General features: G+C 63.1%; 52 protein-coding genes and 1 pseudogene (2 of these 53 only partly in view). 38 read left to right on the plus strand and 15 right to left on the minus strand.

The window, feature by feature from the left end; all coding sequences use genetic code 11:
- Together ACGYLO_RS08890 and ACGYLO_RS08895 are read right to left on the minus strand one after the other, a co-directional pair.
- Positions 1-813, minus strand: partial view of an acetolactate synthase large subunit gene (locus ACGYLO_RS08890; RefSeq protein WP_271689230.1) — the 5' portion only. Its footprint begins 750 nt before the window's first position; the window shows 813 of its 1,563 coding nt (coding positions 1-813); its start codon is at positions 811-813; the stop codon falls past the left edge of the window.
- A complete protein-coding gene (locus ACGYLO_RS08895; protein WP_271689231.1) occupies positions 810-1,838 on the minus strand; it encodes a histone deacetylase family protein in 1,029 nt (342 codons plus the stop codon). Before ACGYLO_RS08895 ends, ACGYLO_RS08890 begins: the two co-directional genes overlap by 4 nt.
- On the opposite strand from ACGYLO_RS08895, the gene ACGYLO_RS08900 reads away from it, so the two are divergent.
- The 16 genes from ACGYLO_RS08900 to ACGYLO_RS08975 all read left to right on the plus strand — a co-directional run bounded on the left by ACGYLO_RS08900 (position 1,803) and on the right by ACGYLO_RS08975 (position 21,433).
- Positions 1,803-2,621 (plus strand): GntR family transcriptional regulator, encoded by an 819-nt coding sequence (locus tag ACGYLO_RS08900; protein WP_394376395.1) that lies wholly within the window; start codon positions 1,803-1,805, stop codon positions 2,619-2,621. The two genes, ACGYLO_RS08895 and ACGYLO_RS08900, sit on opposite strands and share 36 nt — an antisense overlap.
- A 99-nt stretch (positions 2,622-2,720) precedes the next feature.
- A complete protein-coding gene (locus ACGYLO_RS08905) occupies positions 2,721-4,295 on the plus strand; it encodes an ABC transporter substrate-binding protein (RefSeq protein ID WP_271689233.1) in 1,575 nt (524 codons plus the stop codon).
- Between the two features lie 75 nt (positions 4,296-4,370).
- Entirely contained in the window at positions 4,371-5,342 is a 972-nt protein-coding gene (locus ACGYLO_RS08910; protein ID WP_271689234.1) for an ABC transporter permease, read from the plus strand.
- On the plus strand, positions 5,339-6,178 hold the full coding sequence (locus tag ACGYLO_RS08915) for an ABC transporter permease (protein ID WP_271689235.1): 840 nt from the start codon (positions 5,339-5,341) through the stop codon (positions 6,176-6,178). Before ACGYLO_RS08910 ends, ACGYLO_RS08915 begins: the two co-directional genes overlap by 4 nt.
- Complete coding sequence (locus ACGYLO_RS08920; RefSeq protein ID WP_276154458.1) at positions 6,175-7,797, plus strand: ABC transporter ATP-binding protein; 1,623 nt, start codon at positions 6,175-6,177, stop codon at positions 7,795-7,797. Before ACGYLO_RS08915 ends, ACGYLO_RS08920 begins: the two co-directional genes overlap by 4 nt.
- A gap of 39 nt (positions 7,798-7,836) precedes the next feature.
- On the plus strand, positions 7,837-8,583 hold the full coding sequence (locus ACGYLO_RS08925) for an SDR family NAD(P)-dependent oxidoreductase (RefSeq protein ID WP_276155482.1): 747 nt from the start codon (positions 7,837-7,839) through the stop codon (positions 8,581-8,583).
- Between the two features lie 150 nt (positions 8,584-8,733).
- A complete protein-coding gene (locus ACGYLO_RS08930) occupies positions 8,734-9,204 on the plus strand; it encodes a (2Fe-2S)-binding protein (protein WP_067268082.1) in 471 nt (156 codons plus the stop codon).
- Between the two features lie 4 nt (positions 9,205-9,208).
- Entirely contained in the window at positions 9,209-11,509 is a 2,301-nt protein-coding gene (locus ACGYLO_RS08935; RefSeq protein WP_271689238.1) for a xanthine dehydrogenase family protein molybdopterin-binding subunit, read from the plus strand.
- A gap of 244 nt (positions 11,510-11,753) precedes the next feature.
- Positions 11,754-12,089 carry an Hpt domain-containing protein gene (locus tag ACGYLO_RS08940; protein WP_271689239.1) on the plus strand — a complete coding sequence of 112 codons (336 nt, stop codon included), beginning with the start codon at positions 11,754-11,756 and terminating at the stop codon, positions 12,087-12,089.
- Between the two features lie 12 nt (positions 12,090-12,101).
- On the plus strand, positions 12,102-14,045 hold the full coding sequence (locus ACGYLO_RS08945) for a cellulose biosynthesis cyclic di-GMP-binding regulatory protein BcsB (protein ID WP_271689240.1): 1,944 nt from the start codon (positions 12,102-12,104) through the stop codon (positions 14,043-14,045).
- A 6-nt stretch (positions 14,046-14,051) separates the two neighbouring features.
- Positions 14,052-15,944 (plus strand): glycosyltransferase family 2 protein, encoded by a 1,893-nt coding sequence (locus ACGYLO_RS08950; protein ID WP_271689241.1) that lies wholly within the window; start codon positions 14,052-14,054, stop codon positions 15,942-15,944.
- On the plus strand, positions 15,941-17,356 hold the full coding sequence (locus ACGYLO_RS08955) for a hypothetical protein (protein ID WP_271689242.1): 1,416 nt from the start codon (positions 15,941-15,943) through the stop codon (positions 17,354-17,356). The genes ACGYLO_RS08950 and ACGYLO_RS08955 overlap by 4 nt, the downstream gene beginning before the upstream one ends.
- A 4-nt stretch (positions 17,357-17,360) precedes the next feature.
- Positions 17,361-18,326: a PleD family two-component system response regulator gene (locus ACGYLO_RS08960; RefSeq protein WP_271689243.1), complete on the plus strand. Its 966-nt coding sequence runs from the start codon at positions 17,361-17,363 to the stop codon at positions 18,324-18,326.
- The gene (locus ACGYLO_RS08965) at positions 18,313-20,316 is read left to right on the plus strand and encodes an ATP-binding protein (RefSeq protein ID WP_276154459.1); all 2,004 of its coding nucleotides are present in this window, start codon (positions 18,313-18,315) and stop codon (positions 20,314-20,316) included. Before ACGYLO_RS08960 ends, ACGYLO_RS08965 begins: the two co-directional genes overlap by 14 nt.
- A complete protein-coding gene (locus tag ACGYLO_RS08970; RefSeq protein ID WP_271689246.1) occupies positions 20,313-20,672 on the plus strand; it encodes a response regulator in 360 nt (119 codons plus the stop codon). Before ACGYLO_RS08965 ends, ACGYLO_RS08970 begins: the two co-directional genes overlap by 4 nt.
- A 47-nt stretch (positions 20,673-20,719) precedes the next feature.
- Entirely contained in the window at positions 20,720-21,433 is a 714-nt protein-coding gene (locus ACGYLO_RS08975) for a hypothetical protein (protein ID WP_394376396.1), read from the plus strand.
- A 16-nt stretch (positions 21,434-21,449) separates the two neighbouring features.
- On the opposite strand, the gene ACGYLO_RS08980 is transcribed toward ACGYLO_RS08975, so the two are convergent.
- Positions 21,450-22,355 carry a LysR family transcriptional regulator gene (locus ACGYLO_RS08980; protein WP_271689248.1) on the minus strand — a complete coding sequence of 302 codons (906 nt, stop codon included), beginning with the start codon at positions 22,353-22,355 and terminating at the stop codon, positions 21,450-21,452.
- Positions 22,356-22,512: 157 nt separating this feature from the next.
- On the opposite strand from ACGYLO_RS08980, the gene ACGYLO_RS08985 reads away from it, so the two are divergent.
- The 11 genes from ACGYLO_RS08985 (at position 22,513) to ACGYLO_RS09035 (ending at position 36,950) form a co-directional block, all read left to right on the plus strand.
- Positions 22,513-23,499, plus strand: a complete 987-nt coding sequence (locus ACGYLO_RS08985; RefSeq protein WP_271689249.1) for a zinc-dependent alcohol dehydrogenase family protein — start codon at positions 22,513-22,515, stop codon at positions 23,497-23,499.
- A 286-nt stretch (positions 23,500-23,785) separates the two neighbouring features.
- Positions 23,786-24,766, plus strand: a complete 981-nt coding sequence (locus ACGYLO_RS08990) for a TAXI family TRAP transporter solute-binding subunit (protein WP_271689250.1) — start codon at positions 23,786-23,788, stop codon at positions 24,764-24,766.
- Between the two features lie 111 nt (positions 24,767-24,877).
- Positions 24,878-27,121 (plus strand): TRAP transporter permease, encoded by a 2,244-nt coding sequence (locus tag ACGYLO_RS08995; protein WP_271689251.1) that lies wholly within the window; start codon positions 24,878-24,880, stop codon positions 27,119-27,121.
- A 120-nt stretch (positions 27,122-27,241) separates the two neighbouring features.
- The gene (locus ACGYLO_RS09000) at positions 27,242-28,153 is read left to right on the plus strand and encodes an AEC family transporter (RefSeq protein ID WP_394376397.1); all 912 of its coding nucleotides are present in this window, start codon (positions 27,242-27,244) and stop codon (positions 28,151-28,153) included.
- Between the two features lie 120 nt (positions 28,154-28,273).
- Positions 28,274-28,864, plus strand: coding sequence for a TetR/AcrR family transcriptional regulator (locus ACGYLO_RS09005; protein ID WP_271689253.1), 591 nt, complete (start codon positions 28,274-28,276; stop codon positions 28,862-28,864).
- Positions 28,865-28,866: 2 nt separating this feature from the next.
- On the plus strand, positions 28,867-29,946 hold the full coding sequence (locus tag ACGYLO_RS09010) for an efflux RND transporter periplasmic adaptor subunit (protein ID WP_271689254.1): 1,080 nt from the start codon (positions 28,867-28,869) through the stop codon (positions 29,944-29,946).
- Positions 29,947-29,950: 4 nt separating this feature from the next.
- Positions 29,951-33,001: an efflux RND transporter permease subunit gene (locus ACGYLO_RS09015; RefSeq protein ID WP_271689255.1), complete on the plus strand. Its 3,051-nt coding sequence runs from the start codon at positions 29,951-29,953 to the stop codon at positions 32,999-33,001.
- A gap of 187 nt (positions 33,002-33,188) precedes the next feature.
- Entirely contained in the window at positions 33,189-34,103 is a 915-nt protein-coding gene (locus ACGYLO_RS09020) for an ABC transporter substrate-binding protein (protein ID WP_271689256.1), read from the plus strand.
- A gap of 98 nt (positions 34,104-34,201) precedes the next feature.
- On the plus strand, positions 34,202-35,287 hold the full coding sequence (locus tag ACGYLO_RS09025) for an ABC transporter permease (RefSeq protein WP_271689257.1): 1,086 nt from the start codon (positions 34,202-34,204) through the stop codon (positions 35,285-35,287).
- Positions 35,284-36,219 carry an ABC transporter ATP-binding protein gene (locus tag ACGYLO_RS09030; protein WP_271689258.1) on the plus strand — a complete coding sequence of 312 codons (936 nt, stop codon included), beginning with the start codon at positions 35,284-35,286 and terminating at the stop codon, positions 36,217-36,219. Before ACGYLO_RS09025 ends, ACGYLO_RS09030 begins: the two co-directional genes overlap by 4 nt.
- On the plus strand, positions 36,216-36,950 hold the full coding sequence (locus ACGYLO_RS09035) for an ABC transporter permease (protein WP_271689259.1): 735 nt from the start codon (positions 36,216-36,218) through the stop codon (positions 36,948-36,950). The genes ACGYLO_RS09030 and ACGYLO_RS09035 overlap by 4 nt, the downstream gene beginning before the upstream one ends.
- 3 nt (positions 36,951-36,953) lie before the next feature.
- Here ACGYLO_RS09035 and ACGYLO_RS09040 read toward each other — a convergent pair whose 3' ends face one another.
- The 3 genes and pseudogenes from ACGYLO_RS09040 to ACGYLO_RS09050 form a co-directional block, all read right to left on the minus strand.
- Positions 36,954-37,649 carry a haloacid dehalogenase type II gene (locus ACGYLO_RS09040; protein WP_271689260.1) on the minus strand — a complete coding sequence of 232 codons (696 nt, stop codon included), beginning with the start codon at positions 37,647-37,649 and terminating at the stop codon, positions 36,954-36,956.
- Between the two features lie 71 nt (positions 37,650-37,720).
- On the minus strand, positions 37,721-39,025 hold the full coding sequence (locus ACGYLO_RS09045; protein ID WP_271689261.1) for an FAD-binding oxidoreductase: 1,305 nt from the start codon (positions 39,023-39,025) through the stop codon (positions 37,721-37,723).
- Positions 39,025-40,286: pseudogene (locus ACGYLO_RS09050) on the minus strand (glutamine synthetase family protein). Before ACGYLO_RS09050 ends, ACGYLO_RS09045 begins: the two are co-directional and overlap by 1 nt.
- A gap of 124 nt (positions 40,287-40,410) precedes the next feature.
- Between ACGYLO_RS09050 and ACGYLO_RS09055 the strand changes: the two are divergent.
- From ACGYLO_RS09055 to ACGYLO_RS09065, 3 genes are all read left to right on the plus strand, one after another.
- Entirely contained in the window at positions 40,411-41,127 is a 717-nt protein-coding gene (locus ACGYLO_RS09055; protein ID WP_271689262.1) for a GntR family transcriptional regulator, read from the plus strand.
- 104 nt (positions 41,128-41,231) lie between these two features.
- The gene (locus ACGYLO_RS09060; RefSeq protein ID WP_271689263.1) at positions 41,232-42,314 is read left to right on the plus strand and encodes an alpha/beta hydrolase; all 1,083 of its coding nucleotides are present in this window, start codon (positions 41,232-41,234) and stop codon (positions 42,312-42,314) included.
- Positions 42,315-42,404: 90 nt separating this feature from the next.
- Complete coding sequence (locus ACGYLO_RS09065) at positions 42,405-43,322, plus strand: MYG1 family protein (RefSeq protein WP_271689264.1); 918 nt, start codon at positions 42,405-42,407, stop codon at positions 43,320-43,322.
- 30 nt (positions 43,323-43,352) lie between these two features.
- On the opposite strand, the gene ACGYLO_RS09070 is transcribed toward ACGYLO_RS09065, so the two are convergent.
- The 4 genes from ACGYLO_RS09070 to motA form a co-directional block, all read right to left on the minus strand.
- Positions 43,353-43,691 (minus strand): peptidoglycan-binding protein, encoded by a 339-nt coding sequence (locus tag ACGYLO_RS09070; RefSeq protein ID WP_271689265.1) that lies wholly within the window; start codon positions 43,689-43,691, stop codon positions 43,353-43,355.
- Between the two features lie 184 nt (positions 43,692-43,875).
- Positions 43,876-44,301 (minus strand): hypothetical protein, encoded by a 426-nt coding sequence (locus tag ACGYLO_RS09075; RefSeq protein ID WP_271689266.1) that lies wholly within the window; start codon positions 44,299-44,301, stop codon positions 43,876-43,878.
- Complete coding sequence (locus ACGYLO_RS09080; RefSeq protein ID WP_271689267.1) at positions 44,298-44,555, minus strand: hypothetical protein; 258 nt, start codon at positions 44,553-44,555, stop codon at positions 44,298-44,300. The genes ACGYLO_RS09075 and ACGYLO_RS09080 overlap by 4 nt, the downstream gene beginning before the upstream one ends.
- On the minus strand, positions 44,552-45,418 hold the full coding sequence (gene motA / locus ACGYLO_RS09085; RefSeq protein ID WP_067262415.1) for a flagellar motor stator protein MotA: 867 nt from the start codon (positions 45,416-45,418) through the stop codon (positions 44,552-44,554). Before motA ends, ACGYLO_RS09080 begins: the two co-directional genes overlap by 4 nt.
- A gap of 93 nt (positions 45,419-45,511) precedes the next feature.
- Between motA and ACGYLO_RS09090 the strand changes: the two genes are divergently transcribed.
- From ACGYLO_RS09090 to ACGYLO_RS09115, 6 genes are all read left to right on the plus strand, one after another.
- Complete coding sequence (locus ACGYLO_RS09090) at positions 45,512-46,612, plus strand: hypothetical protein (protein ID WP_271689268.1); 1,101 nt, start codon at positions 45,512-45,514, stop codon at positions 46,610-46,612.
- Between the two features lie 186 nt (positions 46,613-46,798).
- On the plus strand, positions 46,799-47,269 hold the full coding sequence (locus tag ACGYLO_RS09095) for a MucR family transcriptional regulator (RefSeq protein ID WP_067262409.1): 471 nt from the start codon (positions 46,799-46,801) through the stop codon (positions 47,267-47,269).
- A gap of 43 nt (positions 47,270-47,312) precedes the next feature.
- On the plus strand, positions 47,313-48,242 hold the full coding sequence (locus tag ACGYLO_RS09100; RefSeq protein ID WP_271689269.1) for a flagellar motor protein MotB: 930 nt from the start codon (positions 47,313-47,315) through the stop codon (positions 48,240-48,242).
- A 276-nt stretch (positions 48,243-48,518) separates the two neighbouring features.
- Complete coding sequence (locus tag ACGYLO_RS09105) at positions 48,519-49,148, plus strand: hypothetical protein (RefSeq protein WP_271689270.1); 630 nt, start codon at positions 48,519-48,521, stop codon at positions 49,146-49,148.
- 53 nt (positions 49,149-49,201) lie between these two features.
- On the plus strand, positions 49,202-50,548 hold the full coding sequence (locus ACGYLO_RS09110; RefSeq protein WP_271689271.1) for a flagellar hook-length control protein FliK: 1,347 nt from the start codon (positions 49,202-49,204) through the stop codon (positions 50,546-50,548).
- 11 nt (positions 50,549-50,559) lie between these two features.
- Positions 50,560-51,228, plus strand: coding sequence for a flagellar hook assembly protein FlgD (locus ACGYLO_RS09115; protein WP_067262400.1), 669 nt, complete (start codon positions 50,560-50,562; stop codon positions 51,226-51,228).
- Positions 51,229-51,247: 19 nt separating this feature from the next.
- Here ACGYLO_RS09115 and ACGYLO_RS09120 read toward each other — a convergent pair whose 3' ends face one another.
- The 5 genes from ACGYLO_RS09120 to flgF all read right to left on the minus strand — a co-directional run bounded on the left by ACGYLO_RS09120 (position 51,248) and on the right by flgF (position 54,894).
- Positions 51,248-51,826, minus strand: a complete 579-nt coding sequence (locus ACGYLO_RS09120; protein ID WP_271689272.1) for a hypothetical protein — start codon at positions 51,824-51,826, stop codon at positions 51,248-51,250.
- Positions 51,827-51,906: 80 nt separating this feature from the next.
- The gene (locus ACGYLO_RS09125; protein WP_271689273.1) at positions 51,907-52,677 is read right to left on the minus strand and encodes a flagellar basal body L-ring protein FlgH; all 771 of its coding nucleotides are present in this window, start codon (positions 52,675-52,677) and stop codon (positions 51,907-51,909) included.
- Entirely contained in the window at positions 52,674-53,333 is a 660-nt protein-coding gene (gene flgA, locus ACGYLO_RS09130) for a flagellar basal body P-ring formation chaperone FlgA (protein ID WP_271689274.1), read from the minus strand. Before flgA ends, ACGYLO_RS09125 begins: the two co-directional genes overlap by 4 nt.
- Positions 53,333-54,118, minus strand: coding sequence for a flagellar basal-body rod protein FlgG (gene flgG / locus ACGYLO_RS09135; RefSeq protein WP_271689275.1), 786 nt, complete (start codon positions 54,116-54,118; stop codon positions 53,333-53,335). The genes flgA and flgG overlap by 1 nt, the downstream gene beginning before the upstream one ends.
- A gap of 32 nt (positions 54,119-54,150) precedes the next feature.
- Positions 54,151-54,894 carry a flagellar basal-body rod protein FlgF gene (gene flgF / locus ACGYLO_RS09140; protein ID WP_271689276.1) on the minus strand — a complete coding sequence of 248 codons (744 nt, stop codon included), beginning with the start codon at positions 54,892-54,894 and terminating at the stop codon, positions 54,151-54,153.
- Positions 54,895-54,992: 98 nt separating this feature from the next.
- Here flgF and ACGYLO_RS09145 point away from each other — a divergent pair, with 98 nt between their 5' ends.
- Positions 54,993-56,753, plus strand: a complete 1,761-nt coding sequence (locus tag ACGYLO_RS09145; RefSeq protein WP_271689277.1) for a hypothetical protein — start codon at positions 54,993-54,995, stop codon at positions 56,751-56,753.
- 98 nt (positions 56,754-56,851) lie between these two features.
- A protein-coding gene (locus ACGYLO_RS09150) for a flagellar hook protein FlgE (RefSeq protein ID WP_271689278.1) crosses the window boundary here: on the plus strand, positions 56,852-57,033 show its 5' portion. 1,087 nt of this gene lie beyond the right edge of the window; only the first 182 of its 1,269 coding nucleotides appear in the window; it begins with the start codon at positions 56,852-56,854; its stop codon lies beyond the right edge, outside the window.

The raw sequence follows: 57,033 nt of genomic DNA on the forward strand, positions 1-57,033 counted from the left end.
GTAGGGGGCAAGGCATTCGAGCGCCGCGTTGATCGGATAGGGGATTTTGTTGACGGCAAACCGCCCCTGTCCGCGCTCCAACCGGCGGTTCGAGGTCGGGGCGAGGATGTCGGCCCCGGTCTTTTCCGCGATACCATGCAGCAAGGCCATCGCCTCTTGGTTTTCCAGCACACCGCTGCCGACCAAAAGCACGGTCTTCTCACCGCTTTCCAAGGCTTTGACCGCGGCATCAAGCGCGGCTTCGTCCAGCGGGGCAGGGGCCGCGGGGGGCACGACCTCGGCCTTCTGGCCGCCCGCGTCCCAGCCGATGTCGGCGGGTGCGATCAGCGTGGCGACCTTGCCCGGCTTGCCTTGGGCGACCGCGAGGGCGGTCATCGCATCTGCGGCAAAGCTGTCCGCGTCACGACCCGAACGCACCCAGTCGCTGAAGGGCGCGCAGGCACCTTCGACATCCGCCGACAGAGGCGCGTCGTATTTCTGGTGCCGCAGCGCGTGATCGCCCACAAGGTTGACCATGGGCACCCGCGCCTTGCGGGCGTTGTGCAGGTTGGCGGCGGCATTGGCGAAACCGGGGGCAAGGTGCAGCAGGGTCACCGCCGGTTTGCCCGCCATGCGCGCATAGCCATCGGCGGCGCCGGTCACCACCCCCTCGAACAGGCCCAGAACGCAGCGCATCAGTTTGGTGCGGTCCAGCGCGTCGACGAATTGCATCTCGGAGGTGCCGGGATTGGCGAAACAGACCTCCACCCCGCCCGCATGCAGGCTGCGCACAACGCTTTCCGCGCCGTTCATTTCTTTGGGGGTCTTGCTCATGCTGTGGCCTCGCGGAATGTTGTGAGAAATGATTTTGCGTTATCGGCAAGGGAGGGGCCAAGGTAGCCGCCCTCTTGGATCAATGCAGTGGGAAGGTTCAGCGCCGCCAAGCGCCGCGCCATTTCGGCAAAGCCGTCGGGGTAGACCTTCACGGCGGCCAGCGGATCGTCGGCGGCCATGTCGAAGCCCAGCGAGACGACCAGCGCCTCGGCTCCGAAATCGCGGATCGCGGCGATGCCCTTGTCGAGCAGGGCCAGCACCTCATCTTGGTGCGCGCCCTGCTCCAGCAGCAGGTTTAGTGATTTGCCCGCCCCGTCGCCTTCGCCCGTCTCATCGGCATGGCCAAGGTAGAAGGTGGGGTAGGTGGCCGGATCGGGATGCAGCGAGCAAAAGAAGATGTCGCCGCGTTCATAGAGGATATCGAGCGAGCCATTGCCGGTGTGCACGTCGATGTCGATCAGTGCGACTTTCTTATAGGTCTGGGTCAGGTGCTCTGCCGCGATACAGGCGTTGTTGAAAAAGCAAAAACCGTTCGCGCAATCGCGCATCGCATGGTGGCCGGGCGGACGGCAGAGCGCATAGGCCGCGCGGGCACCCGTCGCCACCGTTTGGGCCGTCTCAATGGCGGTTTGGGCGGACCAATAGGCCGCGTCCCATGACCCTTCGGTCAGCGGGGTCGAGGTGTCAGTCATCCACCAGCCCAATTGACCGTGAATGTCCTTGGGCTCTTTCCCGCGCCGCACGCCGGGGTGCATGGTGGGGATGGCCAGCGCATCCGGCCCCGCGCTTTCGACGAAACGGGAATGGGCATCGGGCAGGAAATCGACGTAGTCAGGGTTATGTACGGCTTTAATGGGTGCAAGCCCGTGGTCCTGGGGTTTGGTGATCTCAAACCCTTCGCCGATTAACATATCGCGTAGAATTTCAGCACGTTGTGGCTGTTCTTGATGCGGCATCGCCGCGCCGCGCCGAAAGTAATGTGTCGGCGCATGGCCAAGCTGGCGTTCGTCGAAAAAGACTTTCATCACATTCCCTGTGGTCTGATGTCGTTGTGGCGGAGCATCGCAGTTTTAATTTGCAGGCTCAATAGAAATGATGCATCATGCATCAAAACTGGCAGCAAGTCGGCCAGTAAGGATGAGGGTGCGATGGCCGAGATCAATCAAGTTTCATTGGGCGATGCGATCTATGATCGGGTCTGTCAGGACTTGGTGGAAGGCAGGCTTCGCCCGAATGAAAAGGTCACCATTCGCGGCTTGGCAGAGCGGTTGGGCACCAGTTCGACCCCGGTGCGCGACGCGGTGCAGCGGCTCTTGCGGGATGAGGCTTTGGTCCAGCGTAGCGTGCGCGATGTGCGCGTGCCGGTGCTGACAGAGGCGCAGTATCTAGAAATCGCGAGCATCCGGCGCGAGCTGGAGGGCTTTGCCGCCGGTCGCGCCGCTGAGATGGTCGGCCCCAAGGAAATCCGCCGCTTGAAAAAGATCGTGGAGCGGAACGAGGCCGCAGCGGTGGCCGGGCGCTGGCCGCAGGCGGTGAAGTATAATCAAGAGTTCCATTTCGCGCTGGTCGAGGCGGCGGAGATGCCGATCCTGCTGGCCATCCTGAGCGGGCTATGGCTCCGCATGGGGCCGCTAATCGCCGGGTACTATGCGCAAGAGCAGATGGGGCTGGTTCGACATCATCAGGCAATTATTGCAGCCTGTGAGGATCGCGATCCCGCAGCCGCAGCTGCGGAAATGCGCGCAGACATCGATGACGCAAAGGAGGGGATCATAAGATACATCCAATCATTCACCACAGGTGAATGAGCCACCAAGACGCCGCCTATCTCGCGGCGACCACCCAAGCGACTGCAAAAAGCCGACGTCAGATCGGACGCTGCCCTTGGGCGAGTTTCAGCAAAACCAATGGGGATTTACATGCTAAAAACCACTAAATTAACCGCAACCGTTCTGGCGCTGGCGATGGCCGGGCCTTTGGCCGCGCAGGATGGTGAGCCGAAGTCCGGCGGCACGCTTAACGTCGTGATCCAGCCCGAGCCGCCCAGCCTGATGATCGGCCTTGTGCAGAACGGCCCGACACAGATGGTCGGCGGCGATATATACGAAAGCCTGCTGCGCTATGATTTCGACCTCCAGCCCGAAGGGCAGTTGGCTGAATCATGGGAGATTTCCGAAGACGGCAAGACCTATACCTTCAAGCTGCGCGAGGGCGTGGTGTTCCATGACGGTGAGCCCTTCACCTCGGAGGATGTCGAATTCTCCATGGACAAGTTCCTGCGCGAGAGCCACTCGCGGATGCGCACCTATATGGAACATGTCGAAAGCATCGAGACGCCCGACGATCACACGGTGGTCTTCAACCTCAAGCAGCCCTTCGGCCCCTTCATCGGTATTTTCGAGCCGGGCACCGCGCCGATGATCCCAAAGCACATCTATGAAGGCACGGATTTCGCCAATAACGAGGCGAACAATACGCCCATCGGCACCGGCCCCTTCAAGTTCGACAAATGGGAAAAAGGCAGCTTCATCCATCTGGTGAAGAACGAAGACTACTATATGGAGGGGAAACCCTACGTTGACGAAGTCTATTACCATGTGATCCCCGACGCCGCCTCCCGCGCCGTGGCCTATGAGACCGGCAAGGTCGACGTGCTGCCCGGCGGCTCGGTCGAGAATTTCGACGTGGCGCGCATTCAGGCGATGGAGAATACCTGCATCACCGACAAGGGCTGGGAATATTTCGGTCCGCTGTCTTGGATGTGGGTGAACAACGACAACAAGCCGCTCGACGATGTGAAGGTGCGCAAGGCGATCATGCATGGCGTCGACCGCCAGTTCGCCAAGGACGCGCTGTGGAACGGTCTGGGCAAGGTTTCGACCGGCCCGCTGTCGTCCTCCACGCGTTTCTATGACGGCGACACGCCGGATATCTCCTATGATCCGGAAAAGGCCAAAGCCCTGCTGGAAGAGAGCAGCTATGACGGCGAAACCATCCGCATCTTGGGCCTGCCTTACGGTGAGACTTGGCAGCGCTGGGCCGAGGCGGTCAAACAGAACCTGAGCGAGATCGGCATGAAGTCCGAGATCGTGCCCTCGGATGTGGCGGGCTGGAACCAGAAGGTTGCCGACCGCGACTTCGACCTCGCCTTTACCTATCTCTACCAATACGGCGATCCGGCGCTTGGCGTTTCGCGGACCTATATGGGCGACAATGCCGCCCCCGGTTCGCCTTGGAACAACGTGGCAAACTATCAAAACCCCGAGACCGACAAGCTCTTTGCCGAAGCGGCCCTGATGGCCAGCCCGGAGGGGCGCAAGGCCGCCTATAAGGAGATCCAAGACGCGATCGTCGAGGATGTGCCGAACATCTGGCTTCTGGAACTGGGCTTCCCCACCATCTACCGCTGCGATGTGAAGAACCCGGTCAACACCGCCTTTGGCGTGAACGACGGTTTCCGCGACGTATGGCTCGATAAGTAACAAGAGCGACAATGCTCATGGCCCAAGCCGCCACGGCGGCTCGGGCATCTAACAGAACAACACGGGGCGGATAGCGTGATACGTTTCATATTGGGCAGGTTGGTCAAGGCAGTGTTTATCCTGCTGGCGATCCTTGTCTTCAATTTCCTGCTGATCCATGCGGCACCGGGTGACCCTGCGGCGGTCATGGCGGGCGAAGCCGGGGCGGCGGACGAGAAATTTCTTGCAGACCTGCGGGCGCGTTTCGGCTTGGATCAGCCGCTCTACATGCAGTTGTGGATTTACATCAAAGGCGCGGTGCAGCTCGACCTTGGCTATTCCTTCCGCCAGCAGATGCCAGTGGCCGAGATGATCGGCGACCGCCTGCCCGCGACGCTTTTGCTGACCGGCGTGGCCTTCGTGCTGTCGCTGGTGCTGGGCGTGACCGCCGGTGTTGCGGCCTCTGCCCGGCAGGGGCGGTGGGGTGACACGATCATCTCGACCTTCGCGCTGCTGTTCTATGCAACTCCGCTCTTTTGGGTGGCGCTGATGGCGACGCTGGTGTTCTCGGTCTGGCTCGAATGGTTGCCGGGCTTTGGCTATTCCACCATCGGTGCGGGTTATACGGGCCTCGCCCATGTGTTGGATGTGGCGAAACATCTGATCTTGCCGGCCTCGACGCTGGGGCTGTTTTTCACGGCGATCTACATGCGCATGACGCGGGCCTCGATGCTCGAAGTCTCGCGGCTGGATTTCGTGAAAACCGCCCGCGCCAAGGGGCTGAACCGCGGCGTGATCCAGCGGCGGCATATCCTGCGCAATGCGCTTTTGCCGGTGATCACGCTGGCCGGGCTTCAGGCCGGGCAAATCTTTGGCGGGGCCATCCTGACCGAGACCGTCTTTGCATGGCCCGGCATCGGGCGGCTGATGTTCGAGGCGATCAACCAGCGGGATTACAACGTGATCCTCGGGGTCTTCTACATCTCGGCGGCCATGGTGCTGCTGTTCAACCTGATCACGGATGTCATCTATGTCATTGTTGATCCGCGGATAAGGCTGACGACATGATGAGTTTTTGGAAACGTTTCAGCTATAACCGTGGCGCGGTGATCGGCTTGGTCATCCTGACCTTCGTCATAGCCGCCGCCATCCTTGCGCCCATCCTCTTTCCGCAGAGCCCGTGGAAAATGGTGCAGCGCCCCTTCCTGCCGCCTTTCACCCAAGACGGGCTGCTTCTGGGCACCGATGCGCTTGGCCGCGATGTCATGGCGGGGCTGGCCCATGGCGCTTATGTGAGCCTGCTGGTGGGTCTGGTCTCGACCATTGTGGCGCTGGCCATCGGCGTGCCGGTGGGGGCCGCGGCGGGGTATTTCGCAGGCCGGATCGACGACGCGCTCATGCGCTTTACCGAGTTCTTTCAGACCATCCCGAGCTTTGCGCTCGCCATCGTGCTCTTGGCGATCTTCCAGCCCAGCCTGACCTTTGTGATCATCGCGATTTCCATCGTGTCATGGCCCCCGGTCGCGCGTCTGGTGCGGGGCGAGGTGCTGTCGCTCAGAACGCGTGAGTTCGTCGAGGCGGCGAGCCTGTCGGGCCTCGGCAATCTTCAGATCATTACCCGCCACATCCTGCCCAATGCGTTGCCGCCGATCATCGTGCTGGCCTCGCTCATGGTGGCGCAGGCGATCCTGCTGGAAAGCTCGCTGTCCTTTCTGGGGCTGGGCGATCCGAACATCATGTCCTGGGGCTATATGATCGGGGCCGCGCGCACCGTGATCCGCACCGCTTGGTGGCTGTCCTTCCTGCCCGGCATGGCGATCCTTTTGACCGTGCTGGCGCTGAACCTGATCGGCGAGGGGCTGAACGACGCGCTGAACCCGCGCTTGACGAGGAAATCCGAATGACCCTGCTTAGCATCCGTGACCTTTCCATTGCTCTGCCGGTCGGGGCCGACAGGCTCTATGCCGCGAAGGACATCAATTTTGACCTCGCCCCGGGGGAGATCCTCTGCATCGTCGGCGAAAGCGGGTCGGGCAAATCCATGTCGGCCAATGCGGTGATGGGGCTGTTGCCGCAGGGGGTTCTGCCCGACAAGGGCAGCATCACCTTTGACGGGCAGTCGATCCTTGGGTTGTCTGAGAAAGAGATGCTGAGACTGCGCGGCAGCCGCATTTCGATGATTTTTCAAGAACCCCTGAGCGCGCTGAACCCGCTGATGCGCATCGGCGCGCAAATCGCCGAGGTGTTCGAGGCCCACGGCGCGCTCACCGGGGCCGAACGCCGCGCGCGGGCGCTCAAGCTGTTGGAGGAGGTCGGTATTCCCGACCCCGAAGCAACGATCCGGGCCTATCCCTTCCAGCTTTCGGGCGGGCAGCGGCAGCGGGTGATGATCGCGATGGCCTTGGCGCTGGAGCCTGACATCCTGATCGCGGATGAGCCGACCACCGCGCTTGATGTGACCACGCAGGCGCAGATCCTCAAGCTGATCGAAGACCTGCGGCGCAAGCGTGGCATGGCGGTGATCTTCATCACCCATGACTTTGGCGTGGTGGCCGATATCGCCGACCGGGTGATCGTCATGAAAAAGGGGGAGATCGTCGAGGCTGGCCCGGCCCAAGAGGTGCTGCTGAAGCCCCAGCACCCCTATACCCGCGCCCTCATCGACGCGATCCCCCGGCTGACCAAGACCGAAGCCGCGGCAGAAGTCGAACGTAGCCCGCTTTTGAAGGTTGAGGGCCTGCAAAAGACCTTCTCCACCGGCTCTGGCACGCTTTTTGGCAAGCGTCGGGTGGTGAAGGCCGTGCAGGATGTGAGTTTCGAGCTTTATGCCGGCGAAACCATCGGCATCGTGGGGGAGTCCGGCTCGGGCAAATCCACCGTCGGGCGCTGTCTGGTGCGGCTGCTCGACCCGGACGGGGGCCGCGTCCTGATGGACGGCGTCGACATTGCAGAGATGTCGGGGCCAGAACTGCGGGCGCAACGGCGCAAGTTGCAGATGATCTTTCAAGACCCGTTTTCATCACTCAACCCCCGCGCGCGGGTGTCGCGCATCCTGACCGAGGGGCTGGTTGCCTATGGCACCCCGGATAAGGAGGCCAAGGCCAAGGCGCGCGAGTTGCTGGAACTGGTCGGGCTGGACGAAAGCGCGATGAAACGTTTCCCGCATGAGTTCTCGGGCGGGCAACGGCAGCGGATCGGCATCGCCCGCGCATTGGCGCTGGACCCGTCGATCATCATCGCGGATGAGGCCGTCTCGGCCCTCGACGTCTCCATTCAGGCGCAGGTGCTCGACCTGCTGGCCGAGTTGAAAACCCGGCTCCATCTGTCGATGCTTTTCATCACCCACGACCTGCGCGTCGCGGCGCGGATTTGCGACCGGATCATCGTGATGCAAAAGGGCCAGATCGTTGAGGCGGGGCCGGTCAGCAAAGTGCTGCACGACCCCGATACCGCCTATACGCGCAGCCTGCTCGACGCTATTCCGGGGCAGGACTATGAACGCGCGCTGGCGGCGGCCGATTAGGGCGCTACCTCAGCCGCTGCGCCCAAGATGGATCAGACGATGAAACCTGCGGATCACGACCAAAAGACACTGCTGCTGACCGGTGCCAGCCGGGGCATTGGCCATGCCACGGCCAAGGCTTTCGCCGACAAGGGCTGGCGGGTGATCGGCTGTTCGCGGCAGGCGTTCTCGCCCGAATGCCCTTGGCCGGGCGGGGCGCAGGACCATGTGCAGGTCGATCTGAGTGACCCGAACCAGACGATAGAGGCGGTCGCGCAGGTCAAAAGGCTTTTGGGGGGCAACCCTTTGCATGCTCTGGTGAACAACGCGGGCGTCTCGCCCAAGGGCGAGGATGGCGCGCGGCTCAGCACGCTCGACACCGATCTGCGGACATGGGGCGAGGTGTTTCATGTGAACTTCTTCGCCTCCGTGGTGCTGGCGCGCGGGCTTCAGGATGAGCTTTCTGCCGGGCGTGGATCGGTGGTGAATGTCACCTCCATCGCCGGGTCGCGGGTGCATCCCTTTGCCGGGGCGGCCTATGCCACCTCCAAAGCAGCTCTGGCGGCGCTGACGCGCGAGATGGCCCATGATTTCGGCCCCCTCGGCGTGCGGGTCAACGCAATCGCCCCGGGCGAGGTTGAGACGGCGATCCTCAGCGAAGGCACCGATAAGATCGTGCGCGACATCCCCATGCGCCGCCTCGGCCAGCCTGATGAGGTCGCGCGGGCGATCTATTTCCTGTGCAGCGCGGAAAGCTCCTATGTCTCGGGGACCGAGATCGAGGTGAACGGCGGGCAGCACGTCTGACCGCGCGGCGCGCGACCATTCTGACAATCGCGTGATCAGCGCAGTCTTGCGCTGTCATCCCCGGCCATTAGACCTATGTACAGCCGCTCAATCAGGGCAGCTATACGCGCGCTCCCCTCAGGCAAAGCATACCCCAAGGGACACCACTTCATGATAAAATTCGAATTGAACGGGCGGCAGATCTCTGTCGACGCAGACCCGGACATGCCCCTACTGTGGGCGATCCGCGATGAAATCGGTCTTACCGGCACCAAGTTTGGCTGCGGCATCGGCGCATGCGGCGCTTGCACCGTGCATATCGACGGCACCGCGACACGGTCTTGCATCACCTATCTGGGGGACGTCGAGGGCCTGTCGGTCACCACGATTGAAGGGCTGGACGAAGAGGGCAAGCACCCGGTTCAAGAAGCATGGCGCAACCTGCGCGTACCGCAATGCGGTTACTGCCAGTCGGGCCAGATCATGCAGGCGGCGTCTTTGTTGAAAGACACGCCCAACCCCAGCGACGAAGACATCGACGCGGTGATGACCGGCAACCTCTGCCGCTGCATGACCTATCCGCGCATCCGCCAAGCCGTGCGCGACGCCGCAACCGCAATGGGAGGCTCCGACAATGGCTAATCTGATGTCCCGCCTGAAAGGCTCCGACGCGCAACCGCAGATGACCCGCCGCGGGTTTCTGGTGTCGATGACCGCCGCTGGCGTTGCCTTTGGCTTCCCGCAGGCGTCGAATGCCGCGATGAACCCTGCCGTGCCCGATGGCACGCCGATCGCGCCCAATGGCCAGCCCTTTGAGCCGTCGATGTGGTACTGGATCGACGCCGAAGGTCAGGTCAACGTCAACATCATTCGCGCCGAGATGGGCCAGCACGTCGGCACTGCCATCGCGCGTATTTTGGCGGATGAGCTGGAAGTGGCATGGGAAGATGTTCACATCACCCACGTCGATACGGCTGAGAAATGGGGCCTGATGGTCACCGGCGGAAGCTGGTCGATCTGGCAAAGCTGGCCGATCTACCGTCAGGCGGGTGCCGCCGGGCGCACCGCGCTGATCGAAGCGGCGGCGGCCAAATGGGGCGTCGATCCCGCCGGTCTGACCGCGCGCGACGGGGCCGTGACCGATGGCACGCAGAGCATCAGCTATGGCGATCTGGTGGCCGAAGGGCTTGACCGCAGCTTTACCGAAGACGAACTGGCGGCCCTGCCGCTGAAACCCCATGCCGATCTGCGGCTCGTGGGGCAGGACGTGCATCCGCTTGATCTGGACACGAAAACCACCGGTCAGGCGATCTATGGTCTGGATGCCAAGGTCGATGGCATGGTCTACGGCGTGCCGATGCTGCCGCCGACGCGCTATGGCTCTAAGGTCAATTCCGTCGATGACAGCGCCGCGAAAGAGGTCAAAGGCTATCTTGAGACCGTGGTGCTGGACGATCCCTCGGGCACCGTGCCGGGCTGGGTCGTGGTGCTGGGCAAAACGCTCCACGCCGCGCGGATGGCCACCTATGAGATCAGCGTCGATTGGACGGCGGGCGAGACGGCGGATGTCTCCGAAGACGATATCCAAGCCCGCTCACGCGAATTGATCGACAGCGATGCCGGGTCGATCCTGCATACCGAGCAGCCCGAGACCGGCGCCGCCTTCGATGCCGCCGCCGAGACGCTAGAGGCCGAATACACCACGCAATCCGTGCTGCACTTCCAGATGGAGCCGGTCAACGCGACCGTCTTTCAAAACGCCGATGGCGTTTGGGAGACCCATGCAGGCAACCAGTGGCAATCGCTGATCCTGCCGACACTAGCGGCCGCGCTGGAGGTGCCCGCAGACAAGATCGTGATGCGCAGCTATATGCTGGGCGGTGGCTTTGGCCGGCGTCTGAACGGCGATTACATTGTGCCCGCCGCGCTGGCCTCCAAGGCCGTGGGCAAGCCGGTGAAACTGGTCTTCTCCCGCGAGGAAGATGCTCAATTCGACAGCATCCGCTCGCCTTCGGTGCAAAAGCTGCGCATGGCTTTCGATGAGGGCAAGGCCATCACCGGGATGGAGCATCACGCCGCCGCCGGTTGGCCGACGCAGGTGATGGCACCGGGCTTCATGCCCAAGGGCGTCAACGAAGAACCCTATGACCCCTTTGCCATCGACGGCGCGGATCACTGGTATTCTGTCGGAGCGCATCGCGTGCGGGCGATCTCGAACGATCTGGCCAATGCAACCTTCCGCCCCGGTTGGCTGCGCTCGGTCGGGCCGGGCTGGACCAACTTCGCCGTGGAAAGCTTCATGGATGAGGCGGCGCATAAAGTCGGCGCGGATCCGTTGCAGTTCCGCCTGGATCACCTGAAGGCCGAGGGTCTCAACGCAGGTTCCGCCCCCAATGCGGTGGGCGGAGCATCGCGGCAAGCGGCTGTTTTGCAGCGCGTGGCCGAGATGTCAGGCTATGGCCAGACGGAGTTGCCCGAGGGCACGGCAATCGGGATCGCCACCACCTTTGGCCAGTCGCGCACCATGCCGACTTGGACCGCCGCCGCCGTCAAACTGGCGGTGGATGCCGAAACCGGTGACGTCGCGGTTGAGAAGATGTGGCTGGCCTTCGATTGCGGCACTGTGGTCGACCCCGACGGCGCGCGCGCGCAATGCGAGGGCGCAGCGCTCTGGGGTCTGTCCATGGCTCTGCATGAGGGCACGCGGATTGAAGACGGCAATGTCGTCGACCTGAACCTTGGGTCTTACACGCCGCTGCGGATGGTCGATGTGCCTCAGATCGAGGTCGCTTTCGTCGAGAGCACGGAAGTGCCCGTGGGTCTTGGAGAGCCGGGCACCACGGTCATCGCCCCGGCGATTGCCAATGCGATCTTCAACGCCAATGGGGCGCGGGTGCGTCATCTGCCGATCACTGGCGATGCGATTCTTGCGGCGCTGGAAAACTGATAGGAGAAGGCGGGCGCGGCATGTCGCGCCCGCCTTCCATTTGGTCTGATGGCGCCGGCTAGTGAGGCGGGCTGCGCATTCGCTGGGCAGCGCGGCGGCTGCCTAAATTCAACGGCTGAAATTTTGAGTATTAACGCTTAAAAACTTAGAAAATCGCCCATTGCGCCATAATTCTGACAGGTTTCGAACAATAATCTAAACGGGCTATCTGGGCTCCTTTGCGGGCGGGTACGAAGGACGATCTGTGGCACCTACCGAGACATATGAACAACGCGTCGCCGCGACGCGAAAGCGCTTTATCGAAGGGATGCCGGAGCGGTTGCAGGCCGTGGCCGATGCGCTGCGCGAGACGGATGGCGCTGACCCGCGCGAGACCAAGGCGCGCAAGGTCCACCGCATGCTGCACGATCTGGCTGGCAATGCCGCGATGCTGGAATATGCCGAGATCGAAGATCGCCTACGCAAGGGGCTGCGCGTCGCCGAAGATGCCGATGAATCCTCCGCGCCCTTGTCGACCGATGACATTCGTATAATTGAAACGGCTCTGGCCGATGCCCGCAGTGTCACTGAAGAAATTTAAGAGAGCCTATCCATGAAGTATCCCGCAATCGGTTTGTTGGCGGCCCTGCTGCCGTTTCAAGTTCACGCCCAAACGGCCCAGGGTGAGGATGCGGCGAACGCCCCCACGGAGCAGGTCCAAGAAGGGCTGATCGCGCGGACCTTCGATTTGGCGGAGCTTGGCTTTCAAAATGGTCTGTCCTTCCGGCAGCTGTCGGGCAATGCGACGATCTATATCCCGCTGCCCAACCCGGATGCGCTAAGTTCGGGCAGCTTGCAGCTTGAGCTTGAACATGCCTCCACCACCGAGGTGGATCGCTATTTGCAGGTCTCGGTCGCGGGCCGCCCGGTGTTGTCGCAGGCGCTGCCTGATGGGGCAGGGCGCCTGAGCGTTCCGGTGCCGCTCAGCCCCGAAGACGTGTCGGGCGGGTTCATCGCCGTGGGCCTGTCCTATTCCGGGGCTTTCAGCGATCGGGTCTGCGTGGACGAACGCGCTTCGGGCGATTTTCTTGAGATCACGGCGGCTTCTTCCGTGACCTTGCAATTGGACCCGTCTGAGATCGACACATCGGCGGCATTCGCCGGGCTGCGCCCTGCGGACACGCGTCTGGCCATCGGGGGCAACGACTCCCTCGCCGCCTTGGCCGCTGCGACCCGCGCCGCTGCGCTGTTTGACGCTGAGGCCGGGCGGCTGACCTTTGGCGGCGACGGGGCCAGCACATCGGGCGCATGGTCCGAAGGGGCCATCGAACTGGACGTGACCAACTCGGGCGTGGCGAGCGAGATGGCCGTGGACAATCAAGCGGGCCTGCCCGTCTTGAACCTGCGCGGCAGCGATCCGCAGGTGGGGCTGTGGCAACTGGTCTCGGAATGGTCGCCCCTGTCGAACGAAGGCGCGACCGTGGTCGATGTGGCCGGGGGACCGGCCCGCTTTGACGACCGTTTGCCGCTGTCGGCGCTGGAGGGCGACCTCACCCCGCGTCCCGTGGTCTCGACCGAAGACTTCTTCGTGCCGTTCCAATCCTCCGACCTTCCGGCGGGCAAGGGCGTGTCTGGCGTGAACCTGCATGTCGCCGCAGCGCTTGATCCCGAAGGGCGGGGGGCGACGGCCTCGGTCTTTCTGAATGACACGCTGCTGGGCAACCGCCCGCTTGACAGTGGCCGTCCAGAGCAGTTGACCTTTTCAGTTCCGAGCGGCCTGCTGGGCCGGGATAACCTGCTGCGCGTGTCGATCCAGCGCCAGCCCTCGGGCGGCGAGTGCCGGTTCAAACCGCAGGGCTATCCGGCGCAAATCCTTCCCGGCAGCGCCTTGCTGCTTTCAGATTCCACAGCGCAGGATCGGGACTTCTTTACCCTGCGACAGGAATTCGCCGATGGCGTTCAGGTCGTGCTCGACCCCGCGCTTTCGCTTGATTTCGCGCAGACCCTGCCGTGGCTTGCGGGCGTTGCGGGCAGTGTGATCCCGGACCGCGCGCCTATCCTGCCGCGCGCCTCGGTCGACGCGCTTGAGGGGGACGAGCCCTTCTTTGTGATCTCTGACCAGAACCCCGGCGATGCAGAGCCACTGATCACCTTCGATCAGGGCCGGATCGAGGTGCGCGACCGTCAAGACAACCTGATCTATTCGGGCGAAGACCTGTCGCGGCTTGGCGTGGTGCAGATCGTCACCCGGGGCGACACCCGTGGCCTGTGGCTGCGTCCGGGCAATGGCCCTGCACCAGAGCTGACGCCCGAACGCCCCATGGTGTTGGACCGCGGCGATCTGGCGCTGATCGGGCAGGAGGGGGTGATCCTTGCCACCGCCACCGACCGCAGCCCGCTCGTTGATGTCGTCTACCCCGACCGCACCAGCCTTGCACAGATGCTGGCCAAATACCGCCCCTGGATCGTGGGGGCCATCTGGGTGCTGGTGACACTGCTTGTGCTGATCGTGTTCCAGCGCGTCTACCGTGCGCGTCGCGGCAAAGACGAGACGTAAGCCACCGTGCCGTTGGATGCCGAAAGCGAAGCCATTGGTTCGTTGCTGCTTGACCGTGGCGCGCTGACGGCGGAACAGCTCGACGCGGCAGAGGATCTGGCCGAGGAGTGGAATGTCTCTCTGGTCAAGGTTCTTCTGTCGCGGCGCTGGCTGACCACGCAGACACTCTACCGCGAGATCGCCTTTTACCACGGGCTGGCGCTGGTCGATCTGATCGAAGACCGCGCCGATGACGATCTGATCCGCCAGTATGATCCGGTGGTGATGAACCAATTTATGACGGTGCCGATTGGCCGGGCAGAGGATGGCACGCTGACGGTCGCCACCTCGCGCCCCGGCCCGCGCACGCTGCTGCATATCCGCGAGGTCTATGGCTCTGGCGTGACCATCGTCGTGGCCTCGCATTTCGATGTGTCATGGCAGTTGCAACGCGCCTTCCGCGAGAAACATTCGCATGAGGCGGTCTTTGCGCTGGCCGAGCTTGACCCCGATATGTCGGCGCAGAACGTCGTGACCCCGCCGCAGATTTTGGTGATCTACCTCATGATCTCGGCGCTGCTGCTGGGGCTGGCCTTTGCCCCCGTGGTCACGCTGATCGTGCTGAACGTCCTGCTGACGGTGTTCTACACCGGCAACTTCCTGTTCAAAGCGCTGCTGGTCTGGCTCGGCGGCGCTGCACAAGAGACTTCATCGCGGGCCATCGCGGCCGAGGCATCGCTGCTGCGCGACGAAGACCTGCCGATCTATACCGTGCTGGTGCCGATGTTCCGCGAGCCCGAGGTGCTGCCGATCCTTGCCCAAGCGCTGCGCAACCTCGACTATCCGCTGGCCAAGCTCGACATCAAGATCGTGCTGGAAGAGGGCGACCACGAGACCATCGACGCTGCGCGCAAGCTCGACCTCGAAGGCGTGTTCGAGATCATCCGCGTCCCGGCCTCCCATCCGCAGACCAAACCCAAAGCCTGCAACTTTGCGCTGCGCTATGCGCAGGGTGATTTCCTCGTAATCTTCGACGCCGAGGATAAGCCCGAACCGGATCAGTTGAAAAAGGTAATCGCCGCCTTCAACCAATCCGCGCCCAATACCGCCTGTATCCAGTGCCGTTTGAACTATTACAACGCGCGGGAGAACTGGCTGACGCGGATGTTCACGCTGGACTATTCGCTGTGGTTCGACCTGATGCTGCCGGGGTTGGAGCGTTTGGGCGTGCCGATCCCGCTGGGCGGCACTTCGAACCACTTCCGCATGGACGTGCTGCGCGAATTGAATGCATGGGATCCCTTCAACGTGACCGAGGACGCCGATCTGGGCATTCGTCTGACGCAGAAGGGCTACCGCGTGGGCGTCATCGATTCCACGACCTTTGAAGAGGCCAATGTCTCGATCCCGAACTGGGTGCGCCAGCGCTCGCGCTGGATCAAGGGCTATATGCAGACCTTTCTCGTCCACAGCCGCAGACCCATTCACCTGTGGCAATCGGTCGGGGCGGCGGGCGTCTTTGGCTTTGTCTTCTTCATCGGGGGCACGGTGCTCTCGGGTCTGTTGAACCCGGTCTTCTGGTCGATCTTCGCCATCTGGCTGATCTTCGGCACCGAGGTGATTACCCCCTATTTCCCGCTCCCGGTGCTGTACCTGTCGCTGGTCAACCTACTGGCGGGCAACGGGTTGCTGATCTACCTTACGATGGTCGCGCCCTTTAGGCGCAGATGGACCGATCTGGCGCCTTGGGGGATCACCGTGGTGGGCTATTGGGTGCTGATGACCGTGGCCTCTTACAAGGCGCTGTCGCAGTTAATCTTTAACCCGTTCTATTGGGAAAAGACCCAGCACGGCCTGTCCAAACACACCGCTAATGAGGTCGCCGAAGCCAGTGCCGAAGCGACGGAGGCCGCGCAATGATCCGCGCCGCCTCATGGTCTTTCGGCTTTGTCGCGCTGGCGCTGCTGCTTTTGCTCACCCTCGGCTGGACTGAGGCGCATGGCTTCCTGTCGATGGACGTGACCGACCTCTGGGCCAAATCAATCGTACAGATCGAGGGGCCGGCGCAGTTCAAGGCAAGCGATGCTTTCTACCCGCCCGTGCCCTATGCGCTGTCGCTTTTGGGGCAGGCGGTCTTGCCCGACACGCAGGTGCCGGTGCCCTTCGTGCTTTCCGCGCTGGTGGGGGCAGGGCTGTTGGTCCTGTGGTTCCTCAACCTGCGCGATACGGGCGGCTTTTCGGGCATGACCTCGGCGCTGGTGGTGCTGCTTTTGGCGCTGAACCCGTTTTTCCTGCGCGCCTTGGCCGATGGGCCAGAGACGATGTTTTGCATCTTGGGCACATGGCTTTTCGCGCGCGGGATCGTCAATCTGCGCCTCACGGGCAACGCGCCGGATATGATGAAAGTGGCCGTGGGGCTTTTGGTGGTGGCCCTATCGGACAGCTATGGCCTGATGCTCTGCCTCGGGGCGATGCCCTTCATGATCGTCGCGGCACGGCCCAGCATGATCGCGGTCTCCTCGACCGGCTATCTGGTGGCGATGTTCTATCCCGTGGCCGCCGCCGTGGGGGCGCTGATGTTCGTCAGCATGATCTTCGACAGCCGCCTGATCCCGCTTTTGTCGGAAAGTGCCACGCCGCTGACCTTGGGGGAGCATCTGGTCATTCTGGCCGGGCTGGGCCCGGCGGCCCTTATCGCGATCCTGCGCAATATCATGGTCCCGCGTCTGTTCATGCCGCTCTTGGCAGCGGTCGGGGCGGTGCTGGGCGGCTATACGCTTAACGTCTTTTTCCATGTCGAAGGCGACCCGGCCATGGCGCTGGCGCCCATGCTGGGGGTCTTGGTCGCCGCGATCCGCTTTTGGCCGAACCTGTCCTTGCGTGAGCCGATTGCCATCGCGCTGTTGGCGCTGTCGCTGCTGACCTCGGCGGTTGTGATGCGCCATGTCGCCCATGACGAAACCCGCGCTTGGACCAACGCGATGCTCGGCGCGGAAAACGCAGCGTCCCGCCCCGCGCGAGAGGTCGTTTCATTCTTGCGCGACAAGTCTGATATTATGGTAGATGTTGAGAGAAACCCCGAGATCGTCGTCGGTCTGGGGAATATCGACCGGCTGGTGATCGCCGGAGAGCCTGCCTACGACTGGGCGCTTGAGGGGGGCGTGCCGCGCACAAGGTACATCGTGGTCCCGCAACAGGCGGAAGGGCAGGCCACAGCAGACAGAATTCTGCGCAGGTTCCCGCAGCTGAAGCAATCGCAGATGCCGGGGTATGAGGAGGTTTTTCAAAACAGCCGTTGGCGTGTTTTTGAAAGAGTTAACGAGTGGAATTAAAATCATGAGCCCACGAATTATCGCAGTCGACGATTCGGATATCGCGCAGGATTTTATCAGCGCGACGCTTTCGGAGCTTGGCTTTGACGATGTCGTCAGTTTCATCGATCCGCGCAGTGCACTCGACGCGATCGAAAGCGATGAGGCCACGGCGGACCTGATCCTGATGGACATAATGATGCCCGATATCGATGGTATCGAGCTTTGCGCCCGTATCCGTGCCTTGGACAGATGGAGCGATGTGCCGATCATTATGCTGACCAGCCGAACAGACATGGGGTCTCTCTCCGAAGCCTTCATGGCGGGGGCCAACGACTATGTCACGAAACCCTTCAACCGGATCGAGCTTCAGGCCCGCATGCGCAGTTGCTTGCGTCTGAAATCCGAGTTGGATCGCCGCCGTTTGGGCGAAAACCGCAGCGCGCGCCGCCGTGCCGCGCCGGGCGTGTCCGAGGCCACGGTGCCCAGCCTTTTGGGCAGCAAATCCGGGTTTCAGGGGCATCTCATGTCGCTGTCGCCCGCGATGCAAAAAAACCTCGGCCTGATCGTCTTTCGCATTGATGGCGACCGTGACCAATCCGATGCGGCGCGCGCGCAGCGGCAAGAGCTTCAGCGCCGCGTGGCCGGGCTTTTCGGCAAGGTCGAAATCCCCGCGCAGGACGGGTTCGCCCATTGGGAGGATGATCTTTTCGTCTATGGCGCGCTCCACGCGGATCGCGCCCAGCTTGAAGCGCGGGCGCAGCAGTTTATCTCAGCCGTGGCTGAGGCCTCGGCCACCGTGAAAGAAGGCTGGACCTCGCGGCCTTTGAGCGTCAGCGCTTGCGTCGTGCCGCCCTCGGACGCGGCTGTCGCCACCTCGCTCGCGCGGGGCATTCAAGGCGTCGAAAGTGCTGGAATAACAAGCGCGCCGGGCAGCATCTGCCTTGCCACCAAGGACATAGGACACCAAGCCGAGAATGGTCAGCACTGAGCCCACCAACAAAGCTGATGCGAAACCGTCTTCGCGCGCGCAGACCCTGTTCTGGGCGCTGATTTCGGCTGCCGTTCTGATCTATTTCGTGGGGCTCGCGGTCCTGACCTGGTCGGACTACAAACGCGCCACGACCCGGGCAGAGGTGGAGCTTGAGCATTTCGCGGAGCTTTACGAGCAGGCGGTCGATGCCTCTCTCTCGGTTGCGAATGTGCGGATGTGGGGGCTGATTGATGAGCTGTCGACCGCGCGCCTGAGCGACCCCGAGCAGTTCGAGGCGCAATACGGTGATCTGATGAATGTCGCCGTGCAGGAGACCGAGCAGGTCGATGCGCTTGTGCTGATCGGCGCCGATGGGGTCGTGCTTTGGGCCACCGTGAAACCGCTCATGGGGCAGTACCTTGGGGACCGGGCCTATTTTCAGGCGGCGATTGGTCTTGATGTGGATGAATACACGGTCGGGGTGCCCATCGTGTCGCGGGCCACAGGGCGGCGGCTGACCCCGATTGCATGGCCCTTGATCGGCATGGATGGCCGGTCGCGCGGGGTCTTGGCGTCTTCGCTGGGCGAGGATTACTACTCGCAATTGCTGGCAATAGATGGGTTGCAACAGGACATGTATGTCGAGGTGGTGACCTCCAACGGAGAGCGGGCCTTTGTTTCGGGGCGGCCTCCACGCGACCCCGATACGCCCGTGTTCCGCGCCCGCAAGGAGATCCCGGCGCTGGACCTCTATATCGACGTGACGCGCAGCAAGCCGGCGGTGCTGCAAAATTACTGGCAGCGCACCTTGGTTTTCGTGGGGCTTGCCACGATCCTGTTCCTGACGGTGATCAACGCGGCGATCCGCGCGCGGCGGCAGTCGACCCAATTGGCGCAGGCCCTGCGCACTTCCGAACGGCACCGCGAACGGATCCGCGTGGCGCAGAGCGAATTTGACGCGATCTTTGAGAATGTCGGCGACGGGCTGATCGTCTATAACGACAACAACAAGCTGCACCGCTCCAACCGCAAGGCGCGTGAGTTGATGGGCGTGTCCTCAGATATCGAAGCCGTGCAAAAGCTGCGCGGCATGGTCCCGCCCTTTTCGCAGATGGACGAAGACGTCGCCGTTCATCGCATTCAGATCACCACCGCCGAGAACGAGAGCGTTGCGGTGCAATGCCGGGTGATGAAGCTGCATCTGCATGGGGATTACATCGCCTATAACGTGCTTCAGGACATTTCTGCCGAAGAGCGGCTGGTGGCGGCGCGCACGGCCTTTGTCACCTCGGTCAATCACGAGCTGCGCACGCCGCTCACGTCCCTCGCCGGGTCGCTCGAAATCCTGCATGACCGCTTTGGCGACAGCATGCCAAAGAACGCGGGCAAGCTGTTGTCGATGGCCACCCGCAATGCCGACCGGCTGTTGGTACTGGTCAATGATATCTTGACCCTTCAGGCGATCGACCAACGCCAACTCAGCATCCAGACTGAGCGGGTCGCGGTGTCGGAGGTGCTGTCGGAAGCCATCGCGGCCAACACCGGCTATGGGGTAAACCGCGACGTGCAACTCGACATCCACACAGGCCCCGACGCGGCGCAGGAAGCCTATGTGCGGGTCGATACCGTGCGCATGCAGCAAATCTTCTCCAACCTCATTTCCAACGCGGTGAAATATACCCCGCGCGGCGGCACGGTAAAAATCGGTGCCGAGGTGGACGACCAGTGGGTCACGTTCTATGTCTGCGATGCGGGGCCGGGCATCCCAAGAGCCGCCCATGATCGTATGTTCAAAAGGTTCGCTGACCCTGTGCACTCTCGCGAAAACCAAGCGAATGGGACGGGGCTGGGGCTGGCCATCACGCGGGAGCTGGTGTTGCGACAAGACGGCGATGTGAGCTTTGAGACACGCTCGGAAGAAGACGGCGATGAGAACCCCGGCACCACGTTCTATGTGCGTTTCGCCCGGGATACAGACGCGGCGCCCAAGCAGGGGGCATCGGCATGAGAGTGTTGTTCGTCGATGACGAGGATGACATCCGCGAGTTGATCGAGTTTGCGATCATGACCGAAGATGACATCGAACCGACCTTCGCGGCGACTGGGCTCGACGCGATTGCTACGATGGAAACGCAGGCGTTCGACGTGATCATGCTGGATGTGATGATGCCGCCCCCCGATGGTATGGAGGTGCTGCGCTGTGCGCGGGCCAATGCGGATTTGGACGACACGAAAATCGTCATGTGCACCGCCAAAACCTCGCCCGAGTCGGAGAGGAAGTTTCGCGACCTCGGGGCAGATCACATTCTGCACAAACCGTTCAAACCGCTGAAGCTCGCGGATTTCATTCGGTCGATCGTTTAATACCTCATCGCTCAGCCTTTTGCGGCTTTAAACACGCGGAACTTACCATGCGCAAAACAGCGAAAATGTCTTCTGATCTCACGCGGCGGTTCTTGCCCCGGCTTGTTGTCTTCTCGGCCATCGGTACCATCGCCCTCCCGGCAAGTGAGGTGGCATCGGCGGCGTGGCCGCGGGGCGAAGACAAAAGCTTTGTCACCCTGTCCTATGAGACCACTGCAGACGGCCCCGACTTTGGCGATTTCGGCGCGTTTTACTACGAATACGGGGTGACCGAGAAACTGACTTTCGGCCTCGACATCGGCAAGACCCAGAGTGCGGGGCAGGTCAGCGCCATTGCCTTTCTGCGCTATCCGCTTGAGCTCTCGGGCGGGGACAATGTTTTCGCCGCCGAAGTCGGTCTTGGCTGGGCCGAACGGGATGGCAGCGCGGTGGCGGCTCTGCGGCCCGGCCTGTCTTGGGGGCGTCCGGTATCGGGGGCTTGGGGCAGCGGCTGGCTGGGGGTGGAAAGCACCTTTGCGATCTACGAAGACGGCGAAACACTGGGCAAGATCGACAGCAGCTTCGGCATCAACCACGAGAGTGGCAACCTGTCGATTTTCAAGCTGGAGTTCGCGGCCCCGTCAGACGGGGATGAGACACTGGCCTTTGCGCCGTCGCATGTGATCAAGGTCTCGGAAAACAGCTTCCTGGAACTGGGCCTGTCGCATGAATTCACCGACGCTGTGGCCAAGGTCAAAGTCGGGGTTTGGCACAGCTTCTGACGCGCTTCGGGTCTGCTCAATCCCGCCAATCGGGGCGGTTGCCGAGGTGGGCAATCAGAAAGTCGATGAAATACCGCGTCTTGGGCGTTAGCACGTTTGAGCGCGGATAGACCAGCCAAAGCACCGACCGGTCGTTCATCCGCCAGCCCGGCAATAGCCGCAGCAATCGGCCCGAAGCAAGCTCGTCCGACACGCTCCAAAGCGAGTTGATCGAGATGCCAGCCCCCGCGAGGGTCGCTTCGCGTTGCGCATCGCCATCGTCCATGATCACGCGGCAGGTCATCTCATGCGGGTCGAGCGTGGCGGCTTCGCCCTCCGGCCCGATCAGCGCGCGGGGCTCAAGATCACCCCAAGCGATCAGGTGATGATCCCGCAGCGCGGCGGGGGTCTGGGGCAAACCGTGGGCCGCCACATAAGACGGCGCGGCGCAAAGAACGCGGGTGTCATCGGCCAGCTTGCGCCCCCGCAGGCTGCTGTCGGTCAAGGGCGCGCTGCGCAGGGCAAGGTCAAAACTGCCTTCGATCGCGTCGAACCGGGTGTCGGAGAGGCGCAGATCGAGGGTGAGCTCGGGGTAGGTTTCGTGGAATTCCGGCAACAGCGGCATGATGTGACGCTGGGCAAAGCTGCTGGGGGCGGCGAAACGCAGGATGCCCTTGGGCCCCGCCTTGGTCCCGCCCAGAATGGCCCGCGCGGCATCGGCTTGCGCCAATATCTCGCGCGCATAGGGCAGAAAGTCCGACCCATCGAGCGATAGCGAGACCTTCCGCGTCGTGCGCCGCAAAAGCTCAACCCCGAGTTCTTGTTCCAGCTTGGCCAAACGCGCACTGGCGACTGCCGGGGCCATCCCCAAAGCGCGCCCGGCGGCTGAGATGTTCAGCCGTTCGGCAGCCATGACGAAAAGGCGAAGGTTGTCGATATCCATGGGCCGCGGTCCTTGCTGCGGATCATCCGCCGGGTCAGCATATAGGGTTCGGTATTATATTCAATAACGGGAAACTGAACTCAAGTTTCATCCGATTATCTGTCGCGCCATGTTGGCCTATCTCTGTCTCAACGCAATGTTAACGGGAGATAGACCGATGAAATCCATGACCCTCACCAGCTATGGCGCAGAGGCGCCTTTTGTCGAAGCCGATTTGCCACGCCCCTTGGCCACCCCCGGCCATGTGGTGCTGCGCGTCAAGGCGACCAGCGTGAACACCATCGACACGATGATCAAGAACGCGGGCAAAGACCTGCCTCTGTCGCCTGACCTGCCTGCCGTTCTGGGCATGGATTTCGCCGGGGTGATCGAAGAGATTGGCGAAGGTGTCACCGGGTTCGCCGTGGGCGACGAAGTCTACGGCTGCGCCGGTGGTCTGGCCGATTTGCAAGGGGCTTTGGCTGAATTCATGCGCGCCGACGCGCGGCTCATTGCCCATAAACCCAAGTCGCTGTCGATGCGCGAGGCGGCGGCCCTTCCGCTGGTCGGCATCACCGCTTGGGAAGGGCTGCACCGCGCAGGCGTCGCAGCCGGGCAGAAGGTGCTGGTCCAAGGCGGCGCGGGCGGCGTGGGCCATCTGGCGGTGCAACTGGCAAAGCATATGGGGGCCGAGGTTTCCTCGACCGGCACCGGGGATGACCAGATGGCGGTGATCGAGGGCTATGGCGCGCGGGCCATCGACTTCAAAGCCGAGAAGATCGAAGACTATGTGGCAGCCCATACTGCGGGCTGCGGCTTTGATACGGTCTTCGACACTGTGGGCGGGGCCAATCTGCCGAACTCTTTCGCCGCCGCCGCGCTGAACGGTCATGTGGTGACGACCGTGGCCCTGTCGGAGATCGACCTGACCCCGGCGCATTTCAGCGGCCTGTCCTTGCATGTGGTCTTCATGCTTTTGCCGATGCTGCATGACGTGAACCGCGCGGTTCATGGGGAAATCCTTAGCAATCTCGCCACACTGGTCGATGAGGGGGCGGTGAAGCCGCTGCTCGACGAAAAGACCTTTGATCTGAGCGCGGTTGGCGATGCCTATGCGCGGCTGCAAAGCGGACAGGCGATCGGCAAGGTTGTGGTCGACGTCTAAGTCAGGCCGAACACTGATTAATATCACGCCCCGCTGCGCCGCCCGCGCGGCGGGGCTTTGACGGCCTGCCCCTTCCCTCAATCACTGCCGCTGGCGCACAACTGCCAAAGAATGCGCCATTGACCCAACGGTAGGCCGCCTCTTTCTCTCTCATCCCCGGTTTCACGGCAAATTCGGACTTGCCTCTGCCTGTCAGTGTACAGTTAATTGGCCGGACAAGCTGAATACAGCGGCGGCGCGGGCACCCTGTGCCGACGCCCGTTAAGAGCAACCAAGGGAGAGAGACATGAAATTCACCGCAATCCTCGCCGCAAGCACCATTTTGGCAGGCGCTGCCGCCGCTCAGGACATGGATAAATCCGACTGGCCGAGCAGCTTCACCGTGGGCACGGCCAGCCAAGGCGGCACCTACTTCGCCTATGGTTCGGGCTGGGCGAACCTTGTGGCCAAGGAACTGGGCCTGACCGGCGGCGGCGAAGTCACCGGCGGCCCGATGCAGAACATGGCGCTGGTCCACACCGGCGAGGCGGCCTTCGGCATGACCACAATGGGCCCGGCGGCGGAATCGCTGGCCGGCACCAACCCCATCGCCCCCGGTTTGGAAATGACCCAAGCCTGCGCGATGTTCCCGATGTATCAGACACCCTTCTCCGTGACCGCGCTGTCGTCCTCGGGCATCTCCTCGGTCGCCGACATTCCGGCAGGTGCCAAGATCGGCTTTGGTCCGGCGGGCTCCACCTCGGACACCTATTTCCCGCGCATGATGGACACGCTCGGCGTCGAGTATGAGCGCCGCAACGGCGGTTGGACCGATCTGGGCGGGCAGTTGCAGGACGGTCTGCTGGACGTGATCGCCTTTGCTGCCGGTGTGCCGGTGCCTGCGGTCAGCCAGCTTGAGGTGCAGACGGATGTGAACATCATCGAGTTCACCGAGGAAGAGCAGGCCAAACTGCTCGAAGAGTTCCCGGTGTCCGAGTTCACCATCGACGCCAGCACCTACACCACGCTGGAAGAGGGCGCGCGTTCGGTCTCCATGTGGAACTTCGCGATTGCCAACTGCGATCTGCCGGAATCCTTCGTCAAAGCGGCTGTGGATGTCGTCATGTCCGACAATGAGCGGATGAAAGGCATTCACAAGGCGGCGGCTTCGACCCTGCCTGAGAACTGGGAGAAGAACACCGTTCTGAAATGGCACCCCGGTGCGGCAGCTTGGTTCAAAGAGAACGCGGATGCCGATATTTCCGACGATATGATCTACAGCAACTAAGCGAACGCCTAGACAAACTTGCATGCCGTCCCTAATCGGGGCGGCATCTTGCCATCATCCCGCCTGATTGTCGGGACAGATCCCGCGCAGATATCGGGAAAGGAAGCCTCCATGACAGACCAGCATAGCGCCGCCGATCCGCAGGGCCCGATTGTCGCCGAAGGGGTCGATGACGAACCGGTAGAAAGCAACCGTCGCATATTCACCGGTCGCACCTATCTGGTTGTTGCGGCCATGTCGGCGATCTATGCCTTCTTTCACATGGCAGCACTCAACGGCATGTCGATCGGAGAACTGACCGGCATCCGCATCCCGCTTTTGCCGACCTTCCCGATGGAGACGTGGAATTTCCGCATCGTGCACATCGCGGGTGCGCTGATCCTTGGCTTTACCCTCTATTCCGCCCGCGCATTTGTGGATGAGGGCAAGGGGCAGGGCCGTCATCCGCTGGATTTCGTGGCATGGGCCGCGATGATCCCGGCGCTTTATTCGATTTGGACCGCGTGGAGCATTGCCAGCCAGATCGCTGGCGGCACCCAGTGGAACGGCATGAGCCCCGAGTTCAAGACCCTCGAAATCTATCACTATGGCCTGCCGCTGGTGGCGGCGACGGCCATCGGCATCGTCGTGGGTTGGCTGCGCGGACGCGAGCGGGGGCAGGTTTCGCCGGCGGACCTGTTGCTGTCTATCTGCGGTGTGGCCGTGGCGATTTACCTGATCACCATGTATGGCACCTTGATGCGCAACTCGACGGGCACGCCCTTTGCGCCCATCGGTATCTCTATTGCCGCAGTCGCGGGCACCGCGCTGATCATGGAGCTGACGCGCCGCGTGGCGGGGCTTGCGCTTATCGTGATTTCGGGTGTCTTTCTGGTCTATGTCTTCGTGGGGGACATGCTGCCGGGCTTTCTGAACGCGCCCAACATCCAGTGGACCCGCTTCTTTAGCCAAGTCTACACCGATGCGGGTATTCTGGGGCCGACCACGGCGGTGTCGTCGACCTATATCATCCTCTTCATCATCTTCGCGGCCTTCCTTCAGGCATCGAAGGTGGGGGACTATTTCGTCAACTTCGCCTTTGCCGCGGCGGGCCGCTCCCGCGGGGGCCCGGCCAAGGTCGCGATCTTTGCCTCGGGTCTTATGGGGATGATCAACGGCACCTCGGCGGGCAATGTGGTGGCGACAGGCTCGCTGACCATTCCGCTGATGAAAAAGGTGGGCTACCCGGCCCGGACCGCAGGCGCGGTCGAAGCCGCCGCCTCGACCGGGGGGCAAATCATGCCGCCGATCATGGGGGCGGGCGCCTTCATCATGGCCGAGATCACGGGCATCCCCTACACCGATATTGCCGTGGCGGCGATCATCCCGGCGGTGCTCTATTTCGTGTCGATCTACTTCATGGTGGATTTCGAAGCGGCCAAGCTGGGCATGCGCGGGATGCGTTCCGAGGAACTGCCCAAGCTCAAGGACATGCTGCGCCGGGTGTTTTTGTTCATTCCGATCATCATCCTGATCTATGCGCTTTTCATGGGCTATTCGATCATCCGCGCAGGCACGCTGGCGACGGCGGCAGCGGCGGTGGTGTCGTGGTTCACGCCCTTCCGCATGGGGCCGCGCAGCATCGTCAAAGCCTTTGACCTGGCCGGGATCATGTCGATCCAGATCATCGCGGTCTGCGCCTGTGCGGGCATCATCGTGGGTGTCATCAGCCTGACCGGTGTCGGCGCGCGTTTCTCTTCCGTGCTGCTGGGGCTGGCGGAGGCGAGCCAATTCCTCGCCCTGTTCTTTGCAATGTGTATTGCCATTCTGCTCGGCATGGGCATGCCCACCACGGCGGCCTATGCGGTGGCGGCTTCGGTCGTGGCGCCGGGGCTGGTGCAACTGGGCATTCCGCTGCTGACGGCGCATTTCTTTGTCTTCTACTTCGCCGTCGTCTCGGCCATCACGCCCCCCGTGGCGCTGGCGAGCTATGCCGCGGCGGGGATTTCGGGCGCCAACCCGATGGAGACTTCGGTCGCCTCCTTCAAGATCGGCATCTCGGCCTTCATCGTGCCCTTCATGTTTTTCTACAATGGCGCGATCCTGATGGACGGCACGTGGTTCGAGGTGATCCGCGCCGGTGTCACGGCGATCTTCGGGGTCTATCTGCTGTCTTCGGGCATGCAGGGCTGGTTCGCGGGCAGCGGGGCGGCTTGGTTCATCCGGCTGGGTCTGATCCTCGCGGCGCTTTGCATGATCGCGGGCGGTCTGATGACCGACCTCATCGGCATCGCAGTGGCGGCGGTGATCTTTGCCGTACAGTGGAAGTTCCGCCCCGCCGCCGACGCGCAGATCGCGGTACATGGCAGCGACTGATCCGTGATTGATCCATGTCCCGGCCCTTTGGGGCCGGGGCCGCCCGTTTGAGTCAACGCTCCCTGTTGCATCTGGGCCAAGCCGCGCCTAGGGTCCGCGCGATCCTTCCGGGCGGTTAATATGTTCGCTATCTTTCTGGCCATCGCGCCGGTCTTCGCGCTGATCCTCATGGGCTATGGCCTGCGCCGGGGCGGTATCCCTTCGACCAAGTTCTGGAACCTGAATGACCGGCTGGTCTATTGGGTGCTGATGCCCGCGCTGTTCTTTGCCAAGATCTCGGCGGCGGACCTCAGTGGTGGCTTGGGCGACTATGCCCTGCTGCTCTACGCTGGGTTCTTTACAGCGATCTTTTGCGGCTGGCTCTTCGGTCGGGCCTATGCCGCGCCACAGGGCAGTTCGCTGATGCAGGGCAGCGCGCGGTTCAACACATTCATCGGCCTCGCGATTGCCGAAGCCGTTTTTGGCACGGCAGGGCTACAGATTGCCGTTCTGGGTTCGGCCCTGCTGGTGCCGGTGGTGAATGTGACGGTGGTGACGTTGATGACCCGGCAGTTGGGCGGCGGCGGCAAATCTATCCTTAAAGGCTTGGTCAAGAACCCGCTGATCCTCGGCATCCTGGCAGGCGTGCTCTTTAACTTCGCGGGGCTGCACCATGTGCCCGTCTTGCATGAAAGCGCGCGCATTTTGGGGGATGCGGCGCTGCCGATCATGCTGCTTTGCGTCGGCGCCAACCTGCGGCTGCGCGGGCTGTCGGGCTCGGTTTCGGTCATCGGCCTGTCGATCATCGGCAAACATCTGGTGAACCCGCTGGCGGTGCTGCTGGCCGCGCTGGTGCTGAACCCGGCGCCGCTGACGCTGCAAATCGCGCTGATCTTCGCGGCCCTGCCGACGGGGGTGGCCAGCTATACGCTGGCGCGTGAGATGCGCGGCGATGCGCCCTTGATGGCCGCAATCATCACCACGCAGACGCTGCTCAGCTTTTTCACCCTGCCGCTCACGCTCTATCTCGGCAGTCTGATCTCCGCGCCCTAGAGCGCGCTCCATGCGCGAAACGCGATTGTGATCTGCGCGGGCTGCATGGTCGCTGATTTACAGGTTGACATATTTGGTTCGAATGTCCAATTGCGCCTTGACCAATGCCAAGGAGCCCGCATGACCGAACTTGAAAAGACCGTGCTTGACGCTGCGCTGCATGTCTTTTCCCGCTATGGGGTCAAGCGCACCAGCATGGGCGATCTGTGCGAAGAGGCCGGTGTTTCGCGCCAGACCCTCTACAATCGGTTTCGCAACAAGGACGACATTCTTCGAGGGCTCATCGCGCGCTATACCGAACTGGCGCTGGAAGAGATTGCCGAAGAGATGCCCAATGCGCCCGATCTGGCGGCGCAGCTCGATCTTATTTTCGATCGGATGGTGGTGCGCGGCTATGACACGATGCAGGCGATGCCCAATGCGCAGGATTTCATCGCCGGGGCCAATGCCGTCAGCCAAGAGGCGCTGCAATGTTCCGCCGGGCGCTTTCGCGACGTGATCGCTAAGGTGCTGATGCCCTATGAGGCGGCGATCACCCGCAATGGCTTGAGTGTCGAGGCGCTGGCCGATTTCATCCAACGTTCCGCCAAGGCCGCTGGCATGCATGCGCTGGACCGTGACCATTTTCTCGCGCAGCTGCGCACCCTCAAACAACTTAGTCTGACCGCCGCCCTTGGGCCCGTGCCGGATGCTATTCATAAGGAAGACTGACCATGGCCAAATGGCTTGTTGAGACGACGCGCGGGACCGGCGCGGGGCGGGTGTTGGGATTTGCGCTGGCCTTGGCCGCCGGCGTCGCCGCGCCGATGGTGGCTGCCGCCGAAATGCCGGTGGTAAAGCTGCAAACGGTCAAGGTCAGCGACGCCGAGGTTGAGCGTGTGTTCTTTGGCAAGGTGGTTGCACGTGAAACCGTGGACCTCGCCTTTCAAGTCGGCGGTCAGATCGAGGAATTCCCGGTCGAAGAGGGGGCCACGGTCAGTGAAGATACGGTCGTCGCTCGGATGGATCTGGAGCCATTTCAACTGGCGCTAGAGCAGGCGCAGGCCAATGACGCGCAGGCGCGCCGGACGATGGAGCGTTATCAAAAGCTCGCCGGGTCTTCGGTGGCCGAAGTCAATTTGCAAGATGCGGAAACCGCCGTGACGGTCAACGATATCGCCGTGCGTAACGCCGAGCGCGACCTTGAGAACGCAACCCTCCATGCGCCCTTCGATGCGATTGTCGCCTCGCGGTTGGTGCCCAATTACTCGACCGTCAGCGCGGGCACGCCGGTGGTGCGCCTGCATGACATGTCTGAGTTGCGGGTCGAGATCGACGTGCCCGAAACCCTGTTTCTGCGGGCAGGCCGCGACCCCAGCGTGCGGTTCATGGCCAAGTTCCCGGCCAACGCCAATACCTACCCCATGCAGATCCGCGAATACAACGCCGAGACGGCGGATGTCGGCCAGACCTATAGCATCACCCTTGGGGCGGAATTGCCCGAAGATTTCATGCCGCTGCCCGGCGCCTCGGTCGAGGTGCGCGCCACGCTGAACATCGGCGGGTCGAGCATCATCGTGCCCGACACCGCCATCGTGGTCGGCAATGACCGCGGCACCTATGTCATGGTCTTTGACCCCACCGGCGCGCGCGAAGGCACCGTGACCCGCACCGCGGTTGAGATCACCCCCACCGCGCGCGGCGATGTCAAAGTCGAAGCCGGGCTATCCGATGGGCAAGAGATCGTGGTGAGCGGCGCAAGCCAGCTTGAAGACGGTGCCGCCGTGCGCCGCTTCGTCGGTTTCGGAGACTGAGCGCATGGATATCGCACGTCTGTCGATCAACCGCCCGATCTATACTTGGATCATCATGCTGACCTGTCTTTTGGGCGGTATCTGGGGTTTCGCGACCCTTGGCCGTCTCGAAGATCCGGCATTTACCATCAAAACCGCCGTGGTCGTGACCCAATACCCCGGTGCCTCTGCCGAAGAGGTCGCACTTGAGGTGACCGAACCGCTGGAATCGCAAATTCAGAAGATGTCCGAGATCAAGGACATCGAATCCATGAACCAGCCCGGCCTGTCGTGGATCACGGTCAATATGCAGGACACCTTTGACGGGTCCGAACTGCCGGAAATTTGGACCAAACTGCGCAACCGCGTGAATGAGGCAGCCTTGCCGAGCGGGGCGACACAGCCCTATGTGAACGACGGTTTCGGCGATGTTTACGGGCTTTACTACGCCGTGACGGCTGAGGGCTATTCCGACGCCGAGGTCAACGAGCTCTCCAGCTATCTGCGGCGGGAATTGCTGCTGGTGGATGGCGTGTCGGATGTGGCGCTTTCGGGCCTGCCCAATGAAGTCATCTATGTCGAACCGCAACTTGCGCTGAGCACCACGCTCGGCATTCCGCCCTCGGCCATTGTCGGCGCGGTATCGAGCGCGAATGAGATCGTCGACGGCGGCGCCATTCAGGACGAAGACGGGCGCACCCTGATCCAGCGGCCCGAAGGCTCTGACAGCGTGTCCGAGATCGCCGCCCTGTCGGTGGGTGTTGGCGGTCAGGTGATCAACCTTGCCGATGTGACCAACATCTACCGCACCCGCGAGGCGAACCCCGATCTGGTGATCCGCCACAACGGGCAGGAGGCCTTTACCCTCGGGGTGGCCGGGATCGCGACCGAGAATATCGTCGATATCGGCAAGCGGGTGGACGACAAGCTTGCGCAGCTGCGCGAATCGCTGCCCTTGGGCATCTCGATTGAATCCATCTACCGCCAGCACGCGGTGGTCGAAGAGGCGTCGAACGCCTTTTTGCTGAACCTCGCCATGTCCGTCGCCATCGTTGTGGCCGTGCTGGCCGTCTTCATGGGCTGGCGCGCGGCGGTGGTCGTGGGTTCCACCCTGTTGCTGACGGTGGTGGGGACGCTCTTTTTCATGGCGCTCGGCGCGATTGAGATGGAGCGTATCTCACTCGGGGCGTTGATCATCGCGATGGGGATGCTGGTCGATAACGCCATCGTTGTGGCCGAGGGGATGCAGATCTCCATGCAGCAGGGCAAAAGCTCGCGCGAAGCGGCGACCGAGGCGGCGAGCAAGACACAGATCCCGCTTTTGGGGGCGACCGTCATCGGCATCATGGCTTTCGCCGGGATCGGGCTGAGCCCCGATGCCACGGGTGAATTCCTCTTCTCGCTCTTTGCCGTGATCGCGATTTCGCTGCTGCTGTCTTGGGTGCTGGCCATCACCGCCACGCCGCTTTTGGGGCACTACTTTTTCAAACGCGGCGTCGAAGGTGGGGCTGGCGGCTATGACGGGGCGATCTTCAAGGGCTATGCCGCCGTGCTGCGTGCCTCGCTCAAGCTGCGCTGGCTGGTGATCGTGGCGCTGATTGCCGGGACGGCGGTGTGTTATGCCCTCTTTGGTCAGATCAAGCAGCAGTTCTTCCCCGACAGCAACACGCCGCTCTACTTCGTGCATTACAAGCTGCCCCAAGGGTCGTCGATCCATCAGACCTCCAACGATCTGGCTGTGCTCGAAGACTGGCTGGTGGCGCGGGACAATGTCGAAGACGTGACCTCCTACGCGGGGCAGGGCGCGGCGCGTTTCATGCTGACCTATCAGGCCGAAGACCCCAACCCCAGCTATGGGCATCTGATCGTCCGGGTGTCTTCGCTTGAGGTGATCCAAGACGAGATGAACGCGCTTGAGGCCTTCGCCGCCGATGCGGTTCCGCAAGGGGAGTTCCGGGCCAAGCGCTTGGCCTTTGGCCCCGGCGGCGGTGCCCCGATCGAGGTGCGCTTCTCGGGCCGCGATCCCAATGTGCTGCGCGATCTCGCGGATGAGGCGATGGACCGGATGCAGGCGGCGTCGGACAATATCATCACCCCGCGTCAGGACTGGCGCGAGCGTGAATTGGTGCTGCGTCCGATCTATGCCGAAGAACGCGCGCAGGACGCAGGCATCTCGCGGACCGAAATCACCGAGACCCTCAAATTCGCCACCGAAGGCACCAGCGGCGGCACCTTCCGCGAGCGGGATCGTCAGATTCCCATCGTGATCCGCGCCCCGCAGGATGCCGATTTGGCGCTGACGGACCATGTGATCTATGCGCAAAACACCAACGCGCTGGTCCCGATGGAGCAGGTGATCGACGGTTTCCGGTTCGAGCCGCAGGACACGCTGCTCTACCGTCGCGATCGGGCCGATGTGATCACCGTGGGCGCGGATATCCCGCGCGGCGTCACGGCGGCGCAGGTGCAGGCCGAGGTGCAGGAAACCATCGAGGCGATGGAAATTCCCGAAGGCTATGCCATGGAATGGGGGGGCGAGTTGGAAAGCGCGGGAGAGGCGCAGGCCGCCTTGGGCAAGCAGTTGCCCTTCAGCATCATCATCATGGTTCTGATCTCGGTCCTGCTGTTCAACGCGCTGAAACAGCCGATCATCATTTGGCTCTTGGTGCCGATGGCGGTGAACGGGGTCAGTCTGGCGCTTTTGGGGACGGGTCTGCCCTTCACCTTTACCGCGCTTCTGGGGCTCTTGTCGCTCTCGGGGATGTTGATCAAGAACGGCATCGTGCTGGTCGAAGAAATCGACCTCACCCGCGCCGCCGATCCGACGATGGATCTGAAAGAGGCCATCGTTACCGCTTCGACCTCGCGTCTGCGTCCGGTCTTCCTTGCCGCTGCGACGACCATTCTGGGGATGCTGCCGCTGTTGTCAGATGCCTTTTTCCAATCGATGGCGGCGACGATCATGGGCGGGCTGGCCTTTGCCTCGGTCCTGACGCTGATCGCGGCACCGGTGCTCTACTTCCTTTTCTTCAAGCGCAGCGCCGCGCGGGAGGCGGAGGCTGCCCGCGCCGCCTGACCGGCGCGTGGCGGCAAGGCAAAGGGCGCGTTCGGTCACTCCGGGCGCGCCCTTTGTCGTACTCGGGGCGGTAAAAATTCCGTGCCGCCGTGCAATCCCGCCTTGGTTTCGCGAAAATGCCAGCTACCTTACCGTTTTCAAACGGCATGTCGCCGTGTCAGGCCATTGTTTCAAGGAGTTCTCGCCCATGGGTCCCCGCATTCTTTCCACTGCCGTAGCCGCTGGCCTTGCCGCCGCTTTGGCCTCTGCCGCCTCGGCTGAGATCACCGTATCGTCGAAGATCGACACCGAAGGCGGCCTGTTGGGCAACGTCATCGCACTGGCGCTCGAAGATGCGGGTCTGCCGGTTGAACGCCGTCTGCAACTCGGCGGCACGCAGGTCGTGCGCGAAGCGATCCTGTCGGACCAGATCGACATTTACCCCGAATACACCGGCAACGCGGCCTTCTTCTTTAACGAAGCGGAAAGCGATGTTTGGAAAGACGCGGCCAAGGCCCATGCCCGCGCCAAGGAATTGGACGGCGGTGAGAATAACGTCACTTGGCTCGACTCCGCACCGGCCAACAACACTTGGGCCATCGCCGTGACCGGCCCGGTGGCCGAGGAAAATGACCTCACCACCATGTCAGATTTCGGCGCATGGGTGGCCGAGGGTGGTGAGGTGAAGCTCGCCGCCTCGACCGAATTCGTGTCCTCTCCGGCTGTTTTGCCCGCGATGCAGGAAACCTATGGTTTCGAGCTGAGCCAAGACCAGACCGTGATCCTGTCGGGCGGCGACACGGCGGCGACCATTCAGGCGGCGGCGCGTGGCACATCGGGCGTGAACGCGGCGATGGTTTACGGCACCGATGGCGGCGTGGGGGCCACGGGGCTGGTGGTGATGGAAGACGACAAGGGCGTGCAGCCGGTCTATGAACCCGCCCCCATCGTCCGCGCCGAGGTGTTGGAGGAATACCCCCAGATCGCCGAAGTGCTGAACCCGATCTTCTCCGGGCTCGACATGGCGACGCTGCAAAAGCTGAACGGTCGGATTCAAGTCGGCGGGGAGCCGGCGGAAGCCGTGGCACGCTCCTATCTGACCGAGACCGGGGTGCTGGACTGATCTCCGCCGCCCGCACAATAACTGGCCCCGGCGCAGGGATTTCTGCGCCGGGGCTTTTGTTCGCTGTGCTGGGCGCGGCAGCGCTTTGCGTGCCTTTCATGACCCTTGCCGCCAACCGGATCGTGGCGGGCGAAGGGGTGATGGCATGGGGCGTGGCCAGCCTGCCGGTGGTGCTGCCGGGGCTTGCGGCGATCGGGGCGGGGCTGCTGATGGGGCTGCCTGCGGGCCGCAATGGTCTGCGTATTGCCGGGGCGGCTTTGGGCTTGGGCGGGCTGTTGTGGCTGCTGACCCAAGGCGCCTCCGGCCTGCTGGCCGAAGCGGGTGATTATGCCCGTGTCTCGCCCTCGGTGGGCTTCTGGTGTCTGCTGGTCGTCTTCATGCTGCTCATGGCAGATGCGCTTGCCGCGATGGCACCGGGGCCGCTGATGCGCGGGGCCGTGCTGGCGGGCGTGCTTGCGGTGCTTGGCGCGATCCTGTGGTCGGGGGCGCTGTCGGAGCTTTCGGTGATGCAGGAATACGCCAGCCGGGCCGGTGCCTTTGGCCGGGAATTCCTGCGCCATCTTGGGCTGGCCTTCGGCTCTCTCGCCGCGGCGGCGGTGATTGGCTTCCCGCTTGGCGTGCTCTGTCACCGTCTTGTCGGGCTGCGCGGGGCGACCTTGCCGGTGCTGAGCTTTTTGCAAACCATTCCCTCGCTCGCCATGTTCGGGCTGATGATCCCGATCCTCGGTTGGGTGGGGGCCAATTTGCCCGGCGCGCGGGCGCTTGGCATCGCGGGCATCGGCTTTGCGCCCGCCTTTCTGGCGCTGGTGCTCTATTCGCTGCTGCCTGTGGTCGGCAATACCGTGGCGGGGCTGGCCTCGGCTCCGCCTGCGGCGCTTGAGGCCGCGCGGGGCATGGGGATGACGCCGCTGCAACGGCTGTTGCGGGTGGAACTGCCGCTGGGCCTGCCGATCATCCTCACCGGGCTGCGCATCGTCTTGGTACAGAACATCGGGCTGGCCGTCATCGCCGGGCTGATCGGCGGCGGGGGCTTCGGGACGTTCGTCTTTCAGGGGCTGAACCAAACCGCGACCGACTTGATCCTGCTGGGTGCCCTGCCGACCGTGGTGCTGGCCCTGACGGCGGCCATCGTGATGGACATATTGGTCGAACTGACCCGCAAGACCCCAAAGGACAGCGCATGATCGAGATCGACCGCATTACCAAGACCTATGGCGACATTCGTGCGGTGGATTCCGTATCCATGACGGTTGAGACGGGCACGATCACGGTGATCGTCGGCACCTCAGGCTCAGGCAAGACCACGCTTTTGCGGATGATCAACCGGTTGGAGGAACCGACCTCGGGCGAGGTGCGGATCAACGGCGACTCCACGCTGTCGGTCAAGCCGCATATCCTGCGGCGGCGCATCGGCTATGCCATTCAAGGCCACGGGCTGTTCCCGCATCATAAGGTGGGGCGCAACATCGGCGCGGTGCCGCAACTGCTTGGCTGGCCGCGCGAGAAGATCGCGGCGCGGGTGGATGAGCTGCTTGCGCTTTTCTCGATGGACCCCGCGCAATTCCGCGACCGTTATCCGGCGGAGCTTTCGGGCGGGCAGCAGCAGCGGGTTGGCGTGGCGCGGGCCTTGGCCTCAAGGCCCGATCTGTTGCTGATGGACGAACCCTTTGGCGCGCTGGACCCGATCATTCGCACCCGCGCGCAGGAAGACCTGCGGCACATCCAGCAGCGGCTGGGGTCGACCATCATGCTGGTGACCCACGACATGGAAGAGGCGATCCGGTTGGGCGACCGGGTGGCGGTCATGGACGGGGGGCATCTGGTGCAGCACGGCACGCCGGCCGAGATCATCGCCGCACCCGCGACGGATTTCGTGGCGGATATGGTCGGCGATGTGGAGCGGCCCCTGCGGCTTCTTTCACTGATCCCCGTCGCGGAATTGGTGGAAGAGGGCAGCGCCGAAGGCGAAGCGCTGCCCGACGATGCCAGTCTGCGCGACGCGCTGTCGGCCTGCCTTTGGTCCGGGCGCGAGGCGGTGCCAGTGGCGAAAGACGGCCTGCCGATGGGCCGCGTGACCCTCGATGCAATCCGCGCAAGGGCAGGGCAGCACGCATGAGGATCGGCTGGATCCTGCGGCCGCTTCTGGTGGCGGTGCTGGTGGCTTTGGTCCTGCGGCCTGAGTGGTTCACGCCGCTGCTTGCGCCCTTGGCCCCGGCGAATGGTCCGGTGATCTACACGCGCGCCTCGCTCTTGTCGCTGTCGCTGAGCCATCTGGCGCTGGTGGCCATGGCCTCGGCAGCCGCAACGGTGGTGGCGGTGACGCTGGCGGTCCTCGTGACCCGCCCGGCGGGCGCGGCCTTTCGCCCGCTGTCGCGCACCATCACCAATATGGGCCAGACCTTTCCCCCCGTGGCGGTGCTGGCGCTGGCCGTCCCGGCCTTGGGTTTCGGGGCGGGGCCGACGCTGGTGGCGCTGTTCCTCTATGGCCTGCTGCCGATCTTCGAGAATGCGGTCACCGGCCTCACCAACCTGCCGCCCGCCACGATGGAGGCCGCGCGCGGCATCGGGCTCAGCCGTTGGCAGCGGCTCTGGCGGGTGGAACTGCCGCTGGCCTTGCCGGTGACGCTAACGGGCATTCGGCTGTCGGTGGTCATCGCGCTTGGCACGGCGACCATCGGCTCGACCGTGGCAGCACGGACCTTGGGCGAGGTGATCATCGCGGGGCTTTTGACCAATAACACCGCCTTCGTGGTGCAGGGCGGGCTGGCGGTTGGCCTGTTTGCGGTGCTGATCTATGACGCCATGGTGCAGCTTGAAACGCGGCTGGCACGGCGCATGGGCGGCTGAGGATCAGCGCCCGTTCGCGGCGATGATCTGCTCGGCCAAATCCGCCAGATCGTCCGAGAGGTAGTGCGGCTGCGGCACCTCTTGCACCTCGATCAGGTTGTTGTTGGGCCGGGTGAGGAAGGCCCCCTGACAGCCCGCCGCCTGCGCGCCGATGGTGTCCCACAGATGGCAAGCCACCATGCAGAGATCATCGGTTTCCAGATCAAGCGCCTCGGCCACCATCTGATAAGTCGCGGGATGAGGTTTGAATTTTGCGACCACGTCGATGCTAAAGCTCCGCTCGAAGAAATCGGCGATCCCGGCTTTCTCCAACGGGGTCGGGGCCGGGGACGGGGGCGAATTGGTCAGCGTGACCAGTCGAAACCCCGCCTCTTGCAGCCTGCGCAGGGCAGGGGCGACATCCGGGTGGGCGGGCATGGAGCCGATGCGGGATTTCAACTCGGCCACGTCCTCATCCGTCACCGCGACGCCTTTGTTCGCGCCGACCATTCGCAAGACGCCACCCGCCAGTGCGCCAAAGGGCGCGTAGCGGCCCGAGAGGGTCATGGTCTGGGAATAGAGGATCAGCTCGGCGAACCATTCGCGCAGCACCGAGGCGTCGCCGAAGAGGCGCGCGAAGAGCGGCTCCAACGTGGTGATGTCGAGCAGGGTCTCGTTCACGTCGAAGACGATCACGGAGGCGGGCTTTTGATCGGGCATGGGGGTCCTTCCACTCATGACGTGCGCCATGCCCGCCACTGTGAAGAAACCCCCAGCCCTGTCAAAAGGTTTCAGACACCCAAACGGTCGCGGAGCCCGTACCACCATGACCCCACGACCGAATAGGGCACGCGGAACATCCGCCCGCCGGGGAAGGGGAACCATGGCACATTGGCGAAGACGTCAAAGCGGGTGAGGTCGCCGTCGATCGCCTCGGAAAGGATACGCCCGAAGGTATGCGATCCGGTCACGCCGTGGCCGCTGTAGCCATGGGCGAAATAGGTGTTGTCACCGATCCGGCCCATCTGCGGCACGCGGCTGAATGAGAGGGCGAAATTCCCGCTCCAGGCATAGTCGATCTTCACGTCTTTCAACTGGGGGAAGACCTTGTCCATATTGCGTTTAAGCTTGGCCTTGATGTCGCGCGGGTCCGCGCCGCCGTACACGGTGCCGCCGCCAAAGAGCATCCGTTTGTCACCTGACAGGCGGTAGTAGTCGAGGATATAGCGGATGTCTTCGACGCAGGCATCGGTGGGCAGCAGCGCATGGGCCTGCGTCTCGCTCAGCGGTTCGGTGGCCATCACTTGGGTCGAGACGGGCATCACACGCGGGGCCAGCGTCGGTACCACATGGCCGAGGTAGGCATTGCCGCAGAGCACCAGTGTCTTGCAGGTCATCGTCCCTTTGGCCGTGCGGACCACAGGGCGGGCAGCCTCGTGATCGACATGGGTGACGGGGGACATCTCATAGATCGTGCCGCCGTTCTTCTCAAAGGCAGCCGCTTCGCCGAGGGCGAGGTTCAGGGGGTGCATATGGCCGCCCGAATGGTCGATCAGCCCGCCCTCGTAGAGGTCGGAATTGACGTGGGCGCGCAGCTGGTCCTTGTCCAGCATCTCTTGATTGTCGATGCCGTAGCTTTGCCAGAGCTTCTGCCGCTCCTCCAGCTCGCGCATATGCGCCGTGGTGAGGCCGGTGAAGATGTTCTTGTCCTTGAGGTCGCATTGAATGTCATAGGTGCGGACCCGCTCGCGGATGATCTCGCCACCCTCTTGCACGAGGCCGGCGACAAAGGTCGCGGTGTCCTGCCCGTAGCGGCGCTTGATCGTTTGCAGGCTCGCGTTCAGCCCGTTGACGATCTGCCCGCCATTACGCCCCGAGGCCCCCCAGCCCACGCGCGCGCCTTCGATGATGGCGACCTTATAGCCCTTTTCGGCCAGATGCAGGCCGGTCGACAGCCCGCTGTAGCCCGCGCCGACGATGCAGACGTCGATCTCGTGATCGCCCTGCAATTTGGGGCGCGCGGGGGCGGGGTTGGCCGAGGCGGCGTAGTAGCTTGACGTATGGCTGCCGTCTCCGGCGTAGGGATGGCGCGACATCAGACGATCTCCAGATAGGTGTCATATTCGAAATGGGTCACTTGCCGCGCGAATTTGCGCAACTCCTGCGTCTTGCATTCGACCATCATGGTCTGCAACCGGGCAGAGAACAGGCCGGGCACATCCGGCCCCTTGCGGAAGGCGTCGATGGCCGTGGCCCAGTCGAGCGGCAGGTTGTCGAGCTTCATTGTATAGGCGTCGCCGGTGATCGGGGCGACGGGCTGCATGTCTTGCTCGATCCCCAACAGCGCGCCGCCCAAGATGCTGGTCAGCACCAGATAGGGGTTGGCGTCGGCCCCGGCGACGCGATGCTCGATACGGCGGGCCCTATGATCGCCGCCCGGGATGCGGATTGCCGCGGTGCGGTTCTCATAGCCCCAAGCGACATTGGTCGGCGCATGGGCGCCCGGCAGCAGGCGGCGGTAGGAGTTTTCATGCGGCGCGAAGGTCAGCGTATTTTGCTGCATCGTGGCCAGCAGACCGGCGACGGCGTTGAGCATCAGGGGTGTGCCTTCCTCCCCGCCGTTGTCGAAGACATTGACGCCGTTTTCATCCACCAAGGAGAAGTGAACGTGAAAGCCGCTGCCCGCCAGATCCCCATAGGGTTTGGCCATGAAGGTGGCGGCAAAGCCGTGTTTGCGGGCGATGCCGCGGACCAGACGTTTGAACAGCACCGCGTCATCGGCGGCGCGCAGCGGGTCGTCCACATGGCGCATGTTGATCTCGAACTGCCCGGCCCCATTTTCCGAGATGGCCGCATCCGCCGGGATGCCCTGCAACTCGCAGGCGTCGTAGACCTCGTTCAGGAACTCATCGAAATGCTGTAACTCGTCCAGCGACAGCGCGCCGTCGGAATCCAGCCGCTTGCCGGTGACCGGAGAGCAGGGCGCCTGCGGGTGATCCTCGGTCGGGTCGAAAAGGTAGAACTCCAGTTCCGTGGCGACCACGGGGGTCAGGCCGCGTGCCTTGAACTTGGCCGCCACTTCGGCCAGCGCGCGGCGGGGATCGCCGGGGAAGGGCTTGCCGTTTTCCTGACGCATCCAGAGCATGGCGAGCGCCGTGGGGCGCGTGGTCCATGTGATCGGCATCAGGGGGCGCCCGGTGAAATCGCAAAGCCCGTCGGAATCCCCGGTCTCGAACACCAACTCGCTGTTCTCCCCCGTTTGCCGCGCATGGTGCCGTTGAGGTCACAAACGCAGGCAAAGATCGATTCGATCTCGGGATGTTGCGCCAGCCACGCTTCGGCTTTGCTCTCGGACATGGGGTTCCTTTCGATATCGAACCTGAAAATGTGATACCATTTGTTGGAATGTCATATCACTATCCGCTTGTCTGTCAATTGCCCCCGCGCGTATGGTCGGCGGCGAAAGATTAAAGGCGGCCAGATGATCGACACCGATAACGATGCGCTCAACATTCCCGAAATCCCCGAAATTCCGGGCGGGACGACGCAGGAATATGTTTACGAGCGGCTGCGCAATGCGATCATGCTGGGCGCGATCACGCCGGGCACCTCGCTGACCATGCGCGGCATTGCGGAGCGGCTCGGCCTCAGCCCGACCCCGGTGCGCGAGGCGGTGCGGCGGCTGAGTTCGGAACATGCCATCCAGATCAAGGACAACCGCCGCTTGACCGTGCCGCTGATGACCCCCGAGCGGTTTGAGGAACTGGTCGCCCTGCGCATCGCGGTTGAGACCCACGCCGCCCTGCGCGCCTTGCCCTATATCTCGGACATCGTGATCGACCGGCTGACCGAGATCGACGGCAGCATGGACCGTTTTGTGGCCGAGCGGAACGCGGATCAACTGACGCTGCTGAACCAAGCCTTCCACCGGATGCTTTACTCCGTGAACCCCGCGCAGGCGTCCTTGCCGATGATCGAAAGCATCTGGCTGCAACTCGGCCCGTTTCAGCGCCAAGTCATCACCGAGGTCGCGGAATACTATCAGATCGACCGCCACAAAGAGGTGCTGGCCGCCCTCACTGCCCGCGATGGCGCGGCGCTGAGCGCGGCGATTGCCAATGACATCGTCGACGGCGTGCTCGACACGGGCCGCAAGCTGCTGGCGGCAGAGGCGGGCAGAGAGATCGGGCTGCCGTAGGTTAGAAGCGGGGCTGTTTCGTCGCAGTCGCAGGGGCCTTTCGTCTATGACTTTATGGGCCAATTGGGCTAGAACTGCGCCGAACGAAGGGCCGGGGGGGCGATATGCAGGGACATGGGATTGGGGGCCGGGGGCTACAGACGCTCTGCGCGGTTGCGGTGGTCTTGCTGTCGGCCTGCGCACCGCGCCCGGGCGGGGAGACTTTGACGGTGGTGCCCGAGGCCGAAGCTGCGCAGAGTTTGGCGATCACCGTGGCCTCGACCCGCGGGCGCGATCCGCAGACCGGCTCCTATACCGACGCCCGCGCGCGGGCACTGAATTACGAGCGGTTCACCATCGCCATCCCGCCAGACCATGAGGCCAGCAAGATCGAATGGCCCAATGAGAAGCCCGACCCGCGCCGCAGCTTTGCGGTGACGGCGCGCGATCCGCTGCCGGGGCTCGATATCCGCCGCTCGGGCCGGGCGCGGCAGGATGTCATGGTCTTCGTACATGGCTACAACCAGACCTTCCCGGAATCCCTCTTTCGTTTGGCGCAGGTGACGGCGGATGGGCATTTGCCCGAACAGCCGATCCTCTTCGCTTGGCCCTCTGCCGGGACGGTGGTGGGCTATGTCGCGGATAAGGACGCGGCGGCCTATTCGCGCGATGAACTCGCCGCCATGCTCGGCACCCTCGCCGCCGATCCCGACGTGGGCGAGATCACGCTTTTCGGCCACAGCATGGGCGGTTGGCTGGTGGTGGAGGCGCTGCGGCAGTTGCGCCTGTCGGGGCAGGATGCGGTGATCGCGCGGCTGAGCGATGTGGTCCTCGCAGCGCCCGACATCGACGTGGATGTCTTTCGCAAACAGGTCGAGGTCATCGGGCCGCTCGATCCGCCCATGGCCATCCTTGTGGCGCCGGACGACCGGGCGCTGCGCATTTCGGCGGGGCTTGCCGGGGCGCGTCCTCGGATCGGGCGCACAAGTGCCAGCTCCCCGGCGGTGCAGGCGCTGGCCAAACGCTATGGCGTTTTGCTGGTCGATATCTCGGCCATCGGCGCGGTGGACGGCACGCATCACAACCGCTTTGCCTCTCTCGTGCAGTTGATGCCGGAACGGCGCGATGGGTTGGCGCAGGCCCGGGCGCAGGTGGGGGCCTTCATCCTCGACCCCGTCTCGGCGACGCTGGTCGCGCTGTCGCGCTAGGGCGGGCGGCTTGCACTTGGCCTGCGCCGCGCAGTATGGGGGCGCAAGCCACCATTGACCGATTTCCCCAGCCGCAGCGGAGCCACCCACATGACCATCACCCATCTCGTCACCCATTCGGGCGGCTTTCACGCGGATGAGCTTTTATCTTCCGTCATCCTGACGCGGCTCTACCCGGAGGCGACGTTGGTACGCAGCCGCGATGCCGCGTGGATCACCCCCGGCGCGGGGCGGATCATCTATGACGTGGGCCGCGATTATGACGCCGAAGCGCTGATCTTTGACCATCACCAGCGCCCCGGACCGCTGCGCGAGGATGGCCAGCCCTTCAGCTCTTTCGGGCTGATCTGGCAGCACTATGGCCGAGACTATCTGCTCAGCTTCGACGTGCGCGAGGCGGATGTGGAGGATATCCACCACAGTTTCGATCAGGGCTTTGTGCTGCCGGTCGACCTGATCGACAATGGCGCGCTTGAACCCTCGGTCGCGGGGCCGCTGGCGGGCATGACCCTGCCGGTGCTCTTGGAGACGCTAAAGCCCGTTTTCGACGAACGTGACGAGGATGCCGACGACCGCGCCTTCATGACCGCCCTACCTGTCGCGCGGGCCTTTGTCGAAGCCGCGATCAAGGGCAAGGCCGCCAAACGCCGGGCCGAGGCGATGGTGATGCAGGCGATTGAGGCGGCAGGCAGCGGGCGCGTCTTGGAACTGCCCACGGGCATGCCCTTCCGGTCGGCGGTGGAAAAGGCCGGGGCCGATCACCTGCTCTTCGTCGTGCATCCGCGCGGAGAGGATTGGGCCCTGACCACGATCCGCAAAAGCGGCGATAGTTTCGAGGCCCGCGCCGATCTGCCCGAGGCTTGGGCCGGGCTAACGGATGCCGAATTGGAGGCCGCAAGCGGCGTGCCGGGGGCGAAATTCTGTCACAACGCGCGGTTCATCGCCGTGGCGGCAAATCGCGACGCGGCGCTGCGCATGGCCGAGCTGGCGGTCGCGGAGGCGGGGTAAGGCCGAGGCCCGAAAGGGCCCCGGCAGCACTCACATATAGGCGTGGGAGGTCAGGAAGAACATCGTTTCGCTGACCTGAACCTCATGGGCGAATGTCCATGTCGGCGCGTGGCGTTGGTAGCGGTCGGAGGCCATGAGCGCGCGAAAAGCGGCTTCGGTCCCCGGCCCCCATGCGCCGTCGATGGCCCCCTTGTAATAGCCCTCGTGTTTCAGGCTGTCCTGCACCATCCGGCGCGCACCAAGGTCGCGGCTTTGGAACAGGGCGCGCACCTCGGCAAGGGTCACCTCCGCCGATTGCGCGCAGAGCGGGCTGACGCTCAAAGACGCGGCACCGATCGCGGCGGCGGTGAAAAATCCTCTTCGCTTCATCGTAAATCCTCTCAAACTATACCGAAGCCGGAATACAAACGCGTTGGCCTCGGCGCCCCCCCTCCCCAGGGCGGCATTTTCAATGGGGCTTTGATGGAATCGAATTGCGGTTTTTTCTTGTCCGGTATTCGCTATTTAGGGGAATTTGCGAAAATAGTTCCCGTAATTGGATATGGCCGTGTAATTATCGTTGATCGTCCAGCCAGATCGACAGAAACCCTTCAGCTTGGGCGGCGGTCTCGGCTTCTTGCAGGGCATGCCTGCGGGCCTCGGCGCGGCGGTTGCGGATCAGGTCGATGCGCTTGGCCTCGGCGAAAAGCCCGTTCAGCCTGTCGTGGATGCCCGCGCTGTCGGCGCGCAGCCGCTCGGCCTCGGCCTCTTTGCGGTGGATGGTTTCCGAGACGTTGCGAATAAAGGCCGAGACCACCCGCGTCGATTCCACCGCATCGGGATCGCCGCGGTCGTTGAGCTGCTCCATCAGGCTGTGGCGTTCGTTTTCGATCTGGGTCAGCGCGCGGTTCACCTCGGCCATCTCCAGCGCGACATTCTCCATCTCAAAGCGTTTCAGCCGCGAGAGCACGGCCAGCCCGTCGCCGCGCTTTGGCTTCACTGCTCTGCGCCCTGTAACAGAACGATGAGCCGCTCACGCATCCGTTCCAGCACCTCGGCGTCGAGCAGCGGTAGCCCCTCCATTGGGGGGACATGGCCGATGACACCGTGGCGGCGCATGGAATTGGGCAGCCGGGCCTCTGCTTCGGCGGTCTTGTCGACCTCTTCCGCGTCTTTTTCCTTGGCCGGTCCTGCCGCCAGCCCCGGCCCGGCAAGGAGCGCGATCAGCGCGATCAGGGGCAGGGGGCGCATCATACCGCAGGCAGTTCGCGCTGCGAGGCCTCCACGGCGGAGAAGTTCGGCTGTTTCGTCGTGGGGATGTTGCCGCGGCCCAATTCAATGCAGATGCTGGGCGGATGGCCCGCCACGATGGCCACGATGACATCACGGATCACCGTATACATCGCGCCGTCTTCTTCCTCGATCTGCTCCAACCGGCCTGCGATGGGCTGGACCATACAATAGGCAAGGAAAACCCCAAGGAAAGTGCCGACCAATGCGCCGCCGATCATCGCGCCAAGGATCTCTGGCGGCTTGTCGATCGACGACATGGTTTTGATCACCCCCAGAACCGCCGCGACGATGCCGATGGCGGGCAGGCCGTCCGCCATGCTCTGGATCGCGCGGGCCGAAACGAGCGCCTCGTGGTGGTGCTTTTTGATCTTGCGGTTCAACACGTCTTCCATCTGGAAGCGGTCGTCGAACTGCATCGACATCATGCGAAAGCTATCGGCGATGAGGTCGGTCAGGAAATGGTCCTTCATCAGCTTGGGGTAGCGTTGAAAGATCGGGCTCGCTTCGGGGTTTTCGATATGCTCGTCCATCGCGACGATGCCCTTGGTCTTATAAAGACGTGCTAGTTCGAACATCAGCGCCAGCAGATCGTTGTAATCCGCCGCCTTCCAGCGCGGCCCCTTGATCACCCGCATCACCCCGGCCAGCGAAGACTTCACCACCGAAAAGGAGTTGGCGATCACGAAGGCCCCCAGAGAGGCGCCGCCGATCATCATGCCCTCGTAGGGGAGGGCGTGCAGGACGATGTCCATATTGCCCCCCGACAGCATGAAGCCGCCAAAGACCAGACCGAAGACCATTACAAGACCAAGCAAGAGTGTCATTGCTGCACACGCCTCCAAAAAGAAACTATTCTTACTTTATCCTTGAGCGAATAGGTCTATACAAGTATTATCTGGGAAAGAACTTGGGTTTCTATGATGAATAGTGGTTTTTCGGTCAAAGAAGAGTTGAAGGGTGATGTCGACGCTCTGCAAGAGCCCGATGCCTTCGCCTATTTCGTCGATCCCTCCGAGCTTTCGGTGCTCGTGCCGGGCTGGCCCGAAGAGATGCGGCTGCTGCTGTGCATGGATGCCGCCGGTCTTTGCGAGTTCGTGGTCTTTCACAATGACGAAGAACATGCAGTTTTCGACCGGGTGGCGGATATCCTCGACCGTCCCGTGGGCAGCTTTGCCGTCAGTCCAGAGATTGAGGGGCATCCCTGCCGTAGGCTGCTGTTCTCTGAGGAAAACGCGCTGTTGAAGGCCATTCAGGACAGCAAAACGCTTGAGGAAACCGCGGCGGATTATCTGATCAACTACAATTTCGCCCGCGAAGAGGGGTTGGATTTCGACGAGTTGATGCGCCAGCGGCCCGAATTGGACCAGTTTCAGCGCGTCAGCACCAACAAGATCTTCCCTATCGGCAACCGCAAGCGGCGCAAGCTGCGCTCGGGGCCGCCCGAAGGCTATATGCCCTCTGCCGAGGTTCAGCCGGGGGAGTGTTTCTATGTCCGTCTTGAGATGTGGCTCGCCGGGGGGCGGATGCGAATCGCCTCCAACCCGGAACAGCCGCTGCCCATGGTGCCGACCTTGGTGCGTGACATCGCTTTTCGGGATGATTTCGCATCGGTTTATATCCCCCGTGACACGCTGGCGGCAGAGTGGCGGCCCAAGGATGACATGGTGATCGATATTCCGGCTGAGCTTTTCCCCGCAGGCTTTAGCGACAGCTGCGCGCGGCGCGAAGTGAAGGTGGCCGTCATGCCGCGCGGCATCTTTGTCGAGTTCGGCGCGCCGATCGAGGTGCCCCCGGCGCCCGAGCCTGAGTTGCTCGACCCCGCCGCATTGGCGCCGCAGCCGCCCGCGCCCCGCAAGAGCCTGTGGAAGTCCCTGCATGTGCCGCTGATCGCGGTGGCAGGGCTGGGGGTGACCGGTCTGTTCAGCACGATCATCGCCCAGACCACCGGAAATGACGTGCCTCCCGATCCGGCCCCGAAAAGCGCGATCTTCAAGACCGTCGCGCAGATGGAGCCGTGATGCATTCCGCACGATATGGCGAAAAAGTGCTTGCCAATGCTTGCGCGGGTTCCAAATACAATTCGAATCGTGATAAGAATAAACGGCGAAGAATTATTTATCTTTGCTGCGTCCCTTGCGAAGCGCTCTTTGAATGCTTCGCGAACCTTGCAGAAGGCAAGATTAACTTAACAAGGAAGTTGCTTCATGCCTAATGTACCCCCCAAGCAGAATCTGAGCGATACCGCGATTGCGACCATCGTTTCGGGGTTCGCCAGCCGCAGCGACGTGACCATCGACGATATCCTGACCTTGGTCGAGCGTCTGCGCGCGACCCCCGCTGAGGCTCCGGCCACCGCATTGGCCAATATCCCCGCCGCCGCCGTGGCTCCCGTCGCGCCCAAGGCGCAGGGCATGACCGCCGCACCGGGCGAGCAGCCGATGACCGAAGACACGATTTTTTGCCTGTGCTGCGGCAAGGGGTTCAAAATGCTGAAACGTCACCTCGGGGCCGAACATGGGCTGACGGAAGCGGAATACCGCGTGATGTTCAACCTGCCTGCCGACACGCCGCTGGTCGCGCCGAGCTATTCCAAGCGCAAGGCCGAATACGCCAAACGCGCAGGTCTGGGCAAGTACAGCCGCGACAAGTCGGACAACAACGCAGAGCTTTCCTGATCTGGCCCCCGTGCCCGGTCTTGCGTAATCGGGAGGCCGCGTGATGGCTGACAAGAAGAACGCGATGATCATCATCAAGCGCTACGACGCGGAGGGCGGCCACGCCCACCACGGCGGCGGTTGGAAGGTGGCCTATGCGGACTTCATGACCGCGATGATGGCGTTTTTCCTGCTGCTGTGGATCCTCGCCGCCTCGGATGAGGAAAAGCTGCGCGGGCTGGCCAATTACTTTACCCCCACAGTGTCGGACGGCGGTTCTTCCTCGGATGCGGCGGCGGACCTGCGCCCGCTGATGGCCGCAGGGGTGATGACCGGCGCGGTCGACAACACCGGCAATGTGCAAAAGCCGACCTTTGGCCGTGACAATCCGATGATGGTCTTCGACAGCCGCCTGCGCGACAAACCGGCGGAAGTGGTCGTGGAATACGCCGAAGCGCCCGAGCCTGTGGCGCCCGCCGATCCCGCCACGCTGGCCGCGATCGAGGAATCCGAGCGCCGCCAATTCGAGATCGACCGCATGGCCGAGGACATCGCCGAGCGGATCACCTCTGACACCGCTTTGAACGATCTGGCGCGCAATGTCCGGCTTGAGAAATCGAACGGGGCGCTGACGGTTCAGGTCTTGGACCAAGATGAACGGTCGCTCTTTGCGCGGGGCAGCGCCGAGGTAACCCCGAAGACCCGCGAGCTGCTGCTGGCCATCGGCGATGTGATCGCCGAACAGAACCAGCCGGTCGAGATTGTGGGCCATACCGATGCCGCCGCTTTTGGCGCGAACAATGGCTACACGAATTGGGAGCTTTCGGCAGACCGCGCCAATGCCACGCGCCGCACGCTGATGGCCGCGGGCATTGCCGGGGCGCGCTTTATGCGGGTGTCGGGTGTGGCCGACACGCAACCGATCAACACGGTCGATCCCTTGGCCCCGGAAAACCGTCGCATCTCAATTCGCTTGGTCTATCAAGCCGAGTAGACCTTGTTTTCAAGGCTCTATCGGCCCGGTTGTGCGAGATTTCCGGCCTTGGCAAAAGTGCGACATCCCTGCCGCTGATTCCCAAAAAAATGGCACGGTCTTGTAAAATTGTTGACGGTCAAGGTCTTGCGATCTAGACCTTATGTAATAATCGAGCACCGGGCACCTAAAAAACCTTTAAAAATCGCCCGGATAAACCATGGACAGAACGTCCTGAACGAGGCGGAAATGCAGGTAAACTCACTTATAGGTGGCATCTGGAAGGGTGCCTGCCACATGGATTCATCGGCCGATGGCCGTCATTTCAACATGCTGATCCGGGCGCTGATTCCGGTTCAAGCTTCGGTCTTCGAGATGCAGGATTGGGCCGGTCATCCGGTGGCAATGCCAGATTGCATCGAACCGATCCCGGGCATTTGCCTTGGCGATATCCTTGCCGAAGAACTCGACGCCGATGTGCCTTATGGTTCTCTCGTAGTTATTCGCAAAAGCGACAATTTCACCAATATTTCCCAAGCCGCCGGTGCGCTGGTGGGCGAAGTGCTGATCGGGATCATCGGGCGCGGCCTGTTCCCGATGATGGACGAAGACAGCGTTCTGCACGCTTTGGGGCAGGCCTACCATCACGCCGCCGAGGCGGATGAGCTGCTCAAGCTGGGGCTTGAGCCTGCGGCTTTCCGCATGGGGCTGAGCGCGGTTTTGGGGCAGTACTGGGGCCGTCCGGTCGACAGTCATTCGGTCTTTGCAGCCCCTGCCGAGGGCGCGCAGATTTCGCTTCGTGCGCTGACCGGGACAGAGACGCCCGTGACCCTTAACCACTGGACCCTGCGGCTCAAAGCCCTCGTTGAGGCCCGCAGCGCACGCCGCGCTTTTGAAGATCAGCGCGGGAACGTGCGGATCTCCTGATCCTACAAGAGCCTTCGGAATCCCGCCGTGGATCCCAAGTTGGAGGACGTCAGATGATCACTCAACTTCAGGCAGCACCTGCGGTGCCGAATGCCGCAGGTCTCGGGCAGCCCTCGGAGAAGGGGGCTGCCGAAGGCTTTGCCGCCCTGATGCAGGGGTTGGCCGGGCAGGGGGGCGGGTCGGAGGCGCAGGGCCAAGACCTGCAAGCCGCCGCGCCAGAGGTGGAAGCCGCCCCCGATCCGCTGCCCGACGACATCGACCTTGAGACGGCGGAGGGGTTGATTGCCCTGATGGATCACACCCTCGCCGGGTTGGAGGAGACCAGCCAGCAAATCACCCCGAAAGCCGCCCTTGCCGCATTTGCCGAAGCCTTGGGCGAAGCGCCGCCCGAAAACCTCGGTGCGCTGGAGGCGGTGGCGCAGTTGGATGACCCCAGCCTTGAGGCCGCTTGGGAAGAGAGGATCGCCGGTGCCCTGCGCCTGCCCACCCCTGCGAGCCAATTAAGCATCGCCTCGGCGGCGCTGCCGGTTGTGGGACGTATGGCCATGGGGCAGGCCCAGCAGGGGGCCCGCGTGATGGCCTCCGAAGGGGGCGCGCCGGTGTTGCAGGCCGAAGGCCCTGCCGAACAGAGCGGGTTTCAAACGGTCATGTCTAGTGAGGCACCAGCCCCGAGAGCCGCCACCGTGGGGGCGACAGAACCACCCCTCGCCGCGAAGGCCGAGGCCAGCGCAACCACCGCCGCGAAGGTGGACTTGAGCATTGAAGCCGCGGACCCGCGCCTCACCGCTGCCGCCGAGCGTTTCAGCGCCGCTGTCGATGCCGCCAAGGTAGCCCAGCCCGGCACAAATGCACCTGCCGCGGAGGCCGTCCTGCGTGAGGTCGCCGCTTTGACCGCGCCGCAGGCACCGCAAAGCGAGGGGTTACGCCTCAGCCCGCCGCAGCCCACACCGGCCCCCGCGCCGAACCCGGCCGCCGCGCCGGAAGAGCAGCTTCGCCAGCACGTCAGCCAACAGATCCGCAGCCTTGATACGGCGGACAACAAGCTGCGTTTCTCGCTCTCCCCCTACGGTATGGGCGAGATCGAGATCGAGGTTGTGCGCAGTGAGGCGGGGCGCATGCAAATCGCCATGACCACCGAAAGCGCCTCGGTCCTGAACATGCTGCGGCAAGACCGTGAGCAACTGCTGGACGCGCTGCAATCGCGCGGCATCAGCGCCGAGAATGCGGACCTCGATTTCCAGACTTTCGGCGACCGGGGCCGCAATGGCGGGCAGCAACAGGGCCCTGCGTTCACCCAGACCACAGCACAGGCCGATGATGCGCAGGGCGGTGACGCCGCGCCCACGGCCCAGACCCCCAGCCCGCGCCTTGGTGCCGGGCAGCTAGATATCCTCACCTGAAAGGCGAGACCATGATCGACGCGACCACAGCCAGCACCCTGAGCACCGCCAACACTTCGGCGGCGGCGACCTCATCCGCTGAGCTTCAGGAAAGCTACAACAGCTTTCTCACCCTGCTGACGGCGCAGATTTCGAATCAAGACCCGCTGAACCCGGTGGATTCGACGCAGTTTGTCTCGCAATTGGCGCAGTTGACCCAAGTGGAGCAGAGCATCGCCACCAACGCGAGCCTTGAGCAAATCTCGACCATGCTTTCCACCGTGGGTGCAATGTCGGACCTGCAATTGATCGGGCGCGACGTGCTGGTGCCCTCGACCCAAGTGCGCATGACCGAAGATGAATTCCCGCTGAGCTACCAGCTCAACGCCGGGGCGGAGGAGGTAACCGTTCGGATCTTCTCCGAAGACGGCACCCTGATCCGCGAGATGCCCGGCCCCTCCACCGCCGAAGGGGAGGTGATCGACGTGGAGTGGAACCGCCTCGATTCCGTGGGCCTGCCGGTGCCGCCCGATACCTTCCGGGTTGAGATCACGGCGACGGATGCCGAGGGCAACGATGTAGGCGTCACCCCGCTGACCCGGTCCGAGGTGACGCGGGTGAACTTCACCGCCTACGGGCCGGAGTTGGAACTGGATAACGGAGAATCCGTGCTGTCGAACGTGGTGCGTTCGGTTCTCTAAGCCAGCGCAGTGGCGCGTGTCAGAGCCGCGCCACATCTTGTTTGTAGAGCGATACGAACATCACATCATCGACGCCCTTATGCTCTTTGCTGATCAGATCCCGCAGCAGCCGCGACAGGGCTTCGCTGTCGATCGCCACGCCGCGCAGCACGGTGCTTTCGGCGGCTAGGTTCATCGCCTGCAAGAGCGAATCGCGCATCCGCGTCGCGTCTTCCACGCGGCGGTAGCGTTCGGCCAATTCCAGTGACCCCATCTTGAGCGCGAAATCCGCGACCACATAAGAGACGCTGTTGGTCTTCTCCACAGGGATCGTCATCTGCCCAAGGCGCACCACCGTGCGGTCCTTGGCCAGTTCATAACTGTCCATCGGCGCGTGATCATCGCCCTTGGCGGATTTCTCACCTTTATCGCCATGGGCGTCTTTCTCGGGCGCATGGGCGGCGTCCTTTGCCGTCTCCTTTGCGTCATAGGCGGTCTTGTCATCACTCTTTGTCCCCGCCGCTTCGGCTGGGGCAGGGGCGAGGGCCAGACCGGCGCCATAGCCTGCACCCATGCAAAGCAAGGGGAGTGCTACGAATGCGATTGCTGCCTTTTTCATGTTCGACCTTTCCTGAGCTTTCGTCAGGTTTAACGGTCGATTGCGACGGCAATGGTCTCACTTTGTGACCAAGTCAGGGATTAATAGGGCAGGATCACATCCATCGCGTCTTCGCCGTAGCTGCGCTCTTGCGCGCGCGACAGCGTGCCTCTGCCGCCATAGGCGATGCGGGCCTCGGCGATCTTGTCGTAAGAAATGGTGTTGTCATCGCGGATGTCGGCAGGGCGCACGATCCCGGCCATGCGCAGCTCGCGCAGCTCCTGATTAACCAGTATTTCTTGACGTCCGGCGACGACGAGCGTGCCGTTTGGCAGTTTGTCGATCACCAATGCCGCGACTTTGAGTTCGATCTGTTCGTTGCGGGAAATAGCGCCAGAGCCGCTGGCCTCAGAGGCCGATCCGACCTCGACGATATCGCCGCTCGGCAGGTCTGCCGCGCTGATTCCGGGCAGAATTGCGGCAATTTTCGCGCCATAGCCAAAGAATGTCGGGAAACCGATGGAGCTTGCACCCTCACGTTCCCGGTCGGTCGAGTTGCGCAGTTGCGCGCGGTCGTCGATGGAGATCACGACGGTGACGATATCACCAATATCATCGGCGCGCTGGTCGGCAAACAGCGCTTCGCTGCGGGCCGAGAACAGCGAGGCTTTCGCACTGCCGCGCCGGGGCGGCTCCATCGCGACGGCGGGCATCGGCACCTGCACGCGGGCGACCTCGGGGATTGCTTGGCCATCCACCACAATCGGGGAGGGCTGCGGATCGCGGTCGAAATGATCGGCGGTATCGCAGGCGGACAGGGCAAGGGCGGCGCCGAGCATCAAGGCGGAGGGGCGCGCGAAAGCGGTGGTCATCGAATGATCTCCACGGTCCCTTCGCCGGTGGCGATGCCGGTGACCGTTTTGTTGCTGACAAGGTTCACGATACGGATTTCCTGCCCCTCATGCGCGTCATCAAGCGCGCGCCCGGGGGAGGAGAGGGCCAGAAGCCCGTCGCTGAAATAGATCTCCACCCGCTCGCCCCGGTTGATGACCAGCGGCTGAATGATGGACTGCGTCTGAATGGGCCGCCCCGGCGTCAGCACGCGGCGCACCTGTTTGCCGACGACCTCTTCCATATCCGTCATCACATAGGCGCCGATCCGGCCCACGGGCAGGCGCATAACGGTCAGGTCGTCTTCCATGATGATGTCATCGGGCAGCAGGCGGGTGATGGGCACAGGGACCGGCATGGTGACAAGGGCGTAGCCCGCGATGCGCTGCACCTCGCCCGTCTCAAGCACCGCATTGGCCAGAAACTTGCCGCTGCGCGGGTCCATCCAGAACTCGGCCAGCGTCAGTACCTCTTCGGCGGGGGCGTCCTTGACCGTGATCTCGAAGGCGCCCTCTTGCGGCAGGCTGTCGGCGTAGTCCACCCGCGCGCGTTCCTCGACCAACACGCCGATGGGCGCCGAAAGGGCAGGGCCCGTCAGCGCCATCAGGCCAAGGAAGAGGGCGGCGAGCCGTCGCATTAGCGGATTTGGTTCGCAGCCGAGAGCATCTGGTCTGCGGTCTCGATTGATTTGGAGTTCATCTCATAGGCGCGCTGCGCCGAGATCAGATCGGTGATCTGCTGGATGGCATTCACGTTGGACGCCTCAAGATAGCCCTGACGGATCATCCCCGCGCCCGGGTCGCCCGGGTTCACCACCTGCGCCTCGCCCGAGGCTTCGGTCGCCAGCAGGAAGTTGTTGCCCACCGGACGCATCCCCGGCTCGTTCACGAAGGTGGTCAGGTTGAACTGGCCAAGCTCCACCGGCACGGGATCATTCTCAACATAGGCCATGACGACGCCCTGTTCGTTGATCTCGACCGCTGTGGTGTTTTCCGGCACGACCATGCCCGGCTCGACGCGGTAGCCCTGCATGGTGACGATCTCACCCTCGGGGGAGAGTTGGAACGACCCGTCGCGGGTATAGGCGGTGCCGCCATCGGGCAGCGTGACCGAGAAATAGCCGCGCCCGTCAATGGCGACGTTAAGCTGGTTTTCCGTGGCCACCATGCCGCCTTGGGTGTTCAGCCGCACGGTGCCGGCTGTCTGCACGCCCATGCCAATGTCGATGCCCACGGGGCGGGTCGATCCGGCCTCCGAGGTGACGGCGCCTTCGCGCTGCATGGATTGATAGATCAGGTCTTGAAAGGCGGCGCGGCTGGCCTTGAACCCGGTGGTGTTCGCGTTGGCGATGTTGTTCGAGATCACATCGACATTGGTCTGCTGCGCCATCATGCCGGTCGCGGCGATGCTGAGTGCCTTCATTGTCTCGTTCCTTCCGTTCTACGGATGCCGGGTCAGACCGCCTGCGCGATCCGTTTGAGCGAGTCGCGGCGCAGGTCGTCCGCATTGCCCATCATGGTGTTGGTGCGCTCATAGGCGCGCTGCACGTCGATCAGCCGCGTCATCTCACGCACCGGGTTCACGTTGCTAAGCTCCAGCGTGCCTTGGCGCACCTGCACGGCTTCGGCCACGCCCGGTTTGGCGGCCCCGTCGGGGGCGACGAGCATGCCGCCGCCAAGGCGCTTGTAGCTTTGGATTTCAGGGATGTTGAAAACGCCGATCCGCCCCAGCGGTCCGGTCTCACTGCCCGAAATGGTGCCATCCTCGGAAATGTTGATATCGCCCATGCCCGCAGGGGGCAGTTGGATCGGCGCACCGCCCGCGTCGAGCACTTTTGCCCCCGATAGCAGGGTCAGATTGCCCTCAGGGTCGATCGCAAAGCTGCCATCACGGCCAAAGGCCTGCTGCCCGTCAGCGGTTTGATAGCTGAACCATCCCTCGCCATGCAGCGCCACGTCCAGCGGGTTGCCGGTCTGCGACAGCGCGCCGGGGCGGGTGTCGATGTAGGAGCCGGTATCGCTGACAAAAGCCGCCTGATCGTCGCCAAGCGCAGTGTTGTCCTGCAACAGCGCCTCGAACACCACATGTTCGCCCTTGTAGCCCGCGGTGCTGGCGTTGGCGATATTGTTGGCGGTGATGTCCAGTTGGCGCTGGAGGGAAGTCGCCAGCGACATGCTGATATGGCTGGTTTCCGTCATAACGGGCCTCAGTTTGGGCAAGGATGGCGTGACATTATGAAGATCAGTGTGAAATAAAGAATGGATCTTTACAAGAATAAAGTGCATCTATTCATATAATGAAGCATCTGCACAACATTGTTCTTGGCCTGTCTTTGCTCCTGGCCCCGGCCGCGACGGCGGAGGAGGGTGCTGTCTTTGCGCCTCTATCCTTGGCCGAGCAGGGGGAGCAGGACTTTCTCGCCACGCGCGAAGCATTGATGACGCAGCTGGCAGAGGTCTCTGCGCCGGAGGATCCTGCGCGGACCGAGGTGTTGCTGGGGCTGGCGGAATTGCACCTTGCTTGGATGATGCGCCCCGAGGCGGCTGGCTTTCTGGAAGCGCTCGACGCCGAAACCCTCACCGGCGACGCGGCGCGGCGGCACCGGACCCTGAGCCTCGCGCTCGCTCTGCTCGGCGGGGGCGCGGGTGGCGATCTGGGGCAGGCGGTGTCATGGTCCGTCGGCTGGGGGCAGGGGCAGGCCCTGCGCGCAGCGGCCTTTGCCCGGCTTGGCGCGGTGGAGGAGGCGGCCCGCTTGATGCCGCGCACCTTGGAAAGCCTCGCCGACCTGTCGCCAGCCATTCAAGCCGCCGTCCTGCCCGACCTGCTCGAAGCGGCGCTGGAGGCCGAGGATTGGGAGGTGGCGCAGGCATTGGCCGCGCAATTCCCCGACCATGCCGAGCTGCGCGATGGCCCCGCCTATCGCTACCTTCTGGCTCGCGCCTCCGAAGTTTCGGGCGATCTTTTGATGGCTTTCGAAGGCTATGTCCAAGCCGCACAGGGCCGCGATGCCTATGCGCAACGGGCGCGACTGGCCTTGGTCCGGATGGGGCGCGAGACCGAGACCCTGCCGGGGCAGGACGCGCTGTCTTTGCTGAAAACCGCGCGCTGGATGTGGAGCGGGGATGCCCTCGGGCGCGAAGGCGCGCAGCTTTTGGCGGAGGTCGCCGCAGAGCAGGGCGACACCGATACCGCCTTGTGGGCGCTGCATAATTTGCTGCGCACCGCCCCTGAAGAAGAGACCGACGCGCTACGCGCACAGGCGCGGGCGATCTACGGTGCCTTCTATGCCGCGGGGGCGGCGGGGGAGATCGACCTCGGGCCATTCCTTGAAGGGCACACCCGTATCAGCGCCCGCTGGCGTTTCGATCCGGGTTTTGTCGGCCATGCTATGGCCGTGCCGCAACGCCTGCTGGATACCGGGATGACCGCCCTTGCCGCGCGGGAGTATCGCGCCCTGCGCGAAATGGCCCAGACCTTGGAGCGGGGCGGGGCGACTGCCCCCGATGCCAGTCTTATGGCCCGCTTGCGGCGCGGCGAAGCGCGCGCGCTTTTGGCAGGTGGGCAGGCGGATGCGGCAGTGGACCTGCTCAGCGGCTATGCCGACGATCAGGGCGCCGAGGCCGAAGCGCTTTTGGTCGAAGCCTTGGCGCAGGCGGGCCGTTCGGATGAGCTCGCCGCCCTGCGCCTGCGCGCCCAAGACATGGACCTGCGCCGCAGCCGCGCGGTGGCCCTCTACGAGACCGGCAAGTGGGGCGCTGCGCGGCACGCCTATCTTGAGATGTGGGAGGCGCACCCCCAGCAATTTGCCTTTGCCGATGCCACGCGCCTGACCCTCGCCGCCTATCAGGCGGGCGACAGTGCCACGGTCGCAAGGGCCGCCACGGCCTTTCCCGCGCTGGCCGACCTGCCCGGCTGGGCCGAGATCGCCACGGGGCTGGGCACGCGCCCTGCCGAAGAAGGGCCGCTGGGGTCAGACGTGATGCGGCTGAGCATGGAGAGCGCGGACCGTATCCTAGATGCCGTGACCAAGGTCACGGACGTCAAGGAAAGTCAGTGACATAAATATCAAATACAAATTTTATTCTTGCTTTAGTCATGAAGAATCGGCTTTCTCATGTATAAGTCAAGAATAACAAGAACGAGCAGGATCAAGTCATGAGCATTACAAGCGCCCTTCAGATCGGGGTCAGCGGGTTGCAGGCCAACTCCTCCCGCGTCCAGAATATCTCTAGCAATATCGCCAACGCCAATACCGTGGGCTACCGGCGGACCTTCTCGGAATTCGTAACACAGAACACCGGGTCGACGCAGGCGGGGGTGCTGACGGATGTGCGCGC

It is taken from the genome of Sulfitobacter sp. 1A13353 (assembly GCF_043557255.1).
GTDB lineage: Bacteria > Pseudomonadota > Alphaproteobacteria > Rhodobacterales > Rhodobacteraceae > Sulfitobacter > Sulfitobacter faviae.

Excerpts from the sequence above, each read along its gene's own strand:
- ACGYLO_RS08900 (WP_394376395.1), top strand. The coding sequence starts at position 1,803 with ATGGCCAAGCTGGCGTTCGTCGAAAAAGACTTTCATCACATTCCCTGT.
- ACGYLO_RS08895 (WP_271689231.1), bottom strand. The coding sequence starts at position 1,838 with ATGAAAGTCTTTTTCGACGAACGCCAGCTTGGCCATGCGCCGACACAT.
- ACGYLO_RS08905 (WP_271689233.1), top strand. The coding sequence starts at position 2,721 with ATGGGGATTTACATGCTAAAAACCACTAAATTAACCGCAACCGTTCTG.
- ACGYLO_RS08915 (WP_271689235.1), top strand. The coding sequence starts at position 5,339 with ATGATGAGTTTTTGGAAACGTTTCAGCTATAACCGTGGCGCGGTGATC.
- ACGYLO_RS08920 (WP_276154458.1), top strand. The coding sequence starts at position 6,175 with ATGACCCTGCTTAGCATCCGTGACCTTTCCATTGCTCTGCCGGTCGGG.
- ACGYLO_RS08925 (WP_276155482.1), top strand. The coding sequence starts at position 7,837 with ATGAAACCTGCGGATCACGACCAAAAGACACTGCTGCTGACCGGTGCC.
- ACGYLO_RS08930 (WP_067268082.1), top strand. The coding sequence starts at position 8,734 with ATGATAAAATTCGAATTGAACGGGCGGCAGATCTCTGTCGACGCAGAC.
- ACGYLO_RS08935 (WP_271689238.1), top strand. The coding sequence starts at position 9,209 with ATGTCCCGCCTGAAAGGCTCCGACGCGCAACCGCAGATGACCCGCCGC.
- ACGYLO_RS08945 (WP_271689240.1), top strand. The coding sequence starts at position 12,102 with ATGAAGTATCCCGCAATCGGTTTGTTGGCGGCCCTGCTGCCGTTTCAA.
- ACGYLO_RS08955 (WP_271689242.1), top strand. The coding sequence starts at position 15,941 with ATGATCCGCGCCGCCTCATGGTCTTTCGGCTTTGTCGCGCTGGCGCTG.
- ACGYLO_RS08960 (WP_271689243.1), top strand. The coding sequence starts at position 17,361 with ATGAGCCCACGAATTATCGCAGTCGACGATTCGGATATCGCGCAGGAT.
- ACGYLO_RS08965 (WP_276154459.1), top strand. The coding sequence starts at position 18,313 with ATGGTCAGCACTGAGCCCACCAACAAAGCTGATGCGAAACCGTCTTCG.
- ACGYLO_RS08970 (WP_271689246.1), top strand. The coding sequence starts at position 20,313 with ATGAGAGTGTTGTTCGTCGATGACGAGGATGACATCCGCGAGTTGATC.
- ACGYLO_RS08975 (WP_394376396.1), top strand. The coding sequence starts at position 20,720 with ATGCGCAAAACAGCGAAAATGTCTTCTGATCTCACGCGGCGGTTCTTG.
- ACGYLO_RS08980 (WP_271689248.1), bottom strand. The coding sequence starts at position 22,355 with ATGGATATCGACAACCTTCGCCTTTTCGTCATGGCTGCCGAACGGCTG.
- ACGYLO_RS08985 (WP_271689249.1), top strand. The coding sequence starts at position 22,513 with ATGAAATCCATGACCCTCACCAGCTATGGCGCAGAGGCGCCTTTTGTC.
- ACGYLO_RS08990 (WP_271689250.1), top strand. The coding sequence starts at position 23,786 with ATGAAATTCACCGCAATCCTCGCCGCAAGCACCATTTTGGCAGGCGCT.
- ACGYLO_RS08995 (WP_271689251.1), top strand. The coding sequence starts at position 24,878 with ATGACAGACCAGCATAGCGCCGCCGATCCGCAGGGCCCGATTGTCGCC.
- ACGYLO_RS09000 (WP_394376397.1), top strand. The coding sequence starts at position 27,242 with ATGTTCGCTATCTTTCTGGCCATCGCGCCGGTCTTCGCGCTGATCCTC.
- ACGYLO_RS09005 (WP_271689253.1), top strand. The coding sequence starts at position 28,274 with ATGACCGAACTTGAAAAGACCGTGCTTGACGCTGCGCTGCATGTCTTT.
- ACGYLO_RS09010 (WP_271689254.1), top strand. The coding sequence starts at position 28,867 with ATGGCCAAATGGCTTGTTGAGACGACGCGCGGGACCGGCGCGGGGCGG.
- ACGYLO_RS09015 (WP_271689255.1), top strand. The coding sequence starts at position 29,951 with ATGGATATCGCACGTCTGTCGATCAACCGCCCGATCTATACTTGGATC.
- ACGYLO_RS09020 (WP_271689256.1), top strand. The coding sequence starts at position 33,189 with ATGGGTCCCCGCATTCTTTCCACTGCCGTAGCCGCTGGCCTTGCCGCC.
- ACGYLO_RS09025 (WP_271689257.1), top strand. The coding sequence starts at position 34,202 with ATGACCCTTGCCGCCAACCGGATCGTGGCGGGCGAAGGGGTGATGGCA.
- ACGYLO_RS09030 (WP_271689258.1), top strand. The coding sequence starts at position 35,284 with ATGATCGAGATCGACCGCATTACCAAGACCTATGGCGACATTCGTGCG.
- ACGYLO_RS09035 (WP_271689259.1), top strand. The coding sequence starts at position 36,216 with ATGAGGATCGGCTGGATCCTGCGGCCGCTTCTGGTGGCGGTGCTGGTG.
- ACGYLO_RS09040 (WP_271689260.1), bottom strand. The coding sequence starts at position 37,649 with ATGCCCGATCAAAAGCCCGCCTCCGTGATCGTCTTCGACGTGAACGAG.
- ACGYLO_RS09045 (WP_271689261.1), bottom strand. The coding sequence starts at position 39,025 with ATGTCGCGCCATCCCTACGCCGGAGACGGCAGCCATACGTCAAGCTAC.
- ACGYLO_RS09055 (WP_271689262.1), top strand. The coding sequence starts at position 40,411 with ATGATCGACACCGATAACGATGCGCTCAACATTCCCGAAATCCCCGAA.
- ACGYLO_RS09060 (WP_271689263.1), top strand. The coding sequence starts at position 41,232 with ATGCAGGGACATGGGATTGGGGGCCGGGGGCTACAGACGCTCTGCGCG.
- ACGYLO_RS09065 (WP_271689264.1), top strand. The coding sequence starts at position 42,405 with ATGACCATCACCCATCTCGTCACCCATTCGGGCGGCTTTCACGCGGAT.
- ACGYLO_RS09070 (WP_271689265.1), bottom strand. The coding sequence starts at position 43,691 with ATGAAGCGAAGAGGATTTTTCACCGCCGCCGCGATCGGTGCCGCGTCT.
- ACGYLO_RS09080 (WP_271689267.1), bottom strand. The coding sequence starts at position 44,555 with ATGATGCGCCCCCTGCCCCTGATCGCGCTGATCGCGCTCCTTGCCGGG.
- motA (WP_067262415.1), bottom strand. The coding sequence starts at position 45,418 with ATGACACTCTTGCTTGGTCTTGTAATGGTCTTCGGTCTGGTCTTTGGC.
- ACGYLO_RS09090 (WP_271689268.1), top strand. The coding sequence starts at position 45,512 with ATGATGAATAGTGGTTTTTCGGTCAAAGAAGAGTTGAAGGGTGATGTC.
- ACGYLO_RS09095 (WP_067262409.1), top strand. The coding sequence starts at position 46,799 with ATGCCTAATGTACCCCCCAAGCAGAATCTGAGCGATACCGCGATTGCG.
- ACGYLO_RS09100 (WP_271689269.1), top strand. The coding sequence starts at position 47,313 with ATGGCTGACAAGAAGAACGCGATGATCATCATCAAGCGCTACGACGCG.
- ACGYLO_RS09105 (WP_271689270.1), top strand. The coding sequence starts at position 48,519 with ATGGATTCATCGGCCGATGGCCGTCATTTCAACATGCTGATCCGGGCG.
- ACGYLO_RS09110 (WP_271689271.1), top strand. The coding sequence starts at position 49,202 with ATGATCACTCAACTTCAGGCAGCACCTGCGGTGCCGAATGCCGCAGGT.
- ACGYLO_RS09115 (WP_067262400.1), top strand. The coding sequence starts at position 50,560 with ATGATCGACGCGACCACAGCCAGCACCCTGAGCACCGCCAACACTTCG.
- ACGYLO_RS09120 (WP_271689272.1), bottom strand. The coding sequence starts at position 51,826 with ATGAAAAAGGCAGCAATCGCATTCGTAGCACTCCCCTTGCTTTGCATG.
- ACGYLO_RS09125 (WP_271689273.1), bottom strand. The coding sequence starts at position 52,677 with ATGACCACCGCTTTCGCGCGCCCCTCCGCCTTGATGCTCGGCGCCGCC.
- flgA (WP_271689274.1), bottom strand. The coding sequence starts at position 53,333 with ATGCGACGGCTCGCCGCCCTCTTCCTTGGCCTGATGGCGCTGACGGGC.
- flgG (WP_271689275.1), bottom strand. The coding sequence starts at position 54,118 with ATGAAGGCACTCAGCATCGCCGCGACCGGCATGATGGCGCAGCAGACC.
- flgF (WP_271689276.1), bottom strand. The coding sequence starts at position 54,894 with ATGACGGAAACCAGCCATATCAGCATGTCGCTGGCGACTTCCCTCCAG.
- ACGYLO_RS09145 (WP_271689277.1), top strand. The coding sequence starts at position 54,993 with ATGAAGCATCTGCACAACATTGTTCTTGGCCTGTCTTTGCTCCTGGCC.